Annotated in this window: 43 protein-coding genes and 5 pseudogenes (1 of these 48 running past the window's edge); 25 read left to right on the top strand and 23 right to left on the bottom strand. The window is 73.1% G+C overall.

Features of this window, described 5'->3' with window-relative positions; translation table 11 throughout:
• Positions 1-1481, top strand: partial view of a class I adenylate-forming enzyme family protein gene (locus tag FRAQA3DRAFT_RS04495; protein WP_009737878.1) — the 3' portion only. It extends 94 nt beyond the left edge of the window; 1481 of the gene's 1575 nt are visible here — the last part of the coding sequence; its start codon lies off the left edge, out of view; it ends in the stop codon at positions 1479-1481.
• Complete coding sequence (locus tag FRAQA3DRAFT_RS04490) at positions 1478-2482, top strand: hypothetical protein (RefSeq protein WP_009737877.1); 1005 nt, start codon at positions 1478-1480, stop codon at positions 2480-2482. The genes FRAQA3DRAFT_RS04495 and FRAQA3DRAFT_RS04490 overlap by 4 nt, the downstream gene beginning before the upstream one ends.
• Before the next feature lie 48 nt (positions 2483-2530).
• On the opposite strand, the gene FRAQA3DRAFT_RS04485 is transcribed toward FRAQA3DRAFT_RS04490, so the two are convergent.
• The gene (locus tag FRAQA3DRAFT_RS04485) at positions 2531-3982 is read right to left on the bottom strand and encodes a DUF2254 domain-containing protein (RefSeq protein WP_009737876.1); all 1452 of its coding nucleotides are present in this window, start codon (positions 3980-3982) and stop codon (positions 2531-2533) included.
• Between the two features lie 190 nt (positions 3983-4172).
• On the opposite strand from FRAQA3DRAFT_RS04485, the gene FRAQA3DRAFT_RS04480 reads away from it, so the two are divergent.
• The 6 genes from FRAQA3DRAFT_RS04480 (at position 4173) to FRAQA3DRAFT_RS04455 (ending at position 9262) form a co-directional block, all read left to right on the top strand.
• A complete protein-coding gene (locus tag FRAQA3DRAFT_RS04480; protein WP_009737875.1) occupies positions 4173-4931 on the top strand; it encodes a phosphotransferase in 759 nt (252 codons plus the stop codon).
• A 146-nt stretch (positions 4932-5077) separates the two neighbouring features.
• Entirely contained in the window at positions 5078-5392 is a 315-nt protein-coding gene (locus FRAQA3DRAFT_RS04475) for a hypothetical protein (RefSeq protein WP_009737874.1), read from the top strand.
• A gap of 1 nt (position 5393) precedes the next feature.
• Positions 5394-6494 (top strand): FAD:protein FMN transferase, encoded by a 1101-nt coding sequence (locus FRAQA3DRAFT_RS04470; RefSeq protein ID WP_009737873.1) that lies wholly within the window; start codon positions 5394-5396, stop codon positions 6492-6494.
• Positions 6491-7264 (top strand): ferric reductase-like transmembrane domain-containing protein, encoded by a 774-nt coding sequence (locus tag FRAQA3DRAFT_RS04465; RefSeq protein ID WP_009737872.1) that lies wholly within the window; start codon positions 6491-6493, stop codon positions 7262-7264. Before FRAQA3DRAFT_RS04470 ends, FRAQA3DRAFT_RS04465 begins: the two co-directional genes overlap by 4 nt.
• A 224-nt stretch (positions 7265-7488) precedes the next feature.
• Positions 7489-8850 (top strand): NADH-ubiquinone oxidoreductase-F iron-sulfur binding region domain-containing protein, encoded by a 1362-nt coding sequence (locus FRAQA3DRAFT_RS04460; protein ID WP_232291914.1) that lies wholly within the window; start codon positions 7489-7491, stop codon positions 8848-8850.
• Between the two features lie 97 nt (positions 8851-8947).
• Positions 8948-9262, top strand: a complete 315-nt coding sequence (locus tag FRAQA3DRAFT_RS04455) for a ferredoxin (protein ID WP_009737870.1) — start codon at positions 8948-8950, stop codon at positions 9260-9262.
• 329 nt (positions 9263-9591) lie between these two features.
• Here FRAQA3DRAFT_RS04455 and FRAQA3DRAFT_RS04450 read toward each other — a convergent pair whose 3' ends face one another.
• On the bottom strand, positions 9592-10083 hold the full coding sequence (locus FRAQA3DRAFT_RS04450) for a LacI family DNA-binding transcriptional regulator (protein WP_009737869.1): 492 nt from the start codon (positions 10081-10083) through the stop codon (positions 9592-9594).
• 190 nt (positions 10084-10273) lie between these two features.
• On the opposite strand from FRAQA3DRAFT_RS04450, the gene FRAQA3DRAFT_RS04445 reads away from it, so the two are divergent.
• Positions 10274-10714 (top strand): DUF4190 domain-containing protein, encoded by a 441-nt coding sequence (locus FRAQA3DRAFT_RS04445; RefSeq protein WP_009737868.1) that lies wholly within the window; start codon positions 10274-10276, stop codon positions 10712-10714.
• A 282-nt stretch (positions 10715-10996) separates the two neighbouring features.
• On the opposite strand, the gene FRAQA3DRAFT_RS04440 is transcribed toward FRAQA3DRAFT_RS04445, so the two are convergent.
• The 5 genes from FRAQA3DRAFT_RS04440 to FRAQA3DRAFT_RS04420 all read right to left on the bottom strand — a co-directional run bounded on the left by FRAQA3DRAFT_RS04440 (position 10997) and on the right by FRAQA3DRAFT_RS04420 (position 17526).
• Positions 10997-12082 carry a WD40 repeat domain-containing protein gene (locus FRAQA3DRAFT_RS04440; RefSeq protein ID WP_198287028.1) on the bottom strand — a complete coding sequence of 362 codons (1086 nt, stop codon included), beginning with the start codon at positions 12080-12082 and terminating at the stop codon, positions 10997-10999.
• Between the two features lie 520 nt (positions 12083-12602).
• Positions 12603-13301: a tectonin domain-containing protein gene (locus FRAQA3DRAFT_RS04435; protein ID WP_009737866.1), complete on the bottom strand. Its 699-nt coding sequence runs from the start codon at positions 13299-13301 to the stop codon at positions 12603-12605.
• Between the two features lie 688 nt (positions 13302-13989).
• Positions 13990-15693 carry a metallophosphoesterase gene (locus FRAQA3DRAFT_RS04430; RefSeq protein ID WP_035920570.1) on the bottom strand — a complete coding sequence of 568 codons (1704 nt, stop codon included), beginning with the start codon at positions 15691-15693 and terminating at the stop codon, positions 13990-13992.
• A 309-nt stretch (positions 15694-16002) separates the two neighbouring features.
• Positions 16003-17049, bottom strand: coding sequence for a S1C family serine protease (locus FRAQA3DRAFT_RS04425; protein ID WP_009737864.1), 1047 nt, complete (start codon positions 17047-17049; stop codon positions 16003-16005).
• A 180-nt stretch (positions 17050-17229) separates the two neighbouring features.
• Positions 17230-17526, bottom strand: a complete 297-nt coding sequence (locus tag FRAQA3DRAFT_RS04420; protein WP_035920566.1) for a hypothetical protein — start codon at positions 17524-17526, stop codon at positions 17230-17232.
• A gap of 958 nt (positions 17527-18484) precedes the next feature.
• On the opposite strand from FRAQA3DRAFT_RS04420, the gene FRAQA3DRAFT_RS04415 reads away from it, so the two are divergent.
• From FRAQA3DRAFT_RS04415 to FRAQA3DRAFT_RS04400, 4 genes are all read left to right on the top strand, one after another.
• Complete coding sequence (locus FRAQA3DRAFT_RS04415; RefSeq protein ID WP_009737862.1) at positions 18485-19405, top strand: hypothetical protein; 921 nt, start codon at positions 18485-18487, stop codon at positions 19403-19405.
• Positions 19406-19572: 167 nt separating this feature from the next.
• Positions 19573-20502, top strand: coding sequence for an LLM class F420-dependent oxidoreductase (locus FRAQA3DRAFT_RS04410; RefSeq protein ID WP_009737861.1), 930 nt, complete (start codon positions 19573-19575; stop codon positions 20500-20502).
• 234 nt (positions 20503-20736) lie between these two features.
• Positions 20737-21693: an FkbM family methyltransferase gene (locus tag FRAQA3DRAFT_RS04405; RefSeq protein WP_035920564.1), complete on the top strand. Its 957-nt coding sequence runs from the start codon at positions 20737-20739 to the stop codon at positions 21691-21693.
• Positions 21694-22064: 371 nt separating this feature from the next.
• Positions 22065-22487 carry a hypothetical protein gene (locus tag FRAQA3DRAFT_RS04400; RefSeq protein WP_009737859.1) on the top strand — a complete coding sequence of 141 codons (423 nt, stop codon included), beginning with the start codon at positions 22065-22067 and terminating at the stop codon, positions 22485-22487.
• Between the two features lie 578 nt (positions 22488-23065).
• Here the strand turns inward: FRAQA3DRAFT_RS04400 and FRAQA3DRAFT_RS04395 are convergent.
• From FRAQA3DRAFT_RS04395 to FRAQA3DRAFT_RS04385, 3 genes are all read right to left on the bottom strand, one after another.
• Positions 23066-23914, bottom strand: coding sequence for an enoyl-CoA hydratase/isomerase family protein (locus FRAQA3DRAFT_RS04395; RefSeq protein ID WP_009737858.1), 849 nt, complete (start codon positions 23912-23914; stop codon positions 23066-23068).
• Positions 23911-24993, bottom strand: coding sequence for an LLM class F420-dependent oxidoreductase (locus FRAQA3DRAFT_RS04390; RefSeq protein ID WP_009737857.1), 1083 nt, complete (start codon positions 24991-24993; stop codon positions 23911-23913). The genes FRAQA3DRAFT_RS04395 and FRAQA3DRAFT_RS04390 overlap by 4 nt, the downstream gene beginning before the upstream one ends.
• A 164-nt stretch (positions 24994-25157) precedes the next feature.
• Entirely contained in the window at positions 25158-25991 is an 834-nt protein-coding gene (locus FRAQA3DRAFT_RS04385; RefSeq protein WP_009737856.1) for a transcriptional regulator PaaX, read from the bottom strand.
• A gap of 417 nt (positions 25992-26408) precedes the next feature.
• Between FRAQA3DRAFT_RS04385 and FRAQA3DRAFT_RS38200 the strand changes: the two genes are divergently transcribed.
• Positions 26409-27482: an SDR family NAD(P)-dependent oxidoreductase gene (locus FRAQA3DRAFT_RS38200; protein WP_009737855.1), complete on the top strand. Its 1074-nt coding sequence runs from the start codon at positions 26409-26411 to the stop codon at positions 27480-27482.
• Between the two features lie 272 nt (positions 27483-27754).
• Here the strand turns inward: FRAQA3DRAFT_RS38200 and FRAQA3DRAFT_RS04375 are convergent, their stop codons facing one another.
• Together FRAQA3DRAFT_RS04375 and FRAQA3DRAFT_RS04370 are read right to left on the bottom strand one after the other, a co-directional pair.
• Positions 27755-28726, bottom strand: a complete 972-nt coding sequence (locus FRAQA3DRAFT_RS04375; protein WP_009737854.1) for an aldo/keto reductase — start codon at positions 28724-28726, stop codon at positions 27755-27757.
• A 224-nt stretch (positions 28727-28950) separates the two neighbouring features.
• Entirely contained in the window at positions 28951-30123 is a 1173-nt protein-coding gene (locus FRAQA3DRAFT_RS04370; RefSeq protein WP_009737853.1) for a thiolase family protein, read from the bottom strand.
• A 205-nt stretch (positions 30124-30328) separates the two neighbouring features.
• Here FRAQA3DRAFT_RS04370 and FRAQA3DRAFT_RS04365 point away from each other — a divergent pair, with 205 nt between their 5' ends.
• Positions 30329-31096, top strand: coding sequence for an SDR family NAD(P)-dependent oxidoreductase (locus tag FRAQA3DRAFT_RS04365; protein ID WP_009737852.1), 768 nt, complete (start codon positions 30329-30331; stop codon positions 31094-31096).
• A 68-nt stretch (positions 31097-31164) separates the two neighbouring features.
• Here the strand turns inward: FRAQA3DRAFT_RS04365 and FRAQA3DRAFT_RS04360 are convergent, their stop codons facing one another.
• The 3 genes and pseudogenes from FRAQA3DRAFT_RS04360 to FRAQA3DRAFT_RS04345 form a co-directional block, all read right to left on the bottom strand.
• On the bottom strand, positions 31165-32271 hold the full coding sequence (locus tag FRAQA3DRAFT_RS04360) for an MBL fold metallo-hydrolase (protein WP_009737851.1): 1107 nt from the start codon (positions 32269-32271) through the stop codon (positions 31165-31167).
• A 150-nt stretch (positions 32272-32421) separates the two neighbouring features.
• Positions 32422-34610 (bottom strand): annotated as a pseudogene (locus tag FRAQA3DRAFT_RS04355) (acyl-CoA dehydrogenase family protein).
• A 321-nt stretch (positions 34611-34931) separates the two neighbouring features.
• A complete protein-coding gene (locus FRAQA3DRAFT_RS04345; RefSeq protein ID WP_009737850.1) occupies positions 34932-35657 on the bottom strand; it encodes a TetR family transcriptional regulator in 726 nt (241 codons plus the stop codon).
• 897 nt (positions 35658-36554) lie between these two features.
• Between FRAQA3DRAFT_RS04345 and FRAQA3DRAFT_RS31215 the strand changes: the two genes are divergently transcribed.
• Positions 36555-37631, top strand: a complete 1077-nt coding sequence (locus FRAQA3DRAFT_RS31215) for an excalibur calcium-binding domain-containing protein (protein ID WP_009737849.1) — start codon at positions 36555-36557, stop codon at positions 37629-37631.
• A 426-nt stretch (positions 37632-38057) separates the two neighbouring features.
• On the top strand, positions 38058-40004 hold the full coding sequence (gene htpG, locus FRAQA3DRAFT_RS04335) for a molecular chaperone HtpG (protein WP_009737848.1): 1947 nt from the start codon (positions 38058-38060) through the stop codon (positions 40002-40004).
• Between the two features lie 15 nt (positions 40005-40019).
• On the opposite strand, the gene FRAQA3DRAFT_RS04330 is transcribed toward htpG, so the two are convergent.
• Together FRAQA3DRAFT_RS04330 and FRAQA3DRAFT_RS04325 are read right to left on the bottom strand one after the other, a co-directional pair.
• A complete protein-coding gene (locus tag FRAQA3DRAFT_RS04330) occupies positions 40020-41018 on the bottom strand; it encodes a threonine/serine dehydratase (protein WP_009737847.1) in 999 nt (332 codons plus the stop codon).
• Between the two features lie 94 nt (positions 41019-41112).
• Positions 41113-41823, bottom strand: a complete 711-nt coding sequence (locus FRAQA3DRAFT_RS04325; protein ID WP_232291910.1) for a MerR family transcriptional regulator — start codon at positions 41821-41823, stop codon at positions 41113-41115.
• Between the two features lie 58 nt (positions 41824-41881).
• Between FRAQA3DRAFT_RS04325 and FRAQA3DRAFT_RS38405 the strand changes: the two genes are divergently transcribed.
• Both FRAQA3DRAFT_RS38405 and fxsT read left to right on the top strand, forming a co-directional pair.
• The gene (locus FRAQA3DRAFT_RS38405) at positions 41882-42226 is read left to right on the top strand and encodes a tetratricopeptide repeat protein (protein ID WP_083873724.1); all 345 of its coding nucleotides are present in this window, start codon (positions 41882-41884) and stop codon (positions 42224-42226) included.
• A 135-nt stretch (positions 42227-42361) separates the two neighbouring features.
• Positions 42362-44395: an FxSxx-COOH system tetratricopeptide repeat protein gene (fxsT, locus tag FRAQA3DRAFT_RS35765; protein WP_009737845.1), complete on the top strand. Its 2034-nt coding sequence runs from the start codon at positions 42362-42364 to the stop codon at positions 44393-44395.
• 267 nt (positions 44396-44662) lie between these two features.
• Here the strand turns inward: fxsT and FRAQA3DRAFT_RS04315 are convergent, their stop codons facing one another.
• A complete protein-coding gene (locus tag FRAQA3DRAFT_RS04315; protein WP_009737844.1) occupies positions 44663-45184 on the bottom strand; it encodes an NUDIX hydrolase in 522 nt (173 codons plus the stop codon).
• 351 nt (positions 45185-45535) lie between these two features.
• On the opposite strand from FRAQA3DRAFT_RS04315, the gene aac(3) reads away from it, so the two are divergent.
• From aac(3) to FRAQA3DRAFT_RS04300, 3 genes and pseudogenes are all read left to right on the top strand, one after another.
• A complete protein-coding gene (aac(3), locus tag FRAQA3DRAFT_RS04310) occupies positions 45536-46405 on the top strand; it encodes an aminoglycoside 3-N-acetyltransferase (protein WP_035920560.1) in 870 nt (289 codons plus the stop codon).
• Positions 46406-46597: 192 nt separating this feature from the next.
• Positions 46598-47446, top strand: a pseudogene (locus FRAQA3DRAFT_RS04305) (dolichyl-phosphate beta-glucosyltransferase); the annotation flags it as partial.
• 161 nt (positions 47447-47607) lie between these two features.
• Positions 47608-49848: a glycosyltransferase family 39 protein gene (locus FRAQA3DRAFT_RS04300; RefSeq protein WP_009737841.1), complete on the top strand. Its 2241-nt coding sequence runs from the start codon at positions 47608-47610 to the stop codon at positions 49846-49848.
• A gap of 157 nt (positions 49849-50005) precedes the next feature.
• Here the strand turns inward: FRAQA3DRAFT_RS04300 and FRAQA3DRAFT_RS04295 are convergent, their stop codons facing one another.
• From FRAQA3DRAFT_RS04295 to FRAQA3DRAFT_RS04285, 3 genes are all read right to left on the bottom strand, one after another.
• The gene (locus FRAQA3DRAFT_RS04295; RefSeq protein ID WP_009737840.1) at positions 50006-50650 is read right to left on the bottom strand and encodes a TetR/AcrR family transcriptional regulator; all 645 of its coding nucleotides are present in this window, start codon (positions 50648-50650) and stop codon (positions 50006-50008) included.
• Between the two features lie 192 nt (positions 50651-50842).
• Positions 50843-51913, bottom strand: a complete 1071-nt coding sequence (locus FRAQA3DRAFT_RS04290) for a DUF2889 domain-containing protein (protein WP_009737839.1) — start codon at positions 51911-51913, stop codon at positions 50843-50845.
• Between the two features lie 191 nt (positions 51914-52104).
• The gene (locus FRAQA3DRAFT_RS04285; protein WP_369809440.1) at positions 52105-52932 is read right to left on the bottom strand and encodes an NAD(P)-dependent oxidoreductase; all 828 of its coding nucleotides are present in this window, start codon (positions 52930-52932) and stop codon (positions 52105-52107) included.
• 257 nt (positions 52933-53189) lie between these two features.
• Here FRAQA3DRAFT_RS04285 and FRAQA3DRAFT_RS04280 point away from each other — a divergent pair, with 257 nt between their 5' ends.
• Positions 53190-53531 carry a helix-turn-helix domain-containing protein gene (locus FRAQA3DRAFT_RS04280; RefSeq protein WP_009737837.1) on the top strand — a complete coding sequence of 114 codons (342 nt, stop codon included), beginning with the start codon at positions 53190-53192 and terminating at the stop codon, positions 53529-53531.
• A 64-nt stretch (positions 53532-53595) separates the two neighbouring features.
• Here FRAQA3DRAFT_RS04280 and FRAQA3DRAFT_RS04275 read toward each other — a convergent pair whose 3' ends face one another.
• Complete coding sequence (locus FRAQA3DRAFT_RS04275) at positions 53596-54540, bottom strand: alpha/beta fold hydrolase (RefSeq protein ID WP_009737836.1); 945 nt, start codon at positions 54538-54540, stop codon at positions 53596-53598.
• A 310-nt stretch (positions 54541-54850) separates the two neighbouring features.
• On the opposite strand from FRAQA3DRAFT_RS04275, the pseudogene FRAQA3DRAFT_RS32415 reads away from it, so the two are divergent.
• Positions 54851-55714 (top strand): annotated as a pseudogene (locus tag FRAQA3DRAFT_RS32415) (MFS transporter); the annotation flags it as partial.
• 318 nt (positions 55715-56032) lie between these two features.
• On the opposite strand, the pseudogene FRAQA3DRAFT_RS36655 reads toward FRAQA3DRAFT_RS32415, so the two are convergent.
• Positions 56033-57037 (bottom strand): annotated as a pseudogene (locus FRAQA3DRAFT_RS36655) (IS5 family transposase).
• A gap of 255 nt (positions 57038-57292) precedes the next feature.
• Between FRAQA3DRAFT_RS36655 and FRAQA3DRAFT_RS35760 the strand changes: the two are divergent.
• Positions 57293-57485, top strand: a pseudogene (locus FRAQA3DRAFT_RS35760) (HNH nuclease); the annotation flags it as partial.

Below are 57485 nucleotides of genomic sequence, written 5' to 3'. Positions count from 1 at the left end.
TGCGCGACGTGGGTGGCGAGCCGGTCTCCTGGGGTGAGCTCGGCGACCGGGTGACGGCCCTCGCCGCGGACCTCGCCGCCCGCGGGGTCCGGCCCGCGACGGTGGTGTCCTGGCAGCTGCCGACCAGCGTCGAGGCGATCGTCCTGCTGCTCGCGCTGTGCCGGCTCGGGGCGACGCAGAATCCCCTGCTGCCCGTCTACGGCGACCGTGAGCTCGACTTCATCCTGCGCCAGGCCCGCCCGGCGCTGCTCATCGTCGACGGCGCCGACCCGGCGCGCACGGCCACCGCCCGGCGCGTGGCCGCCGCCGTGGCCCGCGACGGCGAGCCGATCGACGTCCTCGCCTGGGGCGAGGACAGCCCCGGGCAGGGCGGCCCGCTGGCCCCGCCGACGGGCACCACGGGCCGGTGGTACTTCTACACCTCCGGAACGACCTCGGCCCCGAAGGGCGTGGTGCATGCCGACCGCGCGGTGCTGGCGGCGGGACGCACCCTGGTCGATCGGCTCGGGCTGCGCCCGGACGACCGGTACGGCGCGGTCTTCCCCCTCTGCCACGTGGGCGGACCGGCCTGGCAGGTCGCGGCGATGCTGGTCGGCTTCGAGACACTGTGCGTGGAGCGGTTCACCGACGAGGCGATCACCGCCCTGCACGACTTCGACGTCACCATCGCCGGGGCCGGCCCACCGTTCTTCCTCGCCTACCTCGCCGCCCAGCGGGCGCTGCCGGCCGGCCGGCGACTGTTCCCACGGGTGCGCGCCTTTCCCGGCGGCGGCACCGGCCGGCCCCACGACCTGCACGCGCGGATGGTCGACGCGTTCGGCGCCGGCATCATCCCCAGCTACGGGCTGACCGAGGCGCCGATCGTGTGCATGGGCCGGCTCGGCGACTCCCCCGCGCAGCGGGCCACCACGGAGGGGATCGCCGCGCCCAGGGCGCAGCTGCGGGTGACGACACCCGACGGCGCCGCCGCACCGGTCGGCTCGGACGGCGAGATCCAGATCCGCGGCGACCACCTGATGGTCGGCTATCTGGACCCGGAGCTGACCGCCGCGGCGATGACGCCGGACGGGTGGCTACGCACCGGTGACCTCGGCCGCCTCGACGCGGCGGGATACCTCACGGTCACCGGACGGATCAAGGATGTGATCATCCGGAACATGGAGAACGTGTCGGCCGTGGAGGTGGAACAGGTGCTCGCGACCCATCCGGACGTCGCCGACGTGTCGGTCATCGGGCTGCCCGACGAGCGGACCGGGGAGCGGGTGTGCGCCGTTGTCGTCCCGACGGCCGCGGGCACCCCGCCCGGCCTCGCGGACCTGACCGACTGGTGCGCCCGGGCGGGTCTGATGAAGCAGAAATGGCCGGAGCGGCTGGAGCTGATCGACGAGCTGCCCCGCAACCCGGTCGGCAAGGTCACCAAGGCCCAGCTCCGCCGGCGTTACCTCGCCGGGGGCGAGGCGGACGCGGCGGCGCCGCGATGACCGGCACCGCCGACACGACCGGCGACACGACCGCCGACACGACCGATGCGGCCGGCTGGGGACTGACGGAGGCGGACGACCGGCTGCACCCGTTCCCGTCCGACGAGCCGTTGTGGACGGAGACCGTCTGGTTCAGCTGGATGGTGCCCGAACGTCGCCTGCTGGGCTACGTGTACCCGGTGTTCCGGCCCAACCTCGGCGTCCAGTTCGGCGGGGTGACCGTCTACGACGCCAGCGCCCACCTGCCCTGGGAGCTTCCCGTCCGCCACTGGCAGCAGCACATCCCGCTGCCGGAGCTGCCGGACCTGCGCGACGCCCGGCTCGCCGACGGCATCACCCTGCGAGCCGTCCGCCCCGGCCACACCTACGAGATCGGCTACACCAGCGACGAGCTCACCCTCGACCTGCGCTACGAGGCCCTGATGCGGCCGCTGGTCTCCGGCGGCGAGTCCGATCTGTTCGCCCACGGCGGGCATCTCGATCAGCCGGGTCGGGTCACCGGCGCGATGGTGCTGCACGGCGAGGCGATCGACGTCGACTGCTTCGCGATCCGGGACCGGGCATGGGGGCCGCGGCGCGACCAGCGGCAGCGGCGCGTCGGCTACGCGTACGGCACGGCGTCGGCCACCGAGGCGTTCCTCGCCATCAGCGGTCCGGACCGGCAGGGCACGGACCGGGTGTGGGCGGGCTACCTCATGCGCGACGGCGCGTGGTCCCCGCTGGTCGCCGGCGAGCGCCGGGTGGAACGCGACGGCGAGGGCAGGCCGGCGAGCGTGCGGATCACGGGCCGCGACGAGCTGGGCCGGGCGCTGTCGGCGACGGGCACGGTGGTCAGCCGGATGGTCTTCACCCCGTACCCGAGCATGTTCGCGTGGTGCAGCATGACCCGCTGGGACCTCGACGGCCGGCCCTGCTGGGGCGAGGACCAGGACGTCTGGAGCCCCCGCCGCTGGCGCCGCGACATGGTCGACGCCCCGGTGGCCCGCGGCGCCGACAGCTAGACCGCGCGGTCGCGCGGCGCCGGCCGCCAGGCCAGACGGTCCGCCGCGTCAGACCGACCCGTCGGCGCCCCACTCCCCCGCCGGCACCGCGACGCCGGCCGGGCCGTTGCGGGGCCGGGCACCCATGCCGTGGTGGGGGGAGTCGGTGGCGGCGTCGGCCGCGGCGTGCACCGCGTCGCGGTCGGCCTCGGTCAGCCCCGGCGCGGTGGCGACGGCGTCGAGGAGCAGGTCCATCTGGCGGCGCAGCGCCGGGACGACCGCGTGGCGGCCGTGGCGTTCGGCCACCCAGATTTGCAGCCGCAGGGTGCGCAGCATCGCCACGCACACCGCGGGATGGCCGACGCCGGCGTGGCGGAGCTGGTCGAAGGCGTGGCCGACGTACTCGGCCGGATCAAGCTCCCAGGCCCGGCACAGCAGCCGGCCGGCGGGGCCCGCGACGACGTCGGGCGGCGGTTCACCGGCAAGCAGGTGGCGCAGCACACCGCCGATGCGCAGGATCGCCTCGACCGCGGTCGTCGGATCGTTGATGGCCGCGCTCAGCGCGCGCAGCGCGATGTCGGTCATCTGCCGCAACCCGAAGTCGACGTCCTCCTGCATGGTGCGGGTGACACCGACGTCGATGCGGGCGAGGACGGCGCGCACGGTGCGCACGGCCTCGTCGTCGACGGCCGGGGCCGGCTCGCCCGCGGACGCGTCGCCGGGGAGCCAGAGGGTGGCGATGTGCTGCCCCTCGACGACGAAGGCACCCACCCGGGTGCGTAGCAGCAGCGCCGCGCCCGGGGGCAGCGCCGCCAGCAGGGCGGCGGTCCCCGCCTGGCGGATCCAGCCGTCGTCCGCGGCGACGACGGCGACGCCACCGGGACGAACCCGCAGGTCGGGGGCATCCGCGGGGGCCGGGGCGAGGGTCGGGTCGGGCCGCGCGGACGCGGCGATGACGGCCTTCGTCTCCCTGCCGATGGTGTGCAGCACCCGGCCGACCTGCAGGCTGCGGGTCAGATGGTCGAGGTAGCCGACGATCAGCACGACCGAGGCGATGGCCAGCAGCACCGTCACCCCGGTGGACAGGCTCGGGCTGTAGGGCGGGTCGGCGTCGGTGCGCACGTCGCGCAGCACCAGCACCGAGAAGGTGAACACGGCGACGAGCACGCCGACGACGGACTGGGAGAACCGGTCGCGGATGAAGGTGTGCAGCACCCGGGGTGAGAACTGGCTGCTGGCGAGCTGAAGGCTCACGACGGTCAGCGAGAACACGGTCGCAGCCACGGTGATCGTCGCCGCGGCCAGCACCGACAGAAACGTCTGCGCCGCGCCCGCCGACATCCGAAACGTCAGCGGCAGCCCGTCCTGCCAGCCCTGATGGCGCCGGTCGATCGCGAGCAGGCCCTGGGCGGCCCCGATGGCGACGACGACGAGGACGGCGGGCAGGAAGAACAGCGACTCCCGGAACCGGTACGCATACGTGCGCACCGCCCGCCCTGCCCACAACCGTTGGCCGCGCATGGGCGGACCCTACTGCCCGTCGCCACCGGCCGGTCGGATGGGAAACCGAACACCGCCGGACGGATTCTCGTGGCCGAAAACTGGGGAGACTACGACTTCTTTTCGGCGGCTCCCTGCTGCCGGCGCCAGAAAACTGGTTGCGGTCGCGGGCGCGTCACCCCTAGAAACCCAAGGCATGGAGGAGCAGCACGTGACCGAGCAGCGCCTGCCCGGCGGCCGTCATGTCGGGGGCGTCCGCATCGGCGACACCGTGCACCGCCCCGCCAACCCCTGGACCCCGGCGGTGCACGGGCTGCTGCGCCATCTGGAGGCGGCCGGGTTCACCGGCGCACCGCGGGTGCTCGGCTTCGACGAGCAGGGCCGCGAGGTGCTGACCTGGCTGTCCGGCGACACGATCGGCGAGCGGCGGCCATGGCCGGCGTGGGCGTTCTCCGACGAGGCGCTGACGCAGACCGGGACGTGGCTGCGCCGGCTGCACGACGTCACCGCCGGCTACGTGCCGCCGGCCGGCTCCGTCTGGCTGTCCGGCCGGCCGTGGCAGCCAGGCCTGGTCGTCGGCCACCACGACGCCTCGCCGTTCAACGCGGTGTGGGACGCCGGCGCCGGCCGGCTCGTCGGGTTCGTCGACTGGGACACCGCCGGTCCGTCGTCGCGCGAGCTCGACCTCGCCTTCACGGCGCTGACCTGGGTGCCGCTGCACGCCCGCGCGGTCGTCGAAGCGCAGGGCTTCACCGCCTTCGACGACCGGCCCCGGCGGCTGCGCCTGCTGCTGGACGCCTACGGCTACGACGGCGACCGCGCCGCCTTCGGCCCGGCCGTCGCCGCCCGGGCCCGGCTCAACGCCGCGGTCATCCACCGGCTGGGCATCGACGCGCTGCGGCCCATCGCCGCCGACTTCGAGCAGGCCGCCCGCGAGATCGAGGCCCTGCCGCCGGAGTTCTGGGCCTGACGGCTGCGTTCCGGGCCTGACGGCTGCGCGACACCGGACCCTTGGCCTGCGTACAGGCCGCGCACAGCCACCTCACAGGCTCGGCTCTCACCCTCATCACCATCGGCGTTCCTCCCGCGGAGCGCAGCCGGTGAGAGGCGGAGACGATGGCCACACGCGAACAGGGGATCCGACGGGTAGGTCCCGTCACGACCGGGCTGGTCGCCGTCGCGGCCGCCGGCGTCATCGGGTTCGGCGTCCTCGCCCACGAGCACACCGCCGCCGCGGACGACGACACCGCCGCCACGACGGACAGCACCATCGCCTCCGGCACGGGCACCGCCTCCGGCACGGGCACCGCCTCCGGCAGCGGCACCACCTCCGGCAGCACGGGCTCCGGCGCCTGGTCCGGCGGGATGTCGAACGGGACATCGCCGTGGAGCGCCGGCGGACAGTCGCACGCCACCACCGGTGGTTCCTGACATGGCCGCGACGACGAAGCCCCGGCCCGCCGCGGCACCGAGCCCCGACCAACCCGGGCCGGCCAGGACCTCCCCGTCCGCTGGGCCCGGGGGGACGGCCTCGGCCGCATGGCCGGTCTGGAGCACCACCGCGCAGGTCGTGGTGACCGACCCGGGCCGCCTCGACGCCGCCCGGCGGCTCGTCGCCGACCAGCTCGCGGCCGTCGACGCGGTGGCCAGCCGCTTCCGCGCCGACGCGGAGATCGTCCGGCTCGACGCCGCCGCCGGATCGCCCCAACAGCTCAGCCCCCTGCTCGCCGAGCTGATCGGCGTGGCACTGGCCGCCGCCCGGCGGACCGGCGGGGACGTCGACCCGACCGTCGGCGGCCCGCTGGCCGACCTCGGCTACGACCGGGACATCGCCCTGCTGGCGCCCGGCGGCCCGCCCGTGCGGGTGGTGCGCCGGCCGGCGCCGGGCTGGCAGCGCGTCCGCCTGACCGGGCGGGTGCTGACCCTGCCCGCGGACGTCCGGCTCGACCTCGGCGCGACGGCGAAGGCGCACACGGCCGACCGCTGCGCCGCGCTGGTCGCCGACCGGCTGGGTGTGGGAGTCCTGGTCAGCCTGGGTGGGGACATCGCCACCGCGGGGCCGCCCCCGCCGGGCGGGTGGCGGGTCCGGGTGCAGGACCAGCCGGGCGAGCCCGCGTGCACGGTCGGCCTGCCGCCCGGGGGCGCGCTCGCGACGTCCAGCACGCTCGGGCGGCGCTGGCGGCGGGGGCATCGGCTGCTGCACCACGTGCTGGACCCGCGTACCTGCCAGCCGGCGCCGGCGGTGTGGCGGACCGTCACCGTGGCGGCCGTGAGCTGCCTGGCGGCGAACACGGCGAGCACGGCGGCGATCGTGCGCGGCGCGGCTGCGCCCGAGTCGCTGCGCCGCGAGGGGCTGGCCGCCCGGCTGGTCGATGCGGGTGGCGCGGTGATCACCGTGGCCGGCTGGCCGTCCCCGACCGGACCGTCGGCGCGAGCCGGACTCGCGCCCGACGCGGGGACGTCCGTCGGCCGGGACCCGGCGGGGACGCGACCGGCGACGCCCGACCCGCGCGACCCCGGAGCCGCCCGGTGACCACCGACACGCTCTGGTACACCGCCCGCGGGAGCGGCACGGTCGCGCTGCTGCTGCTCACGATCACGGTTGTCCTGGGCGTGGTGGCCCGTTCGGGCCGGGGCCTGGCGGGCCTGCCGGGCTTCGCGGTCGCCGCGGTGCACCGCAGCGCGGGCCTGCTCGCCGTCGTGTTCGTCGCCATCCATGTCGTGACCCTGCTGCTCGACCCGTACGCGCGGCTTGCCCTGCCCGACGTGGTCCTCCCCTTCGGCGCGGGGTACCGCCCGCTGTGGGTGGGCCTGGGCACGGTGGCCCTCGATCTGCTGGCGGCGGTCGTGCTGACCAGCCTGCTGCGCCGGCGCATCGGCGTCCGCATCTGGCGGACGGTGCACTGGGCCGCGTACGGCGCCTGGCCGGTGGCCGTGACGCACGGCCTGGGCGCGGGCAGCGACACGGGCACACCGTGGCTGTGGGCGGTGGCCGTCGGCTGCGCTCTCGCCGTCGCCGGGGCGGCGAGCTGGCGCCTGTCGGCCGGGTTCGCCTCGGTCCGCCAGCCCCGGCCGCCAGCACCATCCCGGCCGCCAGCACCACCCCGGCCGCCAGCACCACCCCGGGCTCAGCCGGCCGCGGTGGACGCATCCCCCATCCGGGCGATGCGCACCGTCCCCGCCGGCGGCGGCCGCCCCGACCGGCCCATCCCTGCGGCCGCTGCGGCGACCCCGCCCGTGCCGACCACCCGCGGCGCCGCCGGGGACCACCCCGAAGCAGCCGCCGACCGATCGGACCAGTGATGACCGTCGAGCACACCACCTGTCCGTCGCCCGCGCCCACCGCCGCGCCGCCCTCGTCCCCCTCGCCGCCCGCACCCACCACCTCGCCGGCCGCACCTGCCGCCTCACCAGCCGCGGCCGCCGCCTCGCCGCTGCGCGGCAGCCCGGTCGACTGGCCCGGCCCCCCTCGTGAGCCCTGGCCGGCCGGTGTCCACCCGGTCCACGCCGACAGGGATACACCGGCAGTGGGCGGCACCGACGGTGCGGATCTGCCGGGCACGGCCGGCGCCGGCGGGCACGCCACCGGGCGGCTGCTGGCCCTCGCCGCCCCCGACCTGCTCGGCCACCACCGGCGGTGCGGGCCGCTGCCCTGGCGCGGGCCCGGCGGTTACCTGCTGCGCGAGCTCCACGACGCGGGGCTGACTGGACGGGGCGGCGCGGCGTTCCCGACCTGGCGGAAGCTGGCCGCCGTCACCGAAGCCGCGTACCCGGTCGCCGGGGACCGCCTCAGCCGGCGCCGGGCGGGCGCGGGCGGCGGCACCGGGCGGCCCCGGTCGGGCGGCACGCCCGTCGTCGTCGCGAACGCCGCCGAGGGTGAACCCGAGAGCGTGAAGGACGTGACCCTGCTCGCCGCCGCGCCGCACCTCGTCCTCGACGGCGTGCAGCTCACCGCCGAGGCGGTCGGCGCCGGGGACGCGTTCGTGTACGTCAAGGCCGGCAGCGCCGCCGCGGCGGTCGTCCGGCGGGCGGTGGCCGAACGGCGGGCCGCCGGCTGGGACCGTTGCGTGATCGAGGTCCGCGAGGCCCCGGTGACGTTCCTCGCCGGGGAGGCATCCGCGGTCGTCGCGGCCCTCGAAGGGGCTACGGCCCGACCCCGCGCGCACTGGCGGCCGCTGGCCGACACCGGCCTGCACGGCCGCCCGACGCTGGTGCACAACGTCGAGACCCTCGCCCACCTGGCCATGATCGCCCGCTGGGGCAGCGCGTGGTTCCGCGCCGTCGGGACCGCCGACGAGCCCGGCACGCTCCTGGTCACGGTGACGGGAGCCGTGGCCGCGCCGGGGGTCGTCGAGGTGCCGTACGGGACCGCTCTCGGCGATCTCGTCGGGTCCCGCGGCGGTGCCGTCGAGCCGGTGGGCGCCCTGCGGATCGGCGGCTACGCCGGCATCTGGTTGCCCGTCGCTGCGGGGCCGGCGGTGCCGATGTCGCGGGAGGGGCTGGCGCCGTGGGGCGCCACCCCGGGACCGGGGATCGTCTCCGTGCTGCCCGCCCGCGCCTGCGGGCTGGCCGAGACCGCCCGCCTCGTCACCTACCTGGCCGCGCAGAACGCCGGCCAGTGCGGCCCGTGCGTCAGCGGACTGCCGCAGCTCGCCCGGTCGGTGGCCGCCATGGCCCGGGTCGCCGGCCAGGACACGGCGCCGGACGGGGAGAACCCGGCCCAGGCGGCGAGCCGGGCGCTGCGCCTGGCCGCCCTGGTCTCGGGCCGCGGCGCCTGCCACCATCCCGACGGCGCGGCCCGCATCGCGCACAGCGCGCTGCGCACGTTCGCCGCCGACATCCGCGCGCACACGCAGGGCCACTGCCTCGGCTCGGCCCACCCGAGCTGACCTGCGACCCACTCCGCGGCGTGGTCCGCCGCGAGCCACCCGCGGCGCACCGGCGCGACCCGCCCAGCCCAAACCGGCAGGCACAGGAGGAGACATCATGCGCGGCACACCGCAACAGCGGCCGACCGCCCCGAACGACACCTCGAACGGCCGCCCGGACACCGCGGCGGGCGGCGGGCCCGCGATCGGTCCGGCCCGACTGTGGATCGACTGGACGGCCTGCGACGCGCGCGGTTGGTGCGCCGAGCTGCTCCCCGAGCTGCTGACCCGGGATCCCGACGGCTACCCCCTGGACCGCTCCCCCGGCGCCCACGCCACCCAGGACCTCACGATTCCCGCGCAGCTCGCCGGCCACGCCCGCCGGGCCGTCGACGCCTGCCCCCGCCTCGCACTGCGCCTGCTCCCCGACTGATCCACCGGCTGATCCACCGGCTGATGCCGCCGTGCCCGCGCCGGCCTGCCAACGGCGACGACCACCGTCGCCCGACCGGTGCCGGCGCTGCCGACGTGGTGCTGCGACACGTCGGGCCCTGGTACCCGGGTGGGCGGCCTGTTCACCGCGGAGGTTCCCCGGTGAACAGGCCGACGTCCAAGCTGTGGCGGACCCGCACCGCGTCGCCGCGGATCTTACGTTCCATCAGGTCGACCGCGCGCTCCGCGACCCTCGCGGTGTCCTGGACGATCGTGGCGCGCAGCGGACTGCCACCGGCGCTGATGAGCGCCCGGGCCTCCGCGGTTCCGTCAACCGTCGCCCCGGCCCAGCACGCTGGCGAGGTACCGCGCGGCCCGTTCCCCGATCTCCTGATCGGAGCAGCCGACGAAGGCGGTGTTTCCCGGGTAGTCCGCGTCACGCGCGAACGGCTCGACGTCCACGAAGATGATCGGGTATCGCAGGGCGGCGCACAGGGAGACGAGTTCATCGCGGGTGCGGTCCGGGTCGGCGGCGATCACGAAGCCGCCCACGTATCCCCGTGAGCGGGAGAGCGTCTGGCGCAGACGCCGTATCTGCTCGTCCCCGGTGTACTCGCCGTGGGAGATTTTCACGACCAGGTCGAAGCGACGGTCAAGCGCCCGGTCGAAGTTGCGAAGCAGCTCGGCGAGCCAGTGCTTCTGGCCGAACGCCGGCATCAGCAGGAACACCGTGGGGGGTCCCGGCCGGACCCGGCGGGCGAGCCAGACCAGCGCTGCCCCGCCGAGGGCTGGGGCGCCGTAGCGCGGCCGCACCCACGGCACGGCTCCGACGGCTCCGACGGCTCCGACGGCTCCGACGGCTCCGATCGCCGGCCGCGGGTCCAGCGCCGGGCGATGCCGGCGGGACCACGGATATTTTTCTCGGGAATCTCCGTGTGAGACAACGCGATAGCGGGGTACAGCAACGTCACGACAGTACCGGCCGACGATCGAAGGAGAAGAGGAGTTTCCGATGACGAGGCCCAACACGGTGCACGATGCCGGTACCGAGCAGCTTCCCGTCAACCCGCCTTCCGACCGGCCCTATGGCCAGCCGTACCGTGAGCCGTACCCGCCCCAGAACTCGCCGCAGTACGGCGGATACGGCACCCGGGAAAGCGACCAGACCGGCTATCTTCCGTATCCGGACAATGGCCAGGCGCAGATGCAGTACGGCCGCCAGCCGCAGCCGGCCGGCCCCGGCATGGAATCGTCCGGGACGCGGGCGCTGTGGATTCTCGCCTTCGTTTTCTCGGCGGTGGCGCTGTTCGTGCCGTTCGTCGGTTTCGCCGCCATCGCCTGCGGCGCCGTGGCCTGGAGCAAGGGCAGCCGGCGAGGCAAGATCGCTACTTTCGTCGCCATCGCGGCCACGATCGTCGGCTGGGTCCTCGGCGTCCTGATCTACACCGCCTGACCCCCGCCGCGGCCGTCCGGGTTATCGCCGGCCGTCCGGGACAGGGCCCCGCCGCGTCAGGCAGCGGGGCCCTGTTCGCTCGCCGCGCCGCACCGCGGCCGACCCCCCTTGCGCGGTGCGGCGCCCGCTACCCGACCGGCCTCGGCCCGGCGGTCATCCGGGAGCAGGTCGCGGACTATCCGGTCAGCGACTTCCCAGCGATGTCCCGGGTGATGATGGACGACTTCGTCCCGCCGAGGACGGTGTCCGGGCGGCCGCTGCGGCGGGTGCCGGACAGTGTGCTCAGCCAGTTGCTCGTGCGCGTCGCCCTCGGTGAGCTCGTCCATCCCAGGCAGGTCGTCGAGGCCGTGACGCCGCGGCACGCCACAACAGTGGTGACCTCAGGAGCGACGCCGGCCCAACAAGCGCCGCCGCGGCGGCTCCGGAGCCGGCTGCTGATCGGGCGCGCGCGGGGAAGTGGGCGAGGGCCGGGATTTGCTGGTCCGGATCGAGGCGGCTGCCGACCGGGAGGAGTCCGTCGAGCTCGCCCGGCCCGAAGCGGCGAAGCTTCGCCGTCCACCACAGCGCGCCCTCGGGACGGCCCACCACCTGGTGGGAACCGTCCGGCAGCAGGACGGCGTGGCCGCCACCGGCGAACAGGGCGACGGTGGCCGACATCGCCCGAGCCGCCACGTCCCAGTAGCGGATCGTCTGGTCGGCGCCGACGGCGGCGAGCATCCGCCCCTCCGGGGCGAAGACCACGTCGGTCACCGCGCCGCAGTCGACCACAGCCTCGGCGGTGAGCCGCCCCGACGACACCTCCCACAGCCACAGTCGGCCCTGGCCGTACCGCCGGCCCGCGGCAACCAGCAGCCGCTCGTCCGGGGAGAAGGCGGCCGCGGTCACGCCGCCGGGCAGGCCGCGGCTCATCAGCACCATCGGTGGCGGGAGGCTGCGCGCCGATGGCCGGGTGTGCCAGCCCGACGGCACAACGCGGACCAGGTGGATCATGCCGGTGTCGCGCCGGCCGCCGAGCTCGCCAAACACCACCAGGGAACCGTCCGGGGAGACTGCGGCCACCTTCGTCGCAGTGCCGACACCCAGCCCGCGGGTTCCGATCGATCCGCCGGCCACGCGCCGGCCCGTGCCGACGTGGCGCACCTCGAGCGCTTCGTCCGTCGCCCGGCCGGTGAACGACATCAGCGTTCTGCCATCCGCCGTGAACAGTGTGCTGCGGGCGGCTTGGGCCGCGTGATCGCGCGAGGCCGAGCGCAGCCGTCCCGACAGCGCCTCGCGGACTTCCAGGTACCCGGAGTCGTGGACCATCGCCAGCAGGGTGCCGGACGGGGAGAATGCGGGCCGGCCGCCCGGCTCGGCCGACCAGGTCACCACCAGATCCCTGAGGGGCGCCGGGCCGGCGCCGAGCATCTGCGGGCGGCGTACGGGTACCGGCCACACCTGGACGCCACCGGCGGGGTCGATGGTCCGGCAGGCCGGTTGCGTGCACACCAGGCCCGTGGACGGACGTGGCGCTGCCGCTCGGTGCCGGACCCGTTGCCCGGGATCAGCGTGCCCGCGGGACGCCGGGAGGGCGGGACGCCGGGAGGGCGGGACGCCGGGAGGGCGGGACGCCGGGAGGGCGGTGGGAGGGCGGTGGGAGGGCGGTGTCGGGGTGCGGCGCCGCCCTGAGCGACGGACGCCAAGCCGGGTCCCCGACACCTCCCGTCCCGGCCACGACTAGATCATCTGAGCCCGGTCAGGTAGCCGGGCGCCCGCTACCGGTGGCGGCTGCATTGTCCCTGCCGTTCCCCGTTCCCCGTTCCCTGTTCCCTGCTGCCTGAGCTGGGCAGGTAGGTCCGGGAACGGGCGGGCTGTCCGCGGCAGCCGCTACGGCTTCGCGAACGCGTTCTCAGCCCGGCTGGTCTCCGCTGTGCCGGTAGATGGCATCGGCGGAGTTGACGCCCCAGACGGTGCCGTCGGCGCCGGCGGCGATCTCGCTCAGGGTGCCGTCGATGCCGATCCAGGGATTGCTGTCGCTGTTGGTGTAGCGGTAGATCTGGCCGCTGGAGTTCACGCCCCACACGTTCGTCCGGGAGCCGACCGAGATTCGGGAAAGTGTGCCGGGAATGCTGATCCAGGGGTTCGAGTTCTGGTCGCCGGTGTACCGGTAGATGACACCGGCGGAGTTGACGCCCCAGACGGTGCCGTCGGCGCCGGCGGCGATGTCGCTCAGGGTGCCGGCGACGCCGATCCAGGGGTTGGCGTCGTTGTTGGTGTAGCGGTAGATCTGGCCGCTGGAGTTCACGCCCCACACGTTCGTCCGGGAGCCGACCGAGATTCGGGAAAGTGTGCCGGAAATCTTGTCCCAGGAAGACGACCCCTGGTCGCCGGTGTACCGGTAGATGACACCGGCGGAGTCGACACCCCAGACGGTGCCGTCGGCGCCGGCGGCGACGTCCTGCAGGGAGCCGTCGACGCCGATCCAGGGGTTGGCGTCGCTGTTGGTGTAGCGGTAGATCTGGCCGCTGGAGTTCACGCCCCACACGTTCGTCCGGGAGCCGACCGAGATCGCGGCCAGACCTCCGGAGACATTCGTCCACTCTGCCATGTCGAACAGCCTTTCTTCCACAAGGGCGGATTTGCCCACACGAGCGGCGGCTTCAAGCAGTCACTAAGCATTTCCGGACAATCGATCGACGATTCCTCGCAATGCCCGGAAGGTTTGCCGGATACGGCACCGCACGATCGAGTGCGGCAGCATCGATCGTAAACACCCGGCTTGGTGGCGCAGCGGGATATCTGATTGCTGGGCGTGTCGGCTGCCTGCGTGGCGAGCCTTCCACAGCGGAGTTTAGCGTCATGCAGTGGTCTTGCTACCTGTATCTGGGGGCTCGGCCTGGATGCGGCACAGGGCGCCAGATTTCGATGATTTGCCGCGCGAGTAGTTCATCTGGATCGCCCGCCAACCGCTGGCCGGTAGCGCCGCCGCGCCGATTCCGGGAACGGGCGGAGAGGCTCGGCCGGGGCTTCCCGTCGGGCTCGTCCGGCGATGGTGTCACCCGGGCAAGTTCCCGGGTCCGCCCGTAAACGCGCCCCGGGGGGCGGGAAACGAGGGTAATACGAGTCCGGGGAAGGCTAGCCGCAGGGAACCGTGCCGGCCCGCGGCGAAGCCTGCTTGCCGGCGGGCGAGGCCGGCAAGCAGGCGAAGGGTGAATCCGTGGACGGGGGGCGCCAGGCCCGCCACGTGCCGCGGGCGGAGGTCAGGGCGCCGCCGCACGCCACACGGGATCCCGCGGTCAGCGGTGACGGGGGACGGCTCGCTTCAGCACGACGCGGTCGAACTCGGTGCCGTGCTCGTCGACGCCGCGCACGGTCAGCGTGGATGCGCCGCCGGGCTGCCCCGGCGCCGAGTCGACGGCGACGAACGCGTAGTTGTCGAAACGCGTCCGCGACCAGCTGATCGCCTCGGGGGTCTTCGTGCCCTCGGGCGACCAGACGTAGCTGTTGGGCACGACGTTCGACCCCGGGACGAGCTTCCCGCGGTAGTTCTCCGGCTCGCCGGTCTGGAACTGGTAACGCGGCCGGCCGGCGCTGCCCGCGGTGATGTAAATGGTGCCGTCCTTCGCCGGTTCGACGGTCGACCCGTCGGGCGCCTCCCGGGTCGGGGCGTTGCCGCGGATCGGGTCGGTGCGCTCGTAGAGGTGGTTGTGCCCCTGGAGCACCAGGTCGACCTGGTACTTGTCGAACAGGGCCGCCCACGCGGCGCGGACCCCGCCGTCGCTGGCGTGCTGCGACGTCGTCGAGTAGGCGCAATGATGAAAAAAGCAGACGATGAAGTCGACGTCCGGATCGTTGCGGTAGCCGGAGAGCGTCCGCTCCACCCAGGAGGTCTGCGCACCGCCGGAGTAGCCGGTGTTCGTCCTGATCTCGAAGCTGACGTCGTTGGCGTCCAGCGAGAGCACGGCGACGTTGCCGTAGACGAACGAGTAGACGCTCGGGCAGCCCTTGGGCCCGTCGCCGGGCAGGTCGAGGCGGGCGGCGTGGCCGCCGTAGCCGTGCGGCGAGTACAGCGCCTCCATGTCGTGGTTGCCGGTGGCGAACATCCACGGGGTGCGGGCGCTGGAGACCTCGATGTCGGCCAGGTAGACGTCCCAGACCGTCGGGTCGTAGTTGTCGAAGCCCGCCGGCGGCTGGCCGGTCGTGGTCCGCTTCGGCGGCTTGCCTGCGCCGGACGGGTCGGCGTAGCAGATGTCGCCGGCGAGCAGATGGAACGCGGGGTCCTGGCGGGCGATCGCCGCGGTGATGGCGGAGGCGTGCGCGACGGTCGGCTCGTTGTCCGGCTTGTAGTAGCCATCGTCGAAGACGCCCTTCGGGTCACCCGGTGGGGTGGTGTTCGACCCGTGGTCGCCCATCATCGTGAACCGGAACGGGCCGCCGTGGCGGCCCTTCGCGTGCCCGGTGCGCACCGCCTGCACCGGGGTCGTCGCGCCGCCGGGGATGCGGAACCGGTAGTAGTACTCCCGGCCCGGGGCGAGGCGGTCGAACGCCGCGTGCACGTAGAACTGCTCGACGGTGAGGATCGACCCGTCGACCTGCGGCACCTGCGACAGCAGCGGCCGGACCTCGGCCTCGATCGTGCCGCCGAGGCCGCGGCCCGGGCCGATGTCGACGAGGATCCGGCCGCGGCCCGGGTTGCGGGACAGCTGCGCGGCCAGGCGGAGCTGCCGCGCCGGGTCCACGCCGAACGCGGTGTGCCGCCCGCCGACCAGCAGGGGGCTGTCCGCCGTGGTGGCGGCGTAGGCGGCCCGGCCGAACGGGGTCGTGCCCAGCGTCGCGGCACCCGCGCCCGCCAGCCCGCCGAGCAGCATCCCGCGGCGGCTCACCGGCCGGCGGCGCAGAAAGGTCTGGAGCCACTCGTGCTGCTCCGCGATGGTCATGTCGCGGGCGATGTCCGCGGGAACGCCGGACGCCACCACTTCGCTGGGAGGACTCACTGGCATGGCGCTGAACGTAGGCCCGCCGCCGGTGAAGCACCCCAACGGCAAGGTGGCCGCCGGCCGAAATATGCGTAAACACGCTGGCCGTGAACGCAGGCCGGCGGCGCATTACCGACCCCGACCGACCCACACGTCTTCCCCCGCAGACGCAAGCGATCGACAACCGTGCGCCAATGCCATGGCCGCTTTCTCGGCCTTCACGGCAAGCCGGCGGCCCTGCCCCGGGTTCCCCGGTCTCGAATGCCGGTTCTCGAATGCCGGTTCTCGGGCGTCGGTTCTCGGATGCCGGTTCTCGGGCGTCGGTTCTCGGAGTCAGGTCGGACGGTCGGTGACGGTCACCTTGACCTTCACGTTCTCGCCGTCGCGGTTGACGGTCAGGGTCACCGTCTGCCCCGGGTCGACGGACCGCAGCTCGGCCGAGAAGTCCTCGACGGAGATGACCGCCCGGCCGTCGAAGGAGCGAATGACGTCACCGGGCCGAATGCCGGCCCGATCAGCGGGACCGCCACGGACCACCCCGAGCACCAACGCCCCGCTGCGGACAGCCAGGCCGAGCTGGTCGGCGATCTGCGGGGTGAGGGTGACGGACTGGATCCCGACGAACGCGTGCCGCACGGCGCCGGTGCGCAGCAGCTGGTCGACGGCGTCGACGACGGTCGCCGACGGGATCGCGAACCCGAGCGAGACCGCGCCGGTCTGCGGGGGCAGGTACGCCTCGGTGACGCCGACGACCCGCCCCTCGGCATCCAGCAGCGGCCCGCCGGAGTTCCCGGGTGAGATCGCCGCGTCGGTCTGGATCAGATCGACGCGCGGACCGGCCGCGGCGGCCTGCCCGCCGGACCCACCCTGCCCGCCTTCCCCACCCGGGCCGCCCTGGCCGTCGGCATCGGGAAGGGTGCGGTTGAGACCCGAGATGATCCCGGCGGTGACGCTGTTCTCCAGGCCGAGCGGGCTGCCGATGGCGATCGCGAGCTCACCGAGCCGGGGCTGCTGCTTGCGGAACTTCGCCGCCGGCAGCCCGGTGCGCTCGACCTTCACCACGGCGATGTCGCTGACCGCGTCCGCGGCCTGCACCTTGCCGGGCACGCGCCGCCCGTCCGCGAAGGCGACCTCGACCGCCCCGTCGGTCGCCGAGGCCACGACGTGCTGGTTCGTGACGATGACGCCGTTGGACCGGTAGACGATGCCGCTGCCCAGTCCGTCCCCCACGAGGATGGTGACCACCGAGGGCTCGACGTCGGCAACGACATCCGGCACGACGGACAGCGCCCCCGCGGCGGCCGGCGGCGCACCCTTGGCCGGCGGCATGCTGGACCGGCCCCCGTGCCCGACAAAGGCGATGAGGGCGACGAGCACCACGACCACGGCTCCCACCCGCAACCACGCTCTGCGCACGACCCGATACACGTCAGCGGCATACCCGCTGCGCCGCCCCTCCGACCACCCCGCCCTCGGCCGATCGTGGCTGCTCGGAGCCAGACTCGATGCTGTGAACCCAGGGAACGCGGACGTCCGCCGGCCAGCCGGCTGGCGCCGGTCTCAGTTGTAGATCGCGCTACCCAGGCTGCTCGCCACCGCGTAGTAGCCGGCGGGAGCCGCCACAGGCACGCACAGGCGGTAGGCCTTGCTCATCGTCTGGCCCGGGACGATCTGACCGGGGATCGGGGTGTTGAGCCAGCCGGGCCCGGCCGGTGTGTAGCCATTCCCGGTCCACCAGTGCACGTTCACCGCTACGGATCCGCCCACCGTGGCGGCGTTTCCGATGTTGGTGTAGGTGACCGAGAACCTGAAGCAGGCGGGGTCCGGGTCGGTCTGCCTCGCGTCGGGTTCGGACATGCGCATCGTCAGCTGCGGCAGCGGCTTCTGCGTCGGGCCGCCGCGAGTGGGAAGCGGAACGACCGCGGACGATGGCGCCGCAGACGGGCGGTTCTCACCGCCGGACGGGGGTCGTCCAGCTGCTGGTGCCTGAGCGGCCGGGGCGCCGGCCGCGGCTGGCGGCCGCGTGACCGCGGGTACCGGGGCAGCCGCAGTGGCTGCGGCCGGCGGGATCGCAGCCCGCTCTCCCGGTATCGGACCGGCTTCCGGCTCGGAACCCGCGGAGGGACCACCGGCGGTGGGCGTCAGCCCGCCAGCGGTCGGCGGTGCCCCTGATGCCCCCAGCCGGGTCGGCGCCGCCTCCGGGCGGTCCACGGTGGGTAGCGCCCCCGACGCCGAGGCTGAGGCCGCGACGCCGGCACTGGCGGCGGAGCGCGCCTGCACCGCACCCGCCCCGCCGGCCGAACCCGGTTCACATCCGGCGGACAGGACCGCGGCCAGCAGGGTGAGGGCCACCGAGATCATCGACGCGGCGCCGAGCCGCGCACCCCGAAGGCCTGGCTGATCGTGTACGTGGAACACCGGCGTGGTTTCTCCCGTCCTGCCGCGTCCCGCATTCCGGTCTCCGGGCGGAGGCGAACTATCCCACAGGGTTCAGAGCAGACATTACAGACCGTCTGCCGCCGGCCGCGAGGCTACCCGTGGAAGGGCCGGCGGCGGGACGGGAACCGGGCGCCGGCTCACACCGGAGCGTCTCGCCGGACCAGAGCCGACGGAAAGGCCGTGCAGCGGCGGCCGCGGGGCAGCGGAAAGGCTCACATAGCGGTGCGGCGGCGCACGGCAACGCGCCAGTTTCCATAACTACCGAACCGGGATCACCGTGCACTCCCTACCGTTTCCCCCGGTGGAGATCGGTCGGCCCCTTTCGGCCGGCCGGGAGGCATGCCCGCCCACGAGCAGCCGGGGAGGAAAAGACGTCATGACCGACATTTCCCCGTACATTCCGCAAGTACGTCGGGACGGTACCATGTGCGCCTTCTACAAGGATCTGCAGTCGAAGGTCGAGGAAGGCGCGTTCACCGGCGACCAGGTCGCCCAGCTCACCCACATCGGCGCCACGCTGGACCGATGGCTGGCCTGCGACGTCGACGCGCCCGTCATCAACGAGATCACGCGCGGGCTGGGACAGGTGATCCGGGCGGTCGACGAGGCGTGCTCCTGGGCCCAGGACAAGGTCACCGCGGCGCTGAAGCCGCACACCTGCCGTGGGCTGATCGCGAAAAGGCTCCATAACGAGACGACGGACGCCGAGCGCACTTTCGCCGCGAACGCGTCCGCGGACTTCCGGAAGATCCTCGACTATGTCCGGAACGGCCGATGGAGCTCCCAGGGCATCGCCATCAACAACGACTACATGTACGACGACCAGCTCGCGGAGATGAAACGCGCCTATCGTTACGGCAGGACCCGGGCCATCCTCGGACGTGACATGCCCGCCTTCCGCGCCGAGGCCCATAAGACGATCGGCCAGGCCCTCGACGGGCGCCCGGTCTCCGTCGACGTCGACGCGGTCGTCACGGAGCTGTTCGCCCAGCTCGGCCCAGAGCGGCTGGCCTGGCAGTCGGCCTTTGACGAGATACCGCCGGCGCAGCGCCTGGCGACCATCGTCGGCAACGAGGCGAAGCGGCTGCTCGGCGAGGTCACGGTGCGGGCGGTCCATCCCGGCGCGCAGCCCGCCGGCTACGTCGTCCGTCGTCCACGTCGTCCACGTAGCCGCGGGCTGACGTCCCCGGCCGGTGGGCTCGTCCCCCCGCGCGCCGAGAGACATGTCGCGCGGGGGACTCATACCGGCGGGCGTCACGATGCCCGTCGACTGGCACGCAGACCGGTATGTACTTGACCACATTCGGCGGGCCATGAAGGCTCATGACGACAACACAGCGAACGTCCGGGGCCGGCATCCGGCGGCCGCCCGGCGGCGCGGCGGCGCGGGGCCGGCGACGGGCCGCGCTGGCGCGTCCCGCGTCGGGCGTGGGGGACCGGCGACTGCCAGCGGAGGTCAGCGCCATGAAGTACGTCGCGGAGTTAGTGCTCGACGCGGGATGCCGGTCGGGGGCCTTCTCGGCGCGCCGGCTCGCGCGGATCGCCCGCCGCATCGAGGAGGCGGGCTACGACGCCATCGCCGTCAACGATCATCTCGCCCCCTCCCGCAAGTGGTACGAAGCCGGCGGCCACGACGCCTACGAGCCGTTCGGTCTCATGGCCTATCTGGCCGCCGTCACCGAGCGGGTGCGGTTGATGACGTTCGCCGTCGTCGTCCCGCACCGCAACCCGTTCGCGCTGGCCAAGTCGGTGGCGACCACCGACGCCCTGTCCGACGGCCGGCTCGACCTGGGGGTCGCCGTCGGCTACCTGCGCTCGGAGTTCCTGGCCCTCGGCGCCGATTTCGACGAGCGCAACGAGCTGTTCGACGAGGCGCTCGCCATGCTGCGCGAGGCGTGGACGGCGGGCAGCGTCTCGGCGCGGGGCCGCCACTTCGACGGTCTCGACCAGGTTCTCGCACCCGCCCCCGTGCAGCTGCCGCACCCGCCGCTGTGGATCGCCGGCAACAGCGCCCGTGCCCGGCGCCGGGCGGCCGCCTGGGGGCAGGGGTGGGCCCCGCTGTCCATCGACGAGCGCGGCGCCCGCACGATCCGGTCGGTGTCGATCCCGACCGTCGACGACCTGCGCCGGGCCGCGCGGACGCTGCGCGCCGACACGGTCGTCGCCGGCCGGGACCCGGCCGAGGTCGGCCTGTGGGCGACCACCAGCGAGAGCGCCGCGGCAGGCGGTGACGAGCTCGACCCCGGCGCGCACCTCGATCATCTCGCCGACCTCGCCGACCTCGGCGCCAGCCACTTCACGGCGACGTTCCACCTCGACGACACCGACAACGCCGAGCGCGCCGTCGACGGCTACGCCGAGCGCGTCCTCACCGCCTCCGGACTCCCCCGCTGACCACCGACCTCCCCTCCAGCACGGGCTCATCGCCCACGCCGCAGGCATTTCCGTTCCCTCCCGTAGCGGCCGAATTTTGGAAAACAGCAAGCCGAACTTTCCGCCGAAACGAGCCCGGAGGAATGCGTGTGATCTGAATCACAATTGGGATTGTGCATGACGTCGCGCACCGTCCGCCCTAGTCTGCCCGTGTCATCAATTCAGCAGCGCAAATCAATGTGTCGGGGGTAGAAAATGTCGGGGACGGAGATGGCGACCCGCATCGCCGGGAGGGCCCGGGCGACGCTGCGGCGCAACAGGCGGCTGCGCGGAGGTGTCGTCGCGGCCAAGGACGCCTTATGGCAGGCCCGGGTCTCGCTGGACGCGGCCCGCCGCGGCGCCGTCGTCGTCGAGGACGAGTACGGCATCACCCTGCTGGTCCCCGCCGACGAACGGGCCCACCTGCGCTCGCTCATGCGCCGCCCGGGTGACCGCCCGGCCTTCGCCCTGATGGACCGGCTACTGAGCGACGGCGACGTGGTGTTCGACGTGGGCGCCAACATCGGTGTCTACACCGTGCACGCCCGGCGGCGCACCGGCTCGACCGGCCGGGTGTACGCCTTCGAGGCGGTGCCCGCGACCGCCGACCGGCTCGTCCAGACCCTCGCGCTGAACCGCTGCGCGGATGCCGCGGTCGTGCGCGCCGCGGTCACCGACACCCCGGGCACGGCGACGATGAACGTGTTCCCCGACCCCGCGTCCGGATGGAACTCGCTCGGCAGCCACCCGATGTACACCTATGACGGCAGGGCGATCCGGCCGCGTGAGGTGGTCGAGGTCCCGGCGGTGACCCTCGACGGGTTCGCCGAGCGGGAGGGGATCGAGCGGGTCGCGCTGTGCAAGGTCGACGTCGAGGGCTTCGAGCGCCAGGTCTTCGCCGGCGCGGCCGGGCTGCTGGCGGGGCGGCGCATCGGCGTCGTCTGTTTCGAGATCAGCGAGGACCCCCTCGTCGGCGAGGGCGGCACCCCGTCGGAGGTCTTCGACGCGCTCGGCCGCCACGGCTACCGGACCTACCGCCACGACGAGGCGAGCGACACTCTCGTCGGCCCCATCGACCCGGCCACCGAGGACGGACGCCTCGCCGCCGAACCCGTCCGGCCCTACGTCGCGAACTACTTCTCCACCGCGGACGAGGCGCTGCTGCGCGCATGACGACACCCCGCCGGCGATAGTCCACTTCTCCACCGCCGACGAGGCACCGCCGACGAGGCACCGCAGACGAGGCACCGCCGACGAGGCACCGCAGACGAGGCACCGCCGCGCGCGGGTGCGATGCCCATCTCCGGTGACTACCGTGAATGGCGCCGGCGCGGCAGGGGTGTCCGGCCTTGTCCGAAGATGTCGCGGCGTCTCGCCGCGGGATCGCGGACGGACAACAGTTGTCGTGTGTGCATTCTTCGTTCCGTTCCGACCGATTGTCCCGGCGGACCCGCCCCTCAGCACCGCGGCCCTCGCCGCCGCCACTCCGAGGCCGACACCGGCGCCGACGCCGACGCCGACTCGGACAGCGGCACCGACCCGGCATGAGAACGGACGCCCCGGACCCGCGCCAGCCGGGCGGCGTTCAGCCCGCGGGCAACGCCGCCCGGCTGCGGCGGGCCGTCGACGACTACCTGCGCGCGCGCCGCGACGCCGAGCGCAGGCAGGCGGTCGTCGAGCTGCTGCACCTGCTGGCGCAGCGTCAGGGCCTGCTGGGCGCGGCGCTGCCCGAGGCGGACGCCGACGGTGGTATCACCCGGATCGCCCTCGACGTCACCCGCCGCAACGCCCGCCGCCACCGCGAGCAGGGACGCCGGGTCGACGGCCTCGACCTCGTCTTCTGGTGGTGCCATACGTCGATCGAGGTCATCGACCAGCTCCTCGGCGGTGCCGCCCCCTCTCCCAGCCCCGCCGGGAACCTCCCGCGCGGGACTCGGGACGTGGCGACGAGCGGCCCCCGCGCCTAGCCTCGGCCCTGGACGAGTCAGTCCGAAGTCTGGGCTGGCGGTGGCCGGGCACGGAGAGAGGGCTCTGAGGGTCAGGTGGTGACGCAGGACCTGAACACCCTCCGGCGCCCCACCGTGGGTGAAGATCGACGATCGGGTCGGGGCGGCGGCGGCTTGCCGTGGCGTTCCTTCTCCCGCTCCCGTCTGCCGGGCCGATGGGGCGTGCTCGTCTCGTCCTTGTGGGAGGGTCGTGTCGTCCTTGTGGGAGGGTCGTGCTGGTGCGGCGTTCCGTGCCGGTTCGGGTGGGCCGGTTCCGCGGAACACCATGATCGGCTGTCGGCTTCGGGGTCAGGTCGAGGTTCCGGATCGGGGGCGAAGGCGGATCGCAGGCCGGGGCCGGATCGGGGACGAAGGCGATCCGGTCTGGTGGTTCGTGGCGGTTTTCTGTCGGTGGCGGGTGGGACGATGCCCGGGTCCGATGATCGACGACACCCCTGGCCCGGTGATCACGATGATGACGGTTCCGCCAGCCGATGAGACGTACTCGTCTGACCCGCCGATGGGGCCGGCCCGGCCGGCGCCGGTCGCGCGGCGGCCGGTCAGGAGTCGGTCCAGCGGGGCTCGCGTCGTTCGAGGAAGGCGGCCACCGCCTCCGGGTTGTCCGCGGTGGTGGAGGCGAGGACCTGGGTACGGTTCTCCAGGTTGATCGCCGCCTCCAGGCCGGGGATCTCCAGCGTCGACCACATCACCTGCTTGGTCATGTAGACGCCGAACGGCGAGTTGGCGCGGATGAGCCGCGCGGTCTCCAACGCCCGCTCCAGCAGCGCGTCATCGGGCACGACGTCGACGACGAGGCCGATGCGCAGCGCCTCCTCGGCGTCGATGATCCGGCCGGTGAGCAGCAGCTCGTGCGCCCGCCCGACGCCGACGACCCGGTTGAGCAGCCAGCCGGTGCCCATGTCGCAGCCGGACAGGCCGACCCGGGCGAACGCCGCGGAGAACCGCGCGGACGCGGCGGCGAGGCGGATGTCGCAGCCGAGGGTGAACGCCAGGCCGCCGCCGGTCGCCGGCCCGTTGACCGCCGCGATCACCGGCTTGGACAGCGCGCGCAGCCGGCTCGTCGTCCGCGAGTACTGCTCCTGGATCTGGAAGGTGCCGACAGGGCCGGGCCGCGGCTCGAACGGCTCCGGGATGTCCGGATCCCCGCCGCGCAGGTCGGCACCGGCGCAGAAGCCGCGGCCCGCGCCGGTCAGGATGACCACCCGGCAGGAGCGGTCCGCGTCGACCTCGTCGAGGCGGCGGTGCAGCGCGTCCACCAGCGCCGGCGTGATGGCGTTGAGCCGGGCCGGGCGGTTGAGCCGCAGCAGCTGCACGCCGTCCTCGACGACCTCCCGCTGCACCAGATCCGCCCCGGCGCCGCCGTCCACCGCGCTGCCAGGCGAGCTCACCGCGCCGCCCCGCTGGTCTCCGGGTCGGCACCGAGGGCGGGGACGGCACCGAGGGCGGGGACGGCACCGAGGGCGGGGACGGCGCGGATGGCGCTGACCATCTCGCGGACCTCGCCCGCGCCGAACGACGGCGGCGGAGTGAACGACAGCCGCGTCGCCAGACCGGCGAAGCGCTCGGCGATGCGGGCGGGGACCTCGGCGGGCGGGGCGACGACGGCGAACGCCTCGACGACGTCGTCGTCGATCAGGGTGGCCATCTCCGCCCACCGGTTCTGCTTCGACAGCACCGTGAGCTCGGCGCCGAGGTCGCCCCAGCCGTGCAGCTCCAGCACCGGACGGTAGGCGGGCGTCGAGCCGTAGAAGGAGATCTGCCCGCGGATCGTCGCCAGGCCCTCGACGATCTCCTGCTCGGTTCCGGTGGCGAGGAAGGCGCCGGCGACGACGTCGAAACCGGTCAGGTCACCCCCGGCGCGGCGGCGGCCCTCGGCCAGCGCCGGCAGGGTGTGCTCCCGGATCCAGCGCGCGGTGGTGAAGCCATGGCAGAGAAAACCGTCGGCGACCTCGCCGGCTACCCGGGTCATCACGTCGCCGACGCCGGCCAGCAGCACCCGCGGCGGCCCGTACGGGTGCGGCGCCGGCACGAACGTCGGCGGCATCAGCGTGTGCCGGTAGTACTCGCCCTCGAACGACAGCGGCGTCCCGTCCGTCCAGCTCGACCACGCGGCCCGCATCGCGAGGATGAACTCGCGCATCTGCGGTCCCGGGCGGCCCCACGGCATCGAGAAGCGCCGGGTGATGTGCGCCTTGACCTGCGACCCCAGCCCCAGCACGAACCGGCCGCCGGAGAAACGCTGCAGGTCGTGCGCGGTGTAGGCCAGCGACATCGGCGAGCGGGAGAGCGCCACCGCGATCGACGTGCCCAGCTCGATCGTCGACGTGGCGTCGGCGGCAAGCGTCAGCGGCAGGAACGGGTCCTGGTTGACCTCGGACGCCCAGACGCCGTCGTAGCCGACATCCTGCGCCGCGCGGGCATTGCGCGTCGCCTGCTCCAGCGTGCCCAGGGCTCCGTCGATCTTCATACGCATCCTCCCGCGGGGCGCGCGCCCGGCGGCCACCTGGCCACGGCCACCCGTCGACAGGGAAGCTAACAGAGTTCGGATGCTGCAGCCATCGGTTGTTATCTGTCGCTGCCCGCGGCGCGCGGAGCCCCGCCGGTCAAGCGATGCCGGTCAAGCGATGCCGGTCAATCGATGCCGAGCGCGCGGCGGACCTGCGCGGTCGCGTGCCCGTCGAGGCCGCCGTGGACCATCGCGTAGGTGTCGACGACCTGCTCGCGCAGGGCGCGGGCCTCGGCCGGCAGGAACTCGGGCGGCAGCTCCGGATCCCGGTAGACCAGCTCGCGATAGTCGTGGGTGAGCCGCATCCACCAGCGCAGCGCGTCCGGCTGGGTCAGGGCGTCACGGGCGCCGGCGGCACGCAGGGGCGCGAAACGGGCGACGAACGCGCCGTAGCGTTGGGTGAGCGAACCCAGGTCCCAGCAGCGGTGCAGGATCGCGTCGACGTCGGCGAGCGCCGAGGGGCGGCCGACGAACACGTCGACCAGCCCGGCCAGGTCGAGCGACTCCACGAGATCGGAGACCTCGTTCTCGCAGGCCCGCGCGGCAACCCAGGCCGTCTCCCGCAGCCGGCCGAAGCCGAGGTAGGCCAGCGCGCTCTTCATCCGCCGCCGGGTCGAACGCAGCTCGTCGGGCACCGAGGCGAGCACGATCGTCCACGAGCCGTCCCAACCCACCGACCGGCCGAAGCTCTCCACCCGGCCGCCGACCGAGGCCACCGTCTCGGCCATCTGCCGGCCGAGCCGGTAGCTGGTCTGGCGGCCGTCGCGGCGGCGTTCGAGCGAGCCGTCCGCGCACAGCCGGGACAGGCCGACCCGGGTCGCCCCGGCCGCGTACCCCGCCGTGGCGAGCAGCTCGACGAGGCCCGCGCCGGACGCGAACGGGCGCGCCGGCAGAGCGGTGCCGATCAGCAGCGGCACCCAGCTCTGCGCCGACACGCCCGGGAAGTCGCCGGCCGCCATCACCGGAGTGTAACGACGCCTCCCGGTCGACGATCGGCCGACGGGACACGGGCATACACCGCGCTCAGCCCGTCGACGCTGTCCAGCTCGACGCCACCCGCGACACCCGCGACACCCGCGACACCCGCGACGCCGCGACGCCCGCCCGCGACGCCGCCCGCTCCTAGCGTCACAGTCCGAGACCCGGCCCGCCCCGCGCCCGGCACTCCTGCCGCAGGGACAAACCGGACACGAGAGGCAGTGGAAGAGCAAGGAACCGCCAGCGGCGGCGTACGGACGGGGCGGAGCAGGACGCCGGCGGCCGGGGCGGACCGATTGACGCGCGGGCACGGGCGCGCCTAGAACACCGGACATGAACCGCATTCGACGGCACGCCCGACGAGGCCAGGAGCCCCGCCTTCCGTCCGGGGCGGCGAGGTGAGCGCCGGCACCGGTCGGCTCGCCGGTCGTACCGCGATCGTCACCGGGGCCAGCCGCGGCCTGGGCCGGGCCATCGCCACCGCCTTCGCCCGCGAGGGCGCCGCGGTCGCCGTGGTCGCGCGCACCGAGGCGCAGTGGGACGCGCGCCTGCCCGGCACCGTGCACGAGGTCGCCGAGGAGATCGTGAAGGACGGCGGCCGGGCGCTGGCCATCCCCGCCGACCTGTCCCGGCCGGCGGACGTCGAACGCATCGTCGAGGTGACCCGCGCCCGCCTCGGCCCCGTCGACCTGCTGGTCAACAACGCCGCGCTGACCGTCCCGGGCCGCCCGCCCGCGCAGCCCCCCGCCGGAGCCCCGCCGCGCGACGGCACCGCGCCCGCCGGATCTGGCGCGCCGACCGCCACAAAGGACTCTCCGCGCGATGGCGCCGCGCCCGCAGGGCCTGGCGGGTCTCCGGCAGAAGCGGCGCCCGCCCAGGCACCGACAGCTCCGGCAGCTCCAGGAGGCGCGGGCGGTCCGGGCCCGGCGGCGACGCCCGCAGCGCCGGGGCCGTCGGGGGCACCGGGGCGGATGCCGGACTGGGCGTCGTTTCTGAACTTCCCGCTCAAGGGCTTCCGGATGCACTTCGAGATCGGGCTGTTCGCCTCCTACCGGCTCATGCAGCTCGTGCTGCCCGACATGATCGAGCTGGGCCGGGGATCGATCGTGAACATCAGCTCGGTCGCCGGGTTCATCCCGGGTGAGGGGCCGTACGCCAAGCCCGGCACGCCCGGCCCGCTCGCCTACGGCGGCAACAAGGCGGCGCTGCACCACCTCAGCCAGGCCGTCGCGATCGAGGCGCAGGCCTACGGGATCGCGGTGAACGTGCTCTCGCCGTCGGAGCCCGTCATCACCCCCGGCAACCTGGTCGCCGCCGCCGGGGAGTCCGACTGGGCCAGCCCCGAGGAGTTCGCCGAGGCCACCGTCCTGGTCGCGCTCGCCGACCCGGCGACGACCAACGGCCAGCTGCTCTGGAGCGACGACGTGCTGCACCCCGACCTCGGCCGCCGCGGCTGGCTGCGCCCCTCCTAGCCGGGCAGCAGACCGACATAGCCGGGCAGCAGATTGCCCGGCGGCAGCCAGCCCGGCGGCAGACCGGCACTCGCCCTTCACGGCCAGATCACGGCCAGATCACGGCCAGATCGTGCCGAGGCCCAGTTACGGTTTTGGGGCCTAAAACCGTGGCTGGCCCTCGGCATGATTCTGTGCCTAACCGATGACGGTCGGTGTGGTGGCCGGCGCCAGGCCGCGCCCGGTCCACGCCCCGGCAGGTGCCCGGCCCAGGCGGCGGCAGACCTGTTGATCTAGACGAAGCCGGCGATCTGGTGGGGAGTGTAGGGCTTCTCGAGCTGGGCGATCTCGTCTTCGGTGAGGGTGAGGTCCACGGCGGCGACGGCGTCGTCGAGGTGGGAGAGCCTGGTCGCCCCGATGATCGGCGCGGCGACCTGGGGGCGGCTGAGCAGCCAGGCGAGCGCCACCTGGGCGCGCCCCGCGCCGCGTTCGGCCCCGATGCGCGCCACCTCGTCGACGATGGCCCGGTCGCCCTCGGCGTAGAGCTTGCGGCCGAACTCGTCGGCCTCGGTGCGCGCGGTCGTCACGTCCCAGTCGCGGGTCAGGCGGCCGCGGGCCAGCGGGCTCCACGGGATCACGCCGACGCCCTGGTCCGCGCACAGCGGGAGCATCTCCCGCTCCTCTTCGCGATAGATCAAATTATAGTGGTTCTGCATGGTCGCGAACCGGGTCCAGCCGTGGGCGTCGGCGACGAACAGCGCCTTGGCGAACTGCCAGGCGTGCATCGACGAGGCGCCGATGTAGCGGGCCTTACCGGCCTTCACCACGTCGTGCAGGGCCTCCAGCGTCTCCTCGATCGGGGTGCGCGGATCCCAGCGGTGGATCTGGTAGAGGTCGACGTAGTCGGTGCCCAGCCGCTTCAGGCTCGCGTCGATCTCGCTCATGATCGCCTTGCGGGACAGGCCGCGGCCGTTCGGACCACGGCGCATCGGCCCGTGGACCTTGGTGGCCAGCACGATCTCGTCCCGGTTGGCGTACTCGGCCAGCGCCCGGCCGGTGATCTCCTCGCTGCTGCCGGCCGAGTAGACGTTCGCCGTGTCGAAGAAGTTGACGCCAGCCTCGATCGCCCGGCGGAAGAACGGCCGGGCCCTGTCCTCGTCCAGCGACCAGGGGTGGGCGCCCCGGCCGGGTTCGCCGTAGCTCATGCAGCCCAGACAGATGCGGGACACGTCCAGTCCCGTCGAGCCGAGCTTGGTGTACTGCACCGCGTCTCCTCGCATCGTCGCCGACTCGCGCCTCATCGCCGCCCGCCGGCGACCAGGTGTGGCGGCGGTCCCCATGGTGCGGGCAGAGCTCGGCGTGCCACCTCAGGCCGTCGGCGTGCCGGGAGCCCGGCCGCATCCACAGGGGACGCGACCGGGCACCGGCCCAGACCCGGCAGCCCCAGACCCGGCAGCCCCAGACCCAGCGGCCTCGGGGCCTCGGGGCCTCAGACCTCGATGAGGACCGCGCCGCCCTGACCGCCGCCGGCGCACATCGCGGCCACGCCGATGCCACCGCCGCGGCGACGCAGGTCGTGCAGCAGCGTGATGATCATACGGGCGCCGGAGGCGGCCACCGGGTGACCGAGGCTGCAGCCGGAGCCGCTGATGTTGACCGTGTCCTCGTCCAGGCCGAACTCCTTGACCGCGGCCACCGGCACGGACGCGAACGCCTCGTTGATCTCCCAGAGGGCGACGTCCTTCGTCGTCAGCCCGGCGCGGCCGAGCACCTTGGAGATCGCCTCCAGGGCGCCGAAGCCCATCCGGCGCGGCTCGACGCCGGCGGCCGCCCACGCGCGGACCTTCGCCAGCGTCGGCAGGCCCTCGGCGGCGGCGATGTCCGCGCCGACGAGGGTGACCGCGGCGGCCGCGTCGTTGACGCCGCTGGAGTTACCCGCGGTGATGTTGAAGCCGGGGATCTCCGGGTGCAGGACCTTCAGCGACGCCAGCTTCTCCAGCGTGCTGGAGCGGCGCGGGTGCTCGTCGACGGCGAACTCGCGGAACGACCCGTCCGGCGCCTGCACCTTGATCGGCACGATCTCGTCGACGAAGCGCCCCTCGTCGATCGCGGCGACGGCGCGCTGGTGGGAGCGGTAGGCCCAGGCGTCGAGCTCCTCCCGGGTCAGCCCCGCCTCCTTCGCCGTGTTCCAGCCCACCGAGATGGACATGTCCATGTTCGGGGCCTCGGGCGAGTCCGGGTGGGTCGCGGGGATCCAGTCCTCGAACTGGTCGGCGGTGCCCAGGACGCGGCGGGTCAGCTTCGGCCCGGTGGACGTCGCCTGGACGCCGCCGGCGACGACGATCTTCTCCATCCCGCTGACGATGCCGGCGGAGCCGTTGCCGATCGCGGTGAGGCTGCCGGCACAGTGCCGGTTCACGGCCTGCCCGGGGACGCTCGTCAGGCCGAGGACGACCGCGGCGTAGCGGGCGAGGTCGCCGCCGCCGTACATGGACTCGGCGAAGATGACGTCGTCGATACGGGCCGGGTCGAGGCCCGAGCGGCGCACGGTCTCGCGCAGGACCACCTCCGCCAGCTCCTCGCCGGTGGTGTTGACCAGCGAGCCCTTGAAGGCCGTGCCGATCGCCGTGCGCGCCGCGCTGACGATGACGGGATCTGACATGACGGTCCACCTTTCACAGGGTGAGGGCTTCCAGCGGAACGCCCCCGGACAGGAACTATGGTAAGCATTACCGAGATACCGACAGTAATACAGCGGGATGGAGCCGTAAGTTGACGATAACGTCACCTTGTGGCCGGATGCCCCTGATGATGGCCGCCCTCGCCGGACACCCACCCGGGACGACGGCGGGCCCGAAGGAGGAACCATGGATCTCACAGGAGCGTCCGCGCTGGTCGTAGGCGGCGCGGGAGGCTTCGGCGAGGCCACCGTGCGCCGCCTCGTGCAGGCCGGCGCCAAGGTCGTCATCGCCGACCTGGCGGCGGACAAGGGCAAGACCCTCGCCGACGAGCTCGGCGAGCAGGCCGTCTTCGTCCCCACCGACGTCACCAGCGACGAGTCCGTCGAGGCGGCGATCGCCGCCGCCGTCGAGCTCGGCCCGCTGCGCGCGGCGGTCGTCGTGCACGGCGGCCCGGCGGCCGGCAAGCGCCTGGTCAACCGGTCCGGCCAGGCCTACCCGGTCGAGACCTTCCAGCGGACCATCGACATCTTCCTCGTCGGTACGTTCCGGGTGGTCAGCAAGGTCGCGGGGGCGATGTCGCAGAACGAGCCGCTGGACTCCAACCAGCGCGGCGTCATCATCACCACGGCGAGCATCGCCGGCTTCGAGGGCCAGGTCGGCCAGACCGACTACTCGGCGGCCAAGGGCGGCGTCATCGGGTTCAACCTGACCGCGGCCCGCGACCTCGCCCCCACCGGCATCCGGGTCGTCTGCATCGCCCCGGGCACCTTCTTCACCCCCGCCTACCGGATGGAGGAGGCCGAGGCCCAGGCGAAGTGGGGCCCCGGCGTGCCCAACCCCAAGCGGATGGGCCACGCCGACGAGTACGCCAAGCTCGCCCTGTCGATCGTCGACAACGACTACATCAACGGCGAGACGATCCGCATCGACGGCGCGCAGCGCTTCAACATCTGACCCCACTAGCTGACCCCACCGTCTGACTCCACTCGGCGGTCTGACTCCACTCGGCGGTCTGACTCCACTCAGCGCAGCAGCGCTTCCACGAGGACGCCGGCCTCGGCCGCGGGTCGCCAGGCGTCGACCTGGCCCAGGCCGGCCTCCTCCCCACCCGCACCGCCCGTGAGCAGGCCGCGGCGTTCGAGATGCAGCAGGTGGGCGTAGGTCTCGCCGACCGCCGAGCGGCGCACGATCCCCTTCGACTCGCTCCACGGCCGCGACCAGGTCAGCCGCTCGGCCACCGCCATCGTGGTCGGACCGTCGAGCTCGACCACCGCCTCGATCACCTCGCGCAGCCGCGCCCGGTGATGCTCCTGCAGCTGGCGCACCCGGGCGCCGAGGCCGCGGAAGCGGTACTCGTGGGCGGGCAGCACCTCGTCGACGGGCATGTCCTCGATCGCCGCGAGCGAGCCCAGGTACTCCCCGAGGGTGTCCGCGCGCACCCGCGGCGACGGGCTGATGTTCGGGCTGATCCGCGGCAGCACGTGATCGCCGGTCAGCAGCACGTTGTGCTCCTCGTGGACGAAGCACAGGTGGCCGGGGGTGTGCCCGGGGGTCCACAGCGCACGCACCGCGGCGGCGTCGCCGAGCGGGCGGTCGCCGTCCTGGAGCAGCACGTCGGGCGGGTCGCGCCACTCGGGCGGCCCGTCGCCGTCGGGGAACAGCGCGGCGATCTCCGCGGCGGGCATGCCGCGGCGGCGCAACCAGAGCCGGTCGGCGGCGCGGAACTCGGCGATGCTGGCGAACTGGTGGGAGGCCGCCACCTCCAGCTCGTGGATCATGACGGGGGCGCCGGACTCCCGCCGGATCCGCCGGGCGAGGCCGAAGTGGTCGGCATGGCCGTGGGTGATCAGGACCGCGCTGACCTCGCCAATCTCGTGCCCGGTGGCGCGCACGCCGGCGACGAGGCCGTCCCAGGCATCCTCGCTGGGCCAACCGGTGTCGACGAGGACGGGCCCGCGCGGGGTCTCCAGCAGGTAGGCCAGCACGTACCGCAGCGGGCTCTGCGGGAACGGGGTCGGCACCGACCACAGGCCCGGGCGGACCTGCTCCACCGGCGGCAGGACCCGGTCCCGCCACGCCTGCTGCTGGACCTGCCCGGTGACGATGAACGTCTGGTCGTCGACGGTCACGCTGGCGCCTCCTAGCGCTGGGGTGCCATCGAGGCCGGCCACGCGCCGGGCCGGCCTCGACGCGCCGCCGGCCTCGACGCGCCGCCGGCCGCGGCGCCCGGGCACGGGGGCGGCGCCGCGGCGGTGGCGGCGGGAAGGGATGGGCGGGCCTCAGCGCATGTTGGGTTCCCGGGGCAGGCCCAGGATCCGCTCGGCGATGACGTTGCGGCCGACCTCGGAGGTGCCGCCGGCGATGGTGAGCGCCCGGGCGAACAGGTAGCGGTAGGCGAGGTCGGTCTCCTCGCCGGTCACCCCGGCGGCGCCGACGATGCTCATGCCGAGCTCGGTGACGTGCTGGGCGTGCTCGGCGGACAGCAGCTTGCTGACGTTGCCCTCGGGCGACGGCTCGCTGCCGGCGACCGCGCGCTCGACCTGGCGCAGGTTGATCAGCCCCATGGCGACCTCGACGGCGACCAACCGGCCGACGCGGCGGGCGAGCTCGCCATCCCCGGCGGCGTAGCGGGCGTGCAGGTCGACGAGGCCGACGGCGGTGCTCCCCTCGTCGGCGCCACTGCCGGCGCCGATCGTCACCCGCTCGTTGCCCAGCGTCGCGCGGGCCACGAGCCAGCCGGCGTTGATCTCACCGACGACGTCGGCGTCCGGGACGAAGACGTCGTCGAAGAAGACCTCGTTGAACAGCGCGTCGCCGGTGATCTCCCGCAGCGGCCGGACCTCGACGCCGGGCGCGGTCAGGTCGACCGCCACCGCCGTGATGCCCTTGTGCTTGGGCGCCGTCGGGTCGGTGCGCACGGTGGCCAGGCCGCGGTTGCAGTTCTGCGCGTCCGACGTCCAGACCTTCTGCCCGTTGATCTTCCAGCCGCCCTCGACCCGCTCGGCGCGCGTCTGCACGGCGGCGGCGTCGGACCCGGCGTTCGGCTCGCTGAACAGCTGGCACCAGCGCAGCTCGCCGCGCAGGCTGGGCAGTACCCAGCGCTCGATCTGCTCGGCGGAGCCCTGCTGGGTGAGGGTGAGCAGCACCCAGCCGCCGATGCCGAGGTTCGGCACCTCGACGCCGGTGAACTCCTCCTCGATGACGAGCTGCTCGGCGGCGGACGCCTCGCGGCCCCACGGCTTCGTCCAGTGCGGCACCAGGTAGCCGCTGGCGACGAGCAGCTCCCGGCGGTCGGCCTCGGCGGCGGCGTGGTAGCGCTCGACGAACTCCCGGGCCTCGCGGCGGTACCCCTCGGCCTCGGGCGGCAGCTCCACGGCGAACGCACGCCGGGCGCCGTCGCGGGTCAGCGTGTAGACGTCGTCCTCGGCGCCCTCGATCGGGCCGGCAAGCGCGGCCAGCGTCGCCGCGCGGCGCAGGTACAGGTGGGCGTCGTGCTCCCAGGTGAAGCCGATGCCGCCATGGAGCTGGATGTTCATCCGGGCGTTGTGCTGGTAGGACGACAGCGCCACCGCGGCGGCGACGGCCGCGGCGAGCTCGGCCTCGGCGCCGCCGGCCGCGACCCGGGCGGCGTCCCAGGTCGCGGCGGTGGCGAGCTCGGTGGCGACGAGCATGTTGGCCAGGTGGTGCTTGACGGCCTGGAACCCGCCGATGATGCGGCCGAACTGCTCGCGGACCTTGGCGTAGTCCAGCGCCATGTCGAGGGTCGCCCGGGCGCCGCCGACCGCCTCGGCGGCCGCGACCACCCGCAGGATGCGCACGGCCGCGGCCGGCCACCGCGCAGCAGGCCGGCGGGGTGCGCCGCGGCGGCGGACAGGCTGAGGCCGGCGAGCCCGAGCGACGGGTCGAGCGCGCTCGTCGGGCGCAGCGTCAGACCCGCGGCGTCCGCGGCGACGACCGCGAGATCGTCACCCACCGGGACCAGGTGGATGCCGGCCCACACCGCGCCGAGCGCCGCGGGCGCCTCGCCGTGCAGCGCACCCGCGGCGTCCGCGGTGACCGCACCCACGGCCGAGAACGAGGCGATGACGGAACCGTCGGCGAGCCCGGGGAGCAGCTCCGCCTGCTGTTGCGGCGAGCCGACGGCGGCCACGACGGCGGAGGCGACGACGGTGGGCAGCAGCGGGCCGGCGGCGGCGCGGGCGCCCAGGCCCTCGGCGACGATCGCGAGCTCCGCCAGGCCGAAGCCGGAGCCGCCGTGCTCCTCGGGCAGGTGCAGGCCGAGCCAGCCGAGGTCGGCGATCTGCTTCCACTGCGGACCGACGGCACCGGGACCGACGGCACCGGGACCGACGGCGCCGGGACCGCCGTCGAGCGCCCGCCGGGCTGCCGCGCGCAGGTCGTTCGCGTCGGCGAAGGTGCGAACCACCTCGGCGAGGGCCTTGTGGTCGTCGCTGATCGCCAGGGCCATCGTGTCTCCTTCCAGCGGGCTCCGCCGCCGCACCGCCGAGCGGCCCGACCGTCCCACCGACCATGATTTGTAAACCTAACCGTAAGCCTTTCGAACAGGCTCCGTCCAGAAGTCCCGGCGCGCGGACCGGCGGACCGCACCGGCACACCGACCATCCACAGGGAGTCGACTCGACCTGGGCGGCCGGATGCGGGCACCCGGATCGACACCAGTCACGCTAACCGTGAGCCATGCCACGAGTCGATCGATACCGGCCGACGGCTATCGATACCGGCCGACGGCTGGCGCGGACGGACCCGGCCGGTGCGGCGCGGGCTGGGGTCAGGCGACCTCGCGGTCGTGCGCCTCCTGGGGCAGCAGGCTCCGCAGACCGAGAATGATGTTGGTGATGCCGAACGCGAACTCCTCCGGCGGACCGGCGGCCGGCCGCGACGGTTCCGGCCCCGACGCCGCGGATGCCGAGGGTGCCGGCGCGGCCGCGGCGACGGCGGGCCGCCGGGCGGTGACGGGTGGGGCCGCGACCTCGACCGGCCGCTCGGCGAGGAGGAATCCCCGGGTGTAGGTGGCCAGCGTGACGAAGGCGTGCCAGGCCAGCGACGGGGGGAAGCCGGCGCCGCGCAGCTCGTCGAGCAGTTCCGCGGCCCGCGGCCAGGCCGCGACCGCCTCCTGGCGGGTGGCGCCACCGATGCGCCGGGCAATCAGATCGCAGGTCAGGTCGTCGGCGGCGAGCGCGGCGTAGCAGTCGTCGAAGAACCCGCGGAGCATGTCCTCCCAGCCGCCGGCGCGCAACGGTGGCATGCTCTCGTAAAAGGCGGCGAGCGCCTCCTCGGTCATCGCGTCGAGGAGCTCACGCTTGCTCTTGTAGTACCAGTAGATGCTCGTGACGCCGACGTCGAGGAATGCCGCGAGCCGCGGCATGCTGAGCTGGTCGACGGGCGTGTCCCGGCAGAATTCGAAGGCCCCCGAAAGAATCCCCGCGGCGTTGATCGACCCCCGAGCGCGCCGCGACCGGGCCCGCTTGGCGTTCGTGTTCGCTGTGGGGGGCACGCGCCGCCTCCGCATCGTCGGGACCCACCTGGCGCGACCTCGCCCGCCAGGACCACCCCGAGCATCCTACCGGATGGTTCACCGGATGGCGTGAGACGTGCGCCGCACCCTGCGGATGCAGGGGTTGTCCACAAGTGGCACCGGGTCCTCGCCGCCGCCGCGCGGCCCCCTCGCCCGCAGCCGCCCGGGCCCTGTCGACGCCGGCCGGACACCCGGCGTCGACACAGCTCCGAGAGCGGACTCCGTTCTCGACGACAGCCGCGGACGACGCGGGCGGGAACCTCCGCGAAGCCGCCGCCGGGCCCCGACGGGCCCCGACGGACCCCGGCGGACCGGCGCGCACCAATGGCGTTCCGCTAAACGACGGCCTTGGCCCGCGCGTTCCGAATCCGAAACTCCGAGACCTTATGGGTACACCCTTTCGCCGGGGATGGACCGGACGCGGCGGAAGTAAGACCGCTCAATACCGCGGATCGCCGCCGGTACCGGCGGACAGCCGAGCCCGGCGGACAGCCGAGCCCGGCGGACAGCCGAGCCCGGCGATCGGGGCCCGCACCCGCGGCGCGGCGGGAACACCCTCGTGACCGACCCCGGTTCCCCGGCGTTCTCCCAGGATCCCGGCGGCTACGACCCCCTGACCCTTCCCGACGCCCTGCCACCTCGACCTTTCGGCATCCTGACCATCAGTCCCGGCCGGCCCCACCCGGGCTGGCCGGGAGCCCCTCCCCCGCCGCCGGTCCGACTCCCGGCAGATCACCCCGACGACCACCCAACCACCGACGTGCTGGTACCCGCTGACGGCCGGGCCCCGACGGCGAACGCCCAGGTAAGGACCTGTTTCGACCGGTTCGCAACCTTCCGCTAGGGTCTCGCCCCAGTGACTTCGGGGGAGCAGACATGGCGGATCGTCGAGCAGCGGTCGACCTTCTGGCGGGACGCGGCGGCAAGATCGCACTCGGCGTGCTCGGCGCCGTCGTAGCCATCGTCATCGTGGTCGGGAGCTTCGGCGGCTCGTCGAAGCCCGCGAGCCTGGCCGACGCCTCCTCCCGAGCCGCGAACTCGACGCCGCCGCCCGCCTCGGCGGCAACGCCCCTGTCCGCCCTGTTGGCGTCGGGGTCGCCGTCGCCCGCCGGCTCGCCATCGCCCGGCGGCGGGCGGCCGGAACTGCCGTACTCGGCCGCTCTGGCAGAGGCGTCCGGCACCGGCACCGGCTTCGTGCTTGGCGCAACGACCAGCAGCGGCACGACCAGCAGCGGCACGACCAGCAGCGGCACGGGCGGCGACGGCACGGCCGGCAGCGGGACTCTCGGCGAGGATGCGCTGGCTCTCACGGCGGCGGGCGGCCCGACGCAGGCGTCCGGGTCGGTCTACTACGACAACTGCACGGCGGCCCAGAACGCCGGCGTCGCCCCCCTGGACCGCGACGACCCCGGCTACCGGGCCGGCCTCGACGCGGACGACGACGGCATCGCCTGCGAAGCCACGTCGACGCCGTCGACGACGGCCTCGTCAGTACCGGCGACCTCAAGCGGCCCGGCGCCGGTCACCGGATCGGGATCGACCTACTACGCGACCTGCACGGCGGCCCGCAACGCCGGCGTCACCAACCTGCATCGCGGCGACCCCGGCTACCGGGCCGCCCTCGACGCGGACCACGACGGCATCGCCTGCCAGACCTCGACGTCGGCGGGGTCGATGTCGGGCACGGCGTCGGGGTCGACGTCGGTGCAGCAGCCGCCGGCGGAGCCCCCCACGACTCCGGTCACCACACCCGCCCCCGCCGCCTCCATCCCGCCGCCACCCAGCACGGCTCCGAGCCCAGCCCCGCGCGCGAACCAGGCGTCGCCGGCCACCGAGTCGGGTTCCCGGCCCCCATCGTCCGCCCCGGCGCCCGCTCCCACGACCGCCCCGGCGCCCGCTCCCACGACCGCGCCGGTGCCCACTCCCACGACCGCCCCAGTGCCCGTGAGCTGACAGTCTGCCGGCGACCCGCCTCCGCCGGCGCCGGGGCGGGTCGGACACTTGCCGCGATCGGTAGGGGTCCGCGGCACTCGGCGAGATCGCGCGAGTCCTCTGGAAGCGGCCGACGCATTCCTCTTCAGCGAGACCGCCCATCTCGTCACCGCGCGCCTGCCCCGCTGAGGGGCCGCCCGAAGGTTCCCCGACGCGGCATCGTTGACGCGGCATCGTTGATCAGGACACGGCCCGCGACTCCTCCGCACGTGCTCCGAAGGGGCGGAGGAGGACGGGTCCGGCTGCGCTAATATCTGATCCCGTCAATGGGGGACGCCGGCAGCGCTGTGCCGCCTGCGGGTTGGCGCGCCGCAGGAGTGCCTGCCCGGCCGCGCGGGACCCCGCATTGCTCCTGCCCGAACGGCCCGTGTCCGCATGGAGGTCTGCGTGAGCACCCGGATCGAGACGCTTGAATTTCAGGCCGAGGCCCGTCAACTTCTGCAGTTGATGGTCCATTCGATCTACTCGGACAAGGACATCTTCCTGCGCGAGCTGATCTCCAACGCGTCCGACGCCCTCGACAAGCTTCGTCTCGAGTCGCTGGTCAACAAAGAACTGCAGGCTGACACGTCCGACCTGCACATCGACATCGAGGTCGACCGGGAGACGCGCACTCTCACGGTGCGCGACAACGGCATCGGCATGTCCCGGGACGACGTCGTCGAGCTCATCGGCACCATCGCGAAGTCGGGAACGGCCGAGGTGCTCCGCAAGCTGAAGGAGTCGAAGGACGCCACCGCGTCGCAGGACCTCATCGGGCAGTTCGGCGTCGGCTTCTACTCCACGTTCATGGTGGCGGACAAGGTTACGCTGCTGACCCGGCGGGCCGGCGCGAGCGGCGGCACGCGGTGGGAGTCCAGCGGCGAGGGTACCTACGTCATCGAGGACGTTGACGACGCGCCGCAGGGCACCGCGGTCACCGTGCACCTCAAGCCGGAGGACGCCGAGGACCACCTGTTCGACTACACCGCCGAATGGAAGATTCGCGAGATCGTCAAGAAGTACTCCGACTTCATCGCGTGGCCGATCCGGATGGCCGTCGAGCGCACGAACGAGGCCGGCGCAGGCGAGGCCGGCGCGGATACCGGCGGCGAGGCCACGACCGAGGTCCAGACGCTCAACTCGATGAAGGCGTTGTGGGCACGCCCGCGTGACGAGGTCGACCAGGCTGAGTACCACGAGCTCTACCGCCACCTCAGCCACGACTGGACCGACCCGCTCGAGATCATCCACATGAAGGGCGAGGGGCTCTTCGAGTACGAGGCGCTGCTGTTCATCCCGTCCCACAAACCGCTCGACCTGTTCGCGCAGGACGGCAAGCGCGGCGTTCAGCTCTACGTCAAGCGCGTGTTCATCATGGACGACTGCCAGGCGCTCATGCCGAACTACCTGCGCTTCGTCAAGGGCGTCGTCGACGCGCACGACCTGTCGCTGAACATCTCCCGCGAGATCCTCCAGCAGGACCGTCAGATCCAGCAGGTTCGCCGCCGGCTGGTCAAGAAGGTGCTCTCCACCGTCAGGCAGTTGCAGACCGACGACGCCGAGCGCTATCGGACCTTCTGGAAGGAGTTCGGCCCCGTCGTCAAGGAAGGGCTGCTCGACGACGTCGACAACCAGGAGGCGATCCTGGACATCATCTCCGTCGCCTCGACGCGTGACCCGGAGCAGACGACCACCCTGCGGGAGTACGTCGACCGGATGAAGGACGGCCAGGACGACATCTACTACCTGACCGGCGAGTCGCGGTTGACGGCCGAGAAGTCGCCCCACATGGAGGCGTTCCAGGCCCGCGGCTACGAAGTCCTGATCCTGACGGACCCGGTCGACGAGGTGTGGGTCGAGCGGGTGGCGCAGTTCGACGGAAAGCCGCTGCGCTCGATCGCCAAGGGCCAGGTCGATCTCGGCACGGCGGACGAGAAGGAGAGCGCCGAACCCGAGCGGGAACAGCAGCAGAAGGATTTCGCCGAGCTGCTGTCCTGGCTGGCAAAGACCCTGCAGGAGCAGGTGAAGGAGGTGCGCCTGTCGTCGCGCCTCACGACGTCACCGGCCTGCCTCGTGGGCGACACCTACGACATCACCCCGACCCTGGAGAAGATGTACCGCGCCATGGGGCAGAACGTGCCGCATCCCAAGCGCATCCTGGAGCTCAATCCCACCCATCCCCTGGTGTCGGGGTTGCGGAAGGCCCACGAACAGCAGGACGCCGACTCCGACGTTCTCGGCGAGACCGCCGAGCTGCTGTACGGCATGGCGTTGCTGGCCGAGGGCGGCGAACTCCCCGACCCGTCCCGCTTCACCCGCATCCTCGCCGACCGCCTGGCGAACACCCTGTAGCGGGAGGCGTAGGGGTCAGGACCTGTGGGTGGGGGCCGCACCGACCCGGCGGCGATAGTCGTCCGCGTCGACGTTGCTGCCGCACACGATGGTGACGACGTGGCGGCCGGCGAAGCGGTCACGGTCTTCGAGGATCGCCGCGATGCCGAGCGCGGCCGACGGTTCGACGACGAGGCCGGCGTGGTCGAGCAGCATCCGCATACCGGCGACGATCGACGCCTCCTGGACCAGGACGGCGTCGTCCGCGACCAGGAGGAGGTCGGCCAGGACGGCCGCGATGGGACGCCGGCCGGCGACGCCGTCAGCGATGGTGTTGGTCGAGTCGGTGGTGACGACACGCCGCCCGCGCCACGAGAGGGTCATCGCCGGTGCGCCCAGCGGCTGGACGCAGATCACCTCGACGTCGGGCGCGAGGGCCTTCACCACATGGCCCACCCCGGTGGCCAGCGCCCCGCCGCCGAGAGCAATGAGGACGGCGTCGCATGACGGCTCGGAGTCGAACGACGGCGTGGCATCCACCAGTTCCAGGCCGATGGTCGCCGCGCCCTCGCAGGTCTCGAGGTCCAGGCTGTCCTCGACCAGCCGGATGCCGTCGTGCCGCGCGACGGCCGCCGCCCGCTCCCGAGCCAGGTCGAAGTCGCCGTCCACCAGCTCCACTCTGGCGTCCAGGGCGCGGATACGGTCCAGCTTGGCCGCAGGCGCAAAGCGGGAGGCCACGACGGTGACGTCGAGCCCCCGGCCGCGACCGGACCAGGCGAGGGCCTGGCCGAGGTTGCCCGCGCTGGCGCACACCACGGCTCGCGAGCCATGCTCGGCAAGCTGGCTCGCGACCACCTCGGTACCGCGGGCCTTGAAGCTGCGGACCGGGTTCGCCGTTTCGAGCTTGATGCTCACCGCGCACCCGAGGGCGGGCTCCAGCGCCTCGCAGCGGTACAGCGGCGTGTCGAGAAAAACCGGGTCGATCACCCGGCGAGCCGCCCGGATCCGAGCAGTGTCGAGACGCGTCCCCTGCACGACACAGCAGCGTAGCGCCGCCGGCGATGTTCGGTTTGGGTGAACGCCCGACGCCCGATGCCCGTACTGCTGTCGGCCATCGAGCGAGAAGCGCTCAGTTCCCGGGGCTGAAGCCGACCGCGAACGCCCGCCGAAGGTATTCCCACACGGCCGTGGTGACCATCCCGGTGGTTGCCGCTTCTGGCCCCTGATCGTCGATCTTCGCGTACATGGCGGAGAGGATGCCCGGGTCGCCACCCGTCATGTGGTCCATGAGCACACGCCAGTGACGGGCGGTCAGCTGCGCCGCCTCGTCCGCGGGATCGGTCCCCCGTGCCCGATGGGCGTCGACCTCTTCGACGAGCTCACCGAGACGCTCTTTCCAGCGGTCGAAGCCGGCATCACCGGCCTCCCGGTGCCGTTCCCGCAGCCGGTCGAGCTGCGCCGGAGTGAAGTAACTGGCCTGCATCATCGCCTCCATAACCGAGATGAGTTCGTCGATCGACGGCTGCCGGGTACCGGCGAAGGCGTCGAGCAGGGCGCGCAGCCTGCGCCGTAGCTCCAATCGGAGGTGGATGTCCTCCGTCACCTGGTCGAGCTGGCCGCGTACGGCCTGTTCAAGGGAGTCCGGTTCGCCGTCCAGGGCAGTGGACACGTCGGCCAGCGGCATTCCGAGCTGACGCAACGCGAGAATCCGGTACAGCCGACGCAGATCCTCACCGCTGTACATGCGGTGCCCGGCATGCGTCCGCTCCGATGCACGCAACAGCCCGATGCCGTCGAAGTGATGGAGCGCGCGCACCGTCACCCCAGTGGCCGCAGCCACCTCACCCACCCGCCACCGTCGTCCGTCCATGCCGTGGTCGTGCATCTGATCACCCCGGCTGACCCTAGGACCTCACCCGACGTCAGGAACAAGCTCGGTCCACAGCAGGCCCACCCCTCCACGTCAGCGCATCGGCTCCCGTACCACCCTCGGCCACGACCACACCGAAACCCTCGGCACCGCCCACACCCTCGGGGTCAGCCTGAACGAGCTTGGCGAGCACAGCACAGCACGCACCCTGCTCGACGACACCCTCACCCGCCAACGCACCACCCTCGGCCCCGACCACCCCCACACCCTCGCCACCACCCGCGCGCTCAGGTGGGCCTTGGACCAACTTGGAAAGCGGCCCTCAGAGCCACAGCGATCGCCCAGATGGCGCAGAGCGTGGGACAGGCGGTGAACAGACACGCTGGTGCAGTAACGCTCCTTCGCGCTTCGTCGAGTCAACCTAAGTACACCCCCTGTCGATCAGCTCAGGTGTCACTTTCCGTACCGGGATGGTCCGCTATGCGGAGTGCGGTGGGACACTCGACGAATGATCGGCGGGGGCAGATCGGCTAGCGACGCTGACGGCTGGGACTTCTTCGTCTCCTACACCGCGGCGGACCGGGGCTGGGCTGAGTGGATCGCCTGGGCGTTGGAAGAAGCCGGCTACCGGGTGCTGCTCCAGGCATGGGACTTCGTCCCCGGCTCGAACTGGGTCAACGGGATGCACGACGGCGTCCAGCGCGCGGCCCGGACGATCGCGGTGCTCTCCGACGGCTACACCCGGTCGGTCTACGGCACGGCCGAATGGCAGGCCGCGTGGGCCGCGGACCCGACCGGGGCGGCCCGCAAGCTCCTCGTGATGCGGGTAGCCGACTGCGACCGGCCGGGCCTGCTCGCCCACGTCGTGTCCACCGACCTGTTCGGCCACCCGGAACGACAGGCACGGGCGGAACTACTCCGCGCGGCGACGCTCGCCCGATCCGGAGGTCGGGCGAAACCGCGCGAGGCTCCACCGTTCCCGCCTGACCGGCGGGCGGTGCAGGTCCGGCCGTCGTTTCCCGGCGGCCCGCCAGAGGTGTGGAACGTCCCCCCACGGCTGGCGCACTTCACCGGCCGCGCCGAACTCCTCGATCAGCTTCACGGGCAGATGACCACCGCGGGCACGGTCACGGTCTGCGCCCTGCACGGCCTCGGCGGCATCGGAAAGACCGCCCTCGCCATCGAATACGCCCACCGGCACGCCGACGCCTTCGACGTCGTCTGGTGGATCCCCGCCGAAGACCCCGACGCGATCCCCGACCACCTCACCACCCTCAGTCTCGCCCTCGATCTGCCCGACGGCACCGGCTGGCCGGCGATCCTTACCGTGCTACGCCGTGACCGGCGGCGCTGGCTGTTGATCCTCGACAACGTCGAACACCCCGACGTGATCGGCCCCTACCGGCCTACCGATGCCCTCGGCCGGCTGCTCGTCACCTCCCGCCGCCGCGACCTGGCCGGGTTCGGCAGCCGCCTCGAAGTCACCGAACTCCCCCGCAGCGAAGCCGTCGAACTCCTCACCCGGCGGGTCCCCGGGATCGACCCCGACACCGCGTCAACGATCGCCGGCCTGCTCGGGGACCTGCCGTTGGCGGTGGAACAGGCCGCCGGCTACCTCGACCAGACCGCCACACCCCCCACCGACTACGCCCAGCTCCTCGCCACCCGCCTCGGGGACATGCTGACCCGCGGCCACGTCACCGACCGGCCCGGCACCACCATCGCCAACCTGTGGGACCTCTCCCTCACCCAGCTCCGCGCCACCCACCCAGCCGCCGTTGCCCTGCTCGATCTGTGCGCCCTCTGCGCACCCGAGCCCATCCCCCACACCCTCTTCACCGACCACCCCCACCTCCTCGACGTCACCGCGCTGCGTGAGGCGGCCGGGGATCCGCTGGCCTGGAACGACACCGTCGGCCTACTCGTCGGCTACGGCCTCGCCCGCCGCGACACCACCGGCATCACCCTGCACCGGCTCACCGCCGCCGCCATCCGCACCACCATGACCCCCACCACCACCGCCACCACCGCCACGGCCCTCCTCCACCTCCTGCGCGCCACGCTCCCCGGCGACCTCGACGGCCACACCGAACACTGGCCACCCTGGCGCGCCCTGCTGCCCCATCTCCGTGCCGTCCTGGACAACCAGCCCGACACCACCTGGAACACCAAGAAGATCCGCCGGGAGGTGTCCTGGCTCTGCGACCGCACCGGCGCCTACCTCGACCTGCACGGCCGACCCGACACCGCTCTCCCCTACCTCCACCGCGCGCTCACCCTCTACACCCACGACCTCGGACCCGACCACCCCGACACCCTGGCCAGCCGCAACAACCTCGCCAACGCCCACTGGTCGGCGGGACGCCTCGACCAGGCCACCAGCCTGTACGAACAGACCCTCACCGACCGGCTACGCATCCTCGGACCCGACCACCCCGACACCCTCACCAGCCGCCACAACCTCGCGGCAGTCCGCGCCGCCCGTGACCACGACCAGGCAGCGCAGCCCGACGACACCGGGACCGACACACAGCCCGCGTAAGCAGACCCCGACGCCACCCAACTCGGTGCACTAGCGGACTCTCGCGCTTCGTCGAGAAACAGGACACCGTGGCGCCGCACGGGGACGTGTTGCGCGAACGCCGCCTGCCTGGGTGATCGGCCGCGTGGGCGGAGATGGACACGCGCTGATCTGCATGACTTCAGCCGTGTGGCCTGCCGCGCGGTACCGAAGGACACCCTCGATTGGCCGTGTCGACGGGGACCGGATCTGCCTGGCTATGGCGACGCGACCCGGTTCCGGTGACGATCACATGATCGTCTTTGCTTCCTCGCCGCTGCCGGGTCCCCATCCCAGATAGCGGCGCAGAGCCTCCCATCCGCCCGGAACGAAGGGCCACTGATTGGCTGCCTTGCTGATTTCGGCTTCCGTGAGCCACCCCTGCCAGGCGATCTCCTCGGGGTCCGGAGTCAGCGGCTCCGTGATGACGGCTTCGTGCACTCCGAGCCAGATGGGACCGGTCGCTCCCCTGCACAGAAACTTGAACATGAAGCGTACCGGCACGCGGACGCCAAGTTCTTCGACCAGTTCCCGGGCCGCCGCCTCTTCATACGACTCGCCCGCACCCACGGCGCCGCCAGCCATCACGTCGTAGTGGCCGGGAAAACGGGGCAGGTCCTCGGACCGTCGCAGTACCAGAAACCGCCCCGCTTGATCACGGCAGATCGTCGCCGCAATGCGATGCGGCCAGTGACGACGCTCAGCCTCACCTCGGTCCACGGTTCCCAGCACGCAGTCATGCTCATCGACACGCTCAACCAGCTGACCCATGGAGGTACGATCTCAGTCCGCACTGACGGCGAGTCCGCGACCCCGGCAGATCGCTGCGCATCTGCTCACTCGCACAGCTGACACCACGATCACCGAGTGGATAGCCGCGGTCCGCGCCGACGATCTTCCAGGCCTGCACGCCTCCACGAACGGGTTGGAACGCGGCCTGCCCGCTGTCACCGCCCTCCCACGTCGGTCTGCGCGCCGAACTTCCGGTCGTTCCAGATCAGGTCGCCGACGACACCGTCGCGCAGGTGGCGGCGTCCGGCGAAGCCGCGGCGGATGCAGGCGTACCCCGGGTGGCTAAACGGCTCACCCGGATGGGCGGATGGCCGGCGTTAGTCTCATCCCGTGGATGAGAAGGAACTACTCGAGGCCGCCGACGGCCCCGTGACCCGAGCCCGGCTGACACGAGAACTGCGAGACCTGGGCCTCGTCCAGGGAGATGTGGTCATGGTTCATACCCGCATGTCTGCGATCGGATATGTGGCCGGCGGAACACGGACGCTCATCGGCGCACTCACCGACGCCGTGGGAGAGCACGGCACGCTGATGGCACCCTGCGGCTGGAACGACGCACCACCCTATGACTTCACGACCTGGCCCCAAAAGTGGCAGGATGAACTACGCGCCGAATGGCCGGCCTTCGACGCGGCGCTGAGCGAGGCCGACCACAACAACGGACGAGTGCCCGAGGCACTACGCCACTGGCCGGGAAGCATCCGCAGCAGACACCCCGACGCAAGTTTTGTCGCGGTCGGCGCAGCAGCCGAACACCTGATGGCCGACCAGCCATGGGACGACCCCCACGGACCGGACAGCCCACTGGCACGCCTCGTCGAAGCGGGCGGACGGGTCCTGCTCCTGGGCGCGCCGCTGGACACGATCACCCTGCTGCATCACGCCGAGGCCCTCGCCGACGCGCCCGGAAAAATGTACGTCGAGTACGAACAACCCATCATGGTGAACGGGCACCGCAGCTGGCGGCGCTTCCGCGACATCGACACCGAGAATGAAGCATTCGACTACTCGTCCGTGGTACCCGAGGGGCAATGGCCATTCACGGTCATCGCCGAGGACATGCTGGCCACCGGAATCGGCCACCACAGCACGGTCGCAGCGGCAGAGAGCTACCTCTTCGACGCAGGCGCGGTCGTGCGCTTCGGGATCGAGTGGATCGAACGCAAGCTGGGCGCACCCACCGGTCCCCGATCGACATAGAGCCTCCGGGACTGACACGTCCCGATCCACTCCAGCCAGCGCGCCCGGCCGCCCGATGGGGCTCACAGCGATCACACAGGGGTCGCACAGGGTCTGCGCAGGCGTGGGGCCGACCGTGAGGGCATGACACTCCTGCCGATCTCCGACGCCCCACGTACCGTCACCGCGCGGTCCGACTGCCCGCGGCCCTCGATCCGGCCTTCCCCTGGCCACGCCGACCACGACGGTGGTCGCGCCGACCAGCGAGTCACGCAGCCGAACCCGCGGCCGCCCCGGCCGGATCGTCCGGTCCTGGACCTGGTGGTGCCGGTCTACAACGAGGAGCGGGATCTCGCGCCGTCCGTCCGGCGGCTGCACGCCTATCTCCTCGGACGGTTCCCGTACCCGTTCCGGATCACGATCGCGGACAACGCCAGCACGGACGGGACCCTGGCCCTGGCCCGGTCCCTGGCCGCCGAACTGCCCGGCGTCGCCGTCACCCACCTCGACCTCAAGGGGCGGGGACGTGCGCTGCACGCGGTGTGGTCGGCCTCGGACGCCGACATCCTCGCCTACACCGACGTCGACCTGTCGACCGACCTGGGCGCCCTGCTCCCCCTGGTCGCGCCGCTGATCTCGGGGCACTCGGACATCGCCGTCGGCAGCCGGCTCAGCCGCGGGGCACGGGTGGTGCGCGGGCCGAAACGGGAGATCATCTCCCGCTGCTACAACCTGCTGCTGCGCCGGACGTTGCGGGTACGGTTCCGCGACGCGCAGTGCGGCTTCAAGGCCCTCCGGTCCGACGTCGCCGCGCACCTGCTGCCGCACGTCGCCGACACCGGCTGGTTCTTCGACACCGAGCTGCTCGTGCTGGCGGAACGCTGCGGCCTGCGGGTACACGAGGTGCCGGTGGACTGGGTGGACGACCCGGACAGCCGGGTCGACATCGTCGCCACCGCCCTGGCCGACCTGCGGGGCATCGTGCGGGTCCGCCGCGCCATCGCCAGCGGCGCGGTGCCCGTCGCGCACCTGCGCGCCTGGGTGGGTCGCCGCCCGCTCACCCCGGGTTCCGCGCTGCCCGCCCACCTGCCGCCCTACCCGGACACCCCCTCCCGGCCCGCACGCCCGGACGCCGACCGGCAGCCCGCCACGGCGGGCGCCGGTGCCCCGCGCTGAACCGATCGTCCCCCGCATAGCGACAGACAGACCCTGGAGTTCGCTCGATGACGACCACCGCACCCGACGTCGACGCGTCCGACACGATCCGGCTCGCCCCGCGGCCAGGCGGCGCCGGGCGCTGGGCCCAACCGCCGCCGCCTCCGCCTCCCGGCAGGGGGCACGGGCGGCTCGGACGGCTGGCCCGCGGGCCGGCCGGCGATCCGGTCTGGGTCCGGCCGGCACTGCTGGCCCTGCTGGCCGGGACGGCGCTGCTGTACCTGTGGGACCTCAGCGCGTCCGGTTACGGCAACAGCTTCTACGCGGCGGCCACCCAGGCGGGCTCCCAGAGCTGGAAGGCGCTGCTGTTCGGCTCGCTGGACGCCGGCAACGCCATCACCGTCGACAAGCCGCCGGCATCGCTGTGGATCTCGGGGCTGTCCGCTCGGGTCTTCGGCTTCTCGTCCTGGTCCGTGCTCGCGCCGCAGGCGGTCGAGGGGGTCGCGGCCGTCGGGCTGCTGTACGCGACGGTCCGGCGCACCGCCGGCGCCGGTGCCGGTCTGCTCGCCGGCGCCGCGTTCGCGCTGACGCCGGTCGCGGCGCTGATGTTCCGGTTCAACAACCCGGACGCCCTGCTCGTGCTGCTCCTCGTCGCCGCGGCCTACTGCACGGTCCGGGCGACCGAGCGGGCCAGCGCGCGCTGGCTGATGCTCGCCGGGACCTGCATCGGCTTCGGTTTCCTCACCAAGCTGGCGCAGGCGTTCCTGGTCATCCCGGCACTCGGCCTGGCGTATCTGATCGCCGCGCCGACGGGCCTGGGACGCCGGGTGCTGCACCTGGCCGGCGCGGCCGGGGCGATCGTCGTCTCGGCCGGCTGGTACGTCGCCCTGGTCGACCTGTGGCCGGCGTCGTCACGCCCCTACATCGGCGGTTCCACCGACAACAGCCTGCTGCAGCTCGCCCTCGGCTACAACGGTCTCGGCCGTATCCTCGGCTCCTCCGGCGGCGGGGCCGGCGGTAGCGGCGGGATGGGCGGCGGGGTGAACACCGGCTTCGGTGGCTCGACCGGGATCACCCGGCTGTTCGGGTCGAGCATGGGCTCGGAGATCTCCTGGCTGCTTCCCGCGGCGCTGCTGATGATGGTCGTCGGACTGTGGCGGACCAGGCGGGCACCCCGCACCGACCCGGCGCGGGCCGCGCTGGTGCTGTGGGGCGGCTGGCTCGTCGTCAGCGGCCTGGTGTTCAGCTTCATGAGCGGGATCATCCATCCCTACTACACCGTCGCCCTGGCGCCGGCGATCGCCGCACTCGTCGCCGCCGGCGGGACCGCGCTGTGGCGGGACCGGGACCGGCCGGCGGCGCGGGCGGCGCTGGCCGCCATGGTCGCGGTGACGGGTGTGTGGAGCTTCGTGCTGCTGGACCGGGTGGCGTCCTGGCTGCCGGCGCTGCGCTGGGTCGTTCTCGCCCTGAGTCTGGCCGTGGCGGTCGCGCTGATCGTGGGTGCGGCCCGGTTCACCAGGGTGACCGCGGTGCTCGCCGCGGCCGCGGTGCTCAGCGTCGGCGCCGGAAGCGGGGCCTACGCCCTCGCCACCGCGGCGCATCCGCACAGCGGCTCGATCCCGACCTCGGGCCCGACCTCGGGCCCGTCGATCACCACGACAGCCGGCGGCCCCGGCAACGGCGCGCGCGGCGGACCTTCCGGCACGCCCCCCACCGGGGCCCAGGGCACCTCCGCGACCTCCGGCACGGCGACCTCCGGCACGGCGACCACCAGCACGACAACGGCGAGCGCCGCAGCCGGGTCCACGGCCGCGTCCGGCACCACCACCGCGGACCAGGCTGGGAGTTCCTCGGCCGGGACCTCGGGCGCCACGACGGGCGGCACCGCCGGGACGCAGACGCCCGGAGCCGGGGCGTCCGGTGCGGGCGGGGCCGGCAGCGGGCAATCGGCGAACTCGGAGCTGACCGCGCTGCTGGCCCGTTCCACCACGACATGGGCCGCGGCGACGACGGGCGGCGCGACCAGCGCGGCGCAGCTCGAACTCGGCAGCGGCAAGGCGGTCATCGCGATCGGCGGCTGGGATGGCAGCGATCCGGCGCCCACCCTGGCGCAGTTCCAGCAGTGGGTCGCCGCCGGAAAGATCCACTACTTCCTGGCCGGCGGCGGGGGCATGGGCGGCGGGATGGGCGGCGACCGCGTCTCGGGGACCGGCACCGAGATCGTCACCTGGGTCGCGGCGCACTTCACCGCCACCACCGTGGGCGGTCAGACGGTCTATGACCTGACCGCCGCCAGCTCGAACGGCTGACGCGCCCGCCACGGCGGCGACGGGCCCTGCCGGGTCCGCCGCCGCCGTGGCCCGCCTGGGCCGGCTCGCCGCTTACCCGTCCCTGCTTATCCGGAGAGTTTCGTGCCCGATTTATCCCTCCGGCTAAGCAGGGAGGCCGGTCGGGAGGGCGGGCCGGTCAGGGGGTGTCGGCGGCGGCGCGTTGCCGGGACAGCAGTGCGCGCAGGCCGTCGACGATGAGGGTGTCGGCGAAGGCGGTGAGGTCGTGTTCGTGGATCTGCGACCACATCGCCTCCACCCGGCCGAGCGCCGGCAACTGCGCGGGCCGGTCGCTCGGGACGCCGGCGTCCGCGCCCTCGCGCAGCCGGCGCTGGATGATCGACCGGGCCATGCCGTAGTCGTGCAGGACGTTGAAGCCGAGCAGCGCGTTCTTCGGCGTGAGGCCGGCGTCCAGCAGGATCTGGAGGTAGCCGTCCATGAGGCGCCAGCCCTGGGTGGTGGGCGGGCGGCCGAAGACCAGCGCGTCGACGCCCGGCCACGCCTCCAGCGCCGCGGCGGAGCGCCGGCGCAGCTCGCGCAGGCGCACGTCCCAGTCGCCGAGGTCGGGCGGGGGGATCTCGACGTCGGCGAGGACCGCGTCGATGACCAGGTCGACCAGCGCGTCCTTGCTGGGCACGTGGTGGTAGGCAGCCATGGCGGACACCCCGAGCTCCTCGGCGAGCGCGCGCATGGTCAGCGCCTCGAACCCCCGGCTCGTCCCGACGCGCAGGGCGGCGGCGACGATGTCGTCGACCCCCAGTGCCCGCACCGCACCGGCCGACACGCCGGGCGCCTGCGCGCCGCGCGCCGCAGCCGGACGGGCACGTGCCGCCACCTCACCACCCGAACACGTCGACGTCGCCGGGCGCCGCCACCATCCCACCACCGCGGGGAACGCCCCGCGGCCAGTATAAATCCGGCGGCCCGGGTGGCCGGACGACCATCCGACGCCCGGCCGGTCAGTCGATCCGGCCGGTCAGTCGATCCGGCCGGTGGTGACGAGCCGGTCGACGAGGACGGGAACCTCGGCGAGCGCCCGCAGCGCGTCGTTGAGGTGCGTGCAGCCGTCGGTGCCGGCGACGAGTTCGATGACCCGAGCCCGCAGCGTCCCCACCGGCTCGCCGAGCAGCAGGTCCACGTTGCCGGCGGCCGAGGGGCAGGTTTCGAAGGGCAGCACCCGCGGGTCCGCGTGGATCCCGACGAGCCGCAGGGTGGCCGGGTCCACGGTGGCGTGCACGCCGTACTCGTGCACGACCGTCTCCACGCCCTGCGGGCTCCACATGCTGTCCCGGAACATCGAGTCGACGGTCAGGACGCCCTGCGACGCCCCGGGCTCGGGCGCGATCACATCGACCCGGCGCCGGCGGCGGAACATCGCCGAGTCGCCGGGCGGCGCCGGGATCCGGTGCCAGGCCAGCGGGTCGTCGGGCTGTTCCAGGGGATGGGCGGGCACCAGGTTCTGCTGCAGTTCGTCGCCCTGGGACAGCCGCTCCAGGGGGCCGCCGTCGACCCGCCATCCCGAGCAGACCTCCCGCATCGCGGCGACCCGGGCGGCGTGCGTCGCCGCGGCGAACCTCACCAGCTTCTCCTGCTCGCGGGGCCACAGCCGCCAGGCGATCGGCCCCACCAGGGTCGCACCGGGCATGTCGTCGAGCAGGAAGTGCAACGGCGATCCGGTGGCGACGTCCTCGGGGACCAGTTCCCGCACGCGGGCGCGGTAGCCACGGCCGCCGCCGTGACCGACCAGCCCGGACAGGGCCCTGCGTGGGGGCACACTGGTCAGGGAGCGCAGCGTCCGGGTGCCGTCGACGGTGACGCGCAACTGCGCGGAATCGACCACGGTCGCCTGCCGGTCACGCCCGGTCACGAGATCGCGGGCGCCGGCGTGCAGGTGCATCGGGGACCCGAAGCCATCGGGCCAGGTCGCGTTGAGGTGGCTCGTGCGCCGCACCGATCCGGGCACGCGCCGCGGGGCGCCGCGGTGCGGGCTGTCCGGCGGTGGGACCAGGTCGGCGAGCGCCGGCAGCGGTCGTACGGGAGACGGCATCTGGACCTCCGAGCCCTGTCGGGCGGCATGCCGCGACGGCGCACCGCCCACGTGGGCCGCGCCCGCGGCATAACCCGTCACCCTTTACACAGTAAAGCCAAATGATGAATCTACCCTCCACGATCCCGCTGCGCTGGGTGACATCGACCACGGGCACGCCGGACGCCCGCGGCTGTGGTCCTGACCACCGGTCAGGACAGGAGCTGGTCGATCACGCCGGTGACACCCTCGTCGGCGTGACCGTCCGCGAGGCGGCGCTGCATCGCCGCCATGTACGGCGTGAGCAGCTCGGCGTCGACCCCGAGCTCCGCGGCGGTGCGCAGCAGCGTCGCGTTGCCCGCCACCTGCATGGCCAGGTTGGACATCACGCCCGTCGTGTAGTCGCCGCTGTCCAGGTGCTCGGCCGTGGCCGACGCGCTGGTTGCCATCGCCCGCAGCCACTCGACGAGCAGGGGGGCGAACGGGCGCGCGGGGACGCCGGCCGCGCGGATCAGGGCGAACGCGTGGGAGATGCCGGCGAACATCCCGGTCATCGCGCTGAGCAGCGCGACGTCGTGCAGGGCCGCGAGCCCGGGGTCCGCGCCGACGTAGCGGGGGTCGAGCGGCACGGCCAGCGTCCGGCCGCGGTCGTCGAACAGCGCCCGCGAACCGCTGTAGAACACGTAACCCCGAGTCGGCGAGCTGCCGACCATCGGGGGCACCGCCATGATCCCGCCGTCGAGGTAGCGGGCGCCGCGCTCGTGCGCCCACGCGGCACGGGCACGGGCCTGCGCCGGGGAGCCGGTGGTGAGGTTGACCAGGTCCCGACCCGCGAGCTCGGCGTCAGCCAGGGCCGCACCGACCGAGGCGTCGTCGAGCAGGCAGACCACGATCAGGGGGGTCGCGGCCACCGCCTCGGCGGCCGTGTCGGCAAGCGTCGCGCCCTCGGCGACGAGCGGCTCCGCCCGTGCGCGGGTCCGGTTCCAGACCGTGGTCGGGTGGCCGGCGGCGAGCCAGGTCCGGGCAAGCGCGGTGCCCATCGCGCCGAGCCCGAGAACGGCCAGCGGCGCCGGCTCGCCGCGGTCGGGCTGCCGGGCCCTTCCGCGGGAGCCGTTGGGGGGACGGTCGTCGACGACATGGTGGGGACCGTCGACGTCGCGGGGACGGTCATTGCGAGGAGCGGGGTCGGTCATGGCGATTAGGCTTGCGCGGGGTCGACGAAGCGCTCAAGTACGCACTTTGAAGTGGGCACTCACCCCCGGGTGAGTGACCTGGGTGAAGGGGGCGCGCCATCGCCATGACACGACGGCCCGGGGCGTACGTCTGCGGCATCGACGCGGCCATGGACGTGATCGGCGGACGCTGGAAGGTGCTCATCCTGTGGGCGCTGCACGAGCGGGCGTGCCGCTTCGGCGAGTTGCGCCGGGAGCTGACGGGGGTCACGGAGAAGGTGCTCGCGTCGCACCTGCGCGAGCTGGAGGAGGACGGCATCGTGCACCGCGAGGCCTTCGACGAGGTGCCGCCCCGGGTCGAGTACTCGCTGACTCCCCTCGGCTACTCCCTCAACGAGGCGCTGGCGCCCCTCGGCCGCTGGGGGCGGACGAACCTGCTCGGCGACGCCGCCCCGGCCGGGCACTGACCCGGAGCCGAGCCGGAGCCGGCCCGGGGGCCGACCGGGGGCTCGCCCGGGGCGGCGGGGGCGGTCAGGCCGGGAAGGCGAAGTCGCGGATCAGCGCGACGAGCTCCAGCGGGCGGTCGCTCTGCACCGCGTGGCCGGCGCCGTCGACGACGGCGTAACGCAGGGCCGGCAGGCGGCGACGGAACTCGGCGACGTCGGCGTCGTGGACGTACTTCGACTCACCGCCGCGCACGAGCAGCGTCGGCACGGTGATCGTGTCGACCTCGTCCCACAGCGAGGTGAAGTCGAGCCAGTCCGGGGTGCCCGGCGGGGGCGGGCCGAACAGGTCGTACCGCCACGACCAGCGGCCGTCCGGCAGCCGGCGGGCGTTGTGGCGCACTCCGCGGCGCACCCCGGCGGCGGCCCGCAGCGGGCTGAGCGCCACCGCGGCGTCGGCCATCTCCTCGAACGAGGCGTAGGTCGGCGGCCCGCTGACGAGCGCCACCGAGCCGCGCTCGGCCGTCGTCATCGTCCGGCTCGGGTCGTTGACCTGCGGGGTGACGTCGACGATCACCGCCCGGCGGCACAGGTCGGGACGGGTGGCGGCCAGATGGGTGACGGTCAGGCCGCCGAGCGACATGCCCACCACGACCGCCGCGTTCGGCGCCACGGCCGGCAGGGCGGTCGCCAGCGCCTCCACGTTGCGCCACGGGCCGTAGTCGCGGTCGGCGCGCCAGGACGACCGGCCGTGGCCGGGCAGGTCGAACGCCACCGCGGGCCGACCCAGCGCGAGCGCCACGTAGTCCCAGGTGTGGGCGTTCTGCGCGCCGCCGTGCAGGAACACCACCTCGGGAGCGGCGGTGCCCCAGCGGATGTAGCTCAGCCGCCGGTCGGCCGCCAGGTCGACGTAGCCGCGGCTGACGTCGGGCCGGCCGGCGAACGGCAGGCCCAGTTCCTCGGCGTTCTCGTGCAGCAGTCCGAACTCGTCGTAGTCGTCGGCCGCCAACGTGCTCTCGACATCGGTCGCCACGTCGCCTCGCTCCCCTCACGCCGGCCTTCGGATGGCTGTGCTGAGCCGTGATCCGTCCAGACGAGCCGTGATCCGTCCAGACGAGCCGTGATCCGTCCGGACGAGCCGTGATCCGTCCGGACGAGCCGTGATCCGTCCAGCGAGCAATGTAGGACGACGGGGCGTCGCCGTGCGCCGCTTCGGGCCGTTAACCGTTGGCCGCGGTGGAAATACCGAGCGCCGGGCAACTTGTTAGCGTCAGTCAAGCAACTATCTGGCGTGGACGCGGGACACGCCGGCCGGCCCGACCCAGCGCAACGTAGGCCCCTCAATCGAACGGCGCACCGCGCAGCCGATGTTCAACCTGGCGCTGCTCCGGATCCGGGCGTTCACCGCCGGGAACACGGCAGTCCTGCTGTCCTCGATCGCCCGCGGCGGCATGCTGATCATCTGATTACTGGGGATCTGGCTGCCGCTGCATGGCTACGACTACGTCGACATGCCGTTGTGGGCGGGCATCTACCTGCTGCCGCTGACGATCGGGTTCCTGGTGGCGGGCCCGGTGTCGGGCTTGCTGTCCGACCGGTTCGGCGCCCGCGCCTTCGCCACCGGCGGCCTGGCGCTGGTCGCGGCGACCTTCGTCGGCCTGCTGCTGTTGCCGACGAACTTCAGCTACCCGGCGTTCGCGGCGCTGCTGGTCCTCAACGGGATCGGCTCGGGCCTGTTCTCCGCGCCGAACACGACCGCGGTGATGAACGCCGTGCCCGCGGCGACCCGCGGCGGTGCCTCCGGGATGCGCGCGGCGTTCATGAACTCCGGCCAGGTTCTCTCGATCGGCCTGTTCTTCTCCCTGATGATCGCCGGGCTGTCCTCGACGCTGCCGCACTCGCTGCACAGCGGGCTGGCCGCGCAGGGCGTGCCCGCCGACGTCACCGACCGGGTGGCGAACCTGCCGCCGGTCGGCGGCCTGTTCGCCGCCTTCCTCGGCTACAACCCGATGCAGAACCTGCTCGGCGACGACACCCTGCACCAGCTCCCCGCATCGCACGCGCAGGCGCTGACCGGCAAGGAGTTCTTCCCGCACCTGATCGCCTCGCCGTTCCACCACGGCCTGGTCATCGTGTTCTCGCTGGCCATCGCGATGCCGCTGATCGCGGCGGTCGCCTCCCTGCTGCGGGGCGCGAGGTACGTCCACGTCGAGACGCTGCTCGCCGCCGAGGCCGCCGACGGCCCCACCACCGACGGTCCCACCGACGGCCTCACCACCACCGACGGCCTCACCGCCGGTGGCGGTGCCATCACCGACGGCGGCGCGACTCCGGCAGGAAGCAGCCATTCGACGGAGATCAGCGATCCGGTTGAGAGCAGTCGCCCCACCGAGGGCGTCCTGCCAAGGGCGTCCTGCCGGCAGAGGGCGTCCTGCCGGCAGGACGGATGCGGCCATCCGACCGGGCGGGCATCTACCTGGACACGCCGACGGTACGAATCCCCTAGGCCGCGTATCTGGTCGCGATCAAGGGGTGGTCCGGGCGAGTTCCTTGATCCAGATCAGGGAGGCGCGGAGGTGGAGCCCGGCGAGATAGCTACCCGGGGTCCGGTCGTAGCGGGTGGCGATGCCTCGCCAGGCCTTCATCTTGTTGATCAGACGTTCGACGGTGTTCCGTTCCTTGTACAACTCGGCGTCGTAGCGGACGGGCCACCCGCCCTTGCTGCCCTTGCGCGTGCGGTTCGCGGCCTGGTCGGTCTTCTCCGGGATGACCGCGGTGACACCACGTCGGTGCAGGTAGCCGCGGTTACCACGAGACGAGGAAGCCTTGTCCCCGGCGACCGCGCCGGAACGGGTCCGGGGACGGCCGACCGGCCCATGCACGCGGACGGTCTCCAGCACGGCGACGAACTGCGGGCTGTCCGCGGCCTGCCCCGCGGTCACCACGAACCCCAACGGCCGGCACCTGCGATCCGCGGCAGGATGGACCTTGCTGGTCAGCCCGCCCCTCGACCGGCCCCAGTAATACCGCGGTCAGCCGGACCTTGTGTCGGGCCCGCAGGCGCCGGCGCTGCTCCCGTCCGGGGGCGTCCGCGTCGTTGTGCCCGTCTTGTTCCTGCGTGCCGCCCCCCTTTCCCGGGCCTGCTCCTCCTCGGCGGCGGCCTTCTCCAACGCGCCGATCACCTCGGCCGGCAGGTGCATCCCCGCAGCGTCGTGATGAGCCCTGGCGGTCGTCGAGTCCACACCGACCAGCGACAGGTTCACAGCGTCCCGCTTCGCCGCCCCGGCGATCATGCCCTCCAGGAAGGCCGCGAAGACACCCGTGTCCCACCACTGGACGAATCCCCCCAGCAGACCACAACCAGATACGGGCCCTAGTCGCACTGCCTGAGCCGGGGAGGTGGACGGCCGTCCACCTCCCCGGCCACGCCGACGTTCTCTCGTCCGCGCCGCCTGCACGCCCGCGCCCCCTCCTGTGTCTTCTGCCAGCCAACGACTGCCGGCCAACGACTGCCAGCCAACGACTGCCAGCCAACGACTGCTGCCGCCGACGCCGGCTGCCGCCACGGTTGCCCTTTCTGGATCGCTACCCGAGAACTCGGCGCCAGTGCACCCGTCGAGAGCCGGTGCCGCCCATGGACTGCAAAGGGTATGGCGGCCGGATCTGGTTGTGGTCGGCGTCGTTCGATCGGACGTGTGAGGTGCGAGTTGGTTCCCGTGTCGTCTCCGCTCACAGTATACGAACATGTGTTCGACATTCGGTGTGGGTTGTTCTACCGTTGACCCATGGTTTTCGACGACGACCTCGGGGACGGCCCTGACCCGCCAGCCCGCCTCGCCACGATCTCCCGCCAGCTCGACGGGCTGCTGGCCGCACAGGCCTGGCAGCTGTCCGACGGAGAGCTGGACGGACTGATCGCGAGGGTGTGCCGGCTGACCGGCCGGGTCGCCGCCGTGCGAAGCGCCTTGTTCGTGGAGG

It is taken from the genome of Frankia sp. QA3 (genome assembly GCF_000262465.1).
GTDB lineage: Bacteria > Actinomycetota > Actinomycetes > Frankiales > Frankiaceae > Frankia.
The sequence above is the reverse complement of the archived record's forward strand: the minus strand, read 5'-3'. Positions and strand labels throughout refer to the sequence as shown.

Excerpts from the sequence above, each read along its gene's own strand:
- FRAQA3DRAFT_RS04490 (WP_009737877.1), top strand. The coding sequence starts at position 1,478 with ATGACCGGCACCGCCGACACGACCGGCGACACGACCGCCGACACGACC.
- FRAQA3DRAFT_RS04485 (WP_009737876.1), bottom strand. The coding sequence starts at position 3,982 with ATGCGCGGCCAACGGTTGTGGGCAGGGCGGGCGGTGCGCACGTATGCG.
- FRAQA3DRAFT_RS04475 (WP_009737874.1), top strand. The coding sequence starts at position 5,078 with ATGGCCACACGCGAACAGGGGATCCGACGGGTAGGTCCCGTCACGACC.
- FRAQA3DRAFT_RS04470 (WP_009737873.1), top strand. The coding sequence starts at position 5,394 with ATGGCCGCGACGACGAAGCCCCGGCCCGCCGCGGCACCGAGCCCCGAC.
- FRAQA3DRAFT_RS04455 (WP_009737870.1), top strand. The coding sequence starts at position 8,948 with ATGCGCGGCACACCGCAACAGCGGCCGACCGCCCCGAACGACACCTCG.
- FRAQA3DRAFT_RS04445 (WP_009737868.1), top strand. The coding sequence starts at position 10,274 with ATGACGAGGCCCAACACGGTGCACGATGCCGGTACCGAGCAGCTTCCC.
- FRAQA3DRAFT_RS04435 (WP_009737866.1), bottom strand. The coding sequence starts at position 13,301 with ATGGCAGAGTGGACGAATGTCTCCGGAGGTCTGGCCGCGATCTCGGTC.
- FRAQA3DRAFT_RS04430 (WP_035920570.1), bottom strand. The coding sequence starts at position 15,693 with ATGCCAGTGAGTCCTCCCAGCGAAGTGGTGGCGTCCGGCGTTCCCGCG.
- FRAQA3DRAFT_RS04420 (WP_035920566.1), bottom strand. The coding sequence starts at position 17,526 with ATGTCCGAACCCGACGCGAGGCAGACCGACCCGGACCCCGCCTGCTTC.
- FRAQA3DRAFT_RS04415 (WP_009737862.1), top strand. The coding sequence starts at position 18,485 with ATGACCGACATTTCCCCGTACATTCCGCAAGTACGTCGGGACGGTACC.
- FRAQA3DRAFT_RS04410 (WP_009737861.1), top strand. The coding sequence starts at position 19,573 with ATGAAGTACGTCGCGGAGTTAGTGCTCGACGCGGGATGCCGGTCGGGG.
- FRAQA3DRAFT_RS04405 (WP_035920564.1), top strand. The coding sequence starts at position 20,737 with ATGTCGGGGACGGAGATGGCGACCCGCATCGCCGGGAGGGCCCGGGCG.
- FRAQA3DRAFT_RS04400 (WP_009737859.1), top strand. The coding sequence starts at position 22,065 with ATGAGAACGGACGCCCCGGACCCGCGCCAGCCGGGCGGCGTTCAGCCC.
- FRAQA3DRAFT_RS04390 (WP_009737857.1), bottom strand. The coding sequence starts at position 24,993 with ATGAAGATCGACGGAGCCCTGGGCACGCTGGAGCAGGCGACGCGCAAT.
- FRAQA3DRAFT_RS04385 (WP_009737856.1), bottom strand. The coding sequence starts at position 25,991 with ATGGCGGCCGGCGACTTCCCGGGCGTGTCGGCGCAGAGCTGGGTGCCG.
- FRAQA3DRAFT_RS04370 (WP_009737853.1), bottom strand. The coding sequence starts at position 30,123 with ATGTCAGATCCCGTCATCGTCAGCGCGGCGCGCACGGCGATCGGCACG.
- FRAQA3DRAFT_RS04365 (WP_009737852.1), top strand. The coding sequence starts at position 30,329 with ATGGATCTCACAGGAGCGTCCGCGCTGGTCGTAGGCGGCGCGGGAGGC.
- FRAQA3DRAFT_RS31215 (WP_009737849.1), top strand. The coding sequence starts at position 36,555 with ATGGCGGATCGTCGAGCAGCGGTCGACCTTCTGGCGGGACGCGGCGGC.
- fxsT (WP_009737845.1), top strand. The coding sequence starts at position 42,362 with ATGATCGGCGGGGGCAGATCGGCTAGCGACGCTGACGGCTGGGACTTC.
- FRAQA3DRAFT_RS04315 (WP_009737844.1), bottom strand. The coding sequence starts at position 45,184 with ATGGGTCAGCTGGTTGAGCGTGTCGATGAGCATGACTGCGTGCTGGGA.
- FRAQA3DRAFT_RS04300 (WP_009737841.1), top strand. The coding sequence starts at position 47,608 with ATGACGACCACCGCACCCGACGTCGACGCGTCCGACACGATCCGGCTC.
- FRAQA3DRAFT_RS04290 (WP_009737839.1), bottom strand. The coding sequence starts at position 51,913 with ATGCCGTCTCCCGTACGACCGCTGCCGGCGCTCGCCGACCTGGTCCCA.
- FRAQA3DRAFT_RS04285 (WP_369809440.1), bottom strand. The coding sequence starts at position 52,932 with ATGGGCACCGCGCTTGCCCGGACCTGGCTCGCCGCCGGCCACCCGACC.
- FRAQA3DRAFT_RS04280 (WP_009737837.1), top strand. The coding sequence starts at position 53,190 with ATGACACGACGGCCCGGGGCGTACGTCTGCGGCATCGACGCGGCCATG.